The sequence below is a fragment of the Streptomyces chengmaiensis genome, from assembly GCF_029846775.1.
GTDB classification, from domain to species: Bacteria; Actinomycetota; Actinomycetes; order Streptomycetales; family Streptomycetaceae; genus Streptomyces; species Streptomyces chengmaiensis.
This window is the reverse complement of record NZ_JARWBG010000001.1, coordinates 344,458-399,860: the sequence shown is the minus strand read 5'-3', so window position 1 is coordinate 399,860 and position 55,403 is coordinate 344,458. Positions and strand designations below refer to the sequence as shown.

At 70.7% G+C, this 55,403-nt stretch carries 51 protein-coding genes, 4 pseudogenes and 1 riboswitch (1 of these 56 running past the window's edge); of the genes and pseudogenes, 31 read left to right on the top strand and 24 right to left on the bottom strand.

The window, feature by feature from the left end:
• Nucleotides 1-343 (top strand): annotated as a pseudogene (locus QCN29_RS01760) (hypothetical protein); the annotation flags it as partial.
• Here QCN29_RS01760 and QCN29_RS01755 read toward each other — a convergent pair.
• The 4 genes from QCN29_RS01755 to QCN29_RS01740 all read right to left on the bottom strand — a co-directional run bounded on the left by QCN29_RS01755 (nucleotide 309) and on the right by QCN29_RS01740 (nucleotide 3,882).
• Nucleotides 309-632, bottom strand: a complete 324-nt coding sequence (locus QCN29_RS01755) for a DMT family transporter (RefSeq protein ID WP_240134874.1) — start codon at nucleotides 630-632, stop codon at nucleotides 309-311. The pseudogene QCN29_RS01760 and the gene QCN29_RS01755 overlap by 35 nt on opposite strands.
• Before the next feature lie 123 nt (nucleotides 633-755).
• Entirely contained in the window at nucleotides 756-1,769 is a 1,014-nt protein-coding gene (rsgA, locus tag QCN29_RS01750) for a ribosome small subunit-dependent GTPase A (RefSeq protein ID WP_279925638.1), read from the bottom strand.
• Between the two features lie 6 nt (nucleotides 1,770-1,775).
• Entirely contained in the window at nucleotides 1,776-3,122 is a 1,347-nt protein-coding gene (gene aroA, locus QCN29_RS01745) for a 3-phosphoshikimate 1-carboxyvinyltransferase (protein ID WP_279925636.1), read from the bottom strand.
• A gap of 55 nt (nucleotides 3,123-3,177) precedes the next feature.
• Entirely contained in the window at nucleotides 3,178-3,882 is a 705-nt protein-coding gene (locus QCN29_RS01740; RefSeq protein WP_279925635.1) for a M50 family metallopeptidase, read from the bottom strand.
• Between the two features lie 62 nt (nucleotides 3,883-3,944).
• On the opposite strand from QCN29_RS01740, the gene QCN29_RS01735 reads away from it, so the two are divergent.
• The 8 genes from QCN29_RS01735 (at nucleotide 3,945) to def (ending at nucleotide 11,402) form a co-directional block, all read left to right on the top strand.
• Nucleotides 3,945-4,760: an SOS response-associated peptidase gene (locus QCN29_RS01735; RefSeq protein WP_279925634.1), complete on the top strand. Its 816-nt coding sequence runs from the start codon at nucleotides 3,945-3,947 to the stop codon at nucleotides 4,758-4,760.
• Between the two features lie 35 nt (nucleotides 4,761-4,795).
• Nucleotides 4,796-5,434, top strand: coding sequence for an alpha/beta hydrolase family protein (locus tag QCN29_RS01730; RefSeq protein ID WP_279925632.1), 639 nt, complete (start codon nucleotides 4,796-4,798; stop codon nucleotides 5,432-5,434).
• A gap of 236 nt (nucleotides 5,435-5,670) precedes the next feature.
• Nucleotides 5,671-6,327 carry a sigma-70 family RNA polymerase sigma factor gene (locus QCN29_RS01725; protein ID WP_398859080.1) on the top strand — a complete coding sequence of 219 codons (657 nt, stop codon included), beginning with the start codon at nucleotides 5,671-5,673 and terminating at the stop codon, nucleotides 6,325-6,327.
• Complete coding sequence (rsrA, locus tag QCN29_RS01720) at nucleotides 6,324-6,626, top strand: mycothiol system anti-sigma-R factor (RefSeq protein WP_240134881.1); 303 nt, start codon at nucleotides 6,324-6,326, stop codon at nucleotides 6,624-6,626. Before QCN29_RS01725 ends, rsrA begins: the two co-directional genes overlap by 4 nt.
• A 166-nt stretch (nucleotides 6,627-6,792) precedes the next feature.
• Nucleotides 6,793-8,268, top strand: coding sequence for an HD-GYP domain-containing protein (locus tag QCN29_RS01715; protein WP_279925630.1), 1,476 nt, complete (start codon nucleotides 6,793-6,795; stop codon nucleotides 8,266-8,268).
• A 5-nt stretch (nucleotides 8,269-8,273) separates the two neighbouring features.
• Complete coding sequence (locus tag QCN29_RS01710) at nucleotides 8,274-9,530, top strand: HD-GYP domain-containing protein (protein WP_279925629.1); 1,257 nt, start codon at nucleotides 8,274-8,276, stop codon at nucleotides 9,528-9,530.
• A 128-nt stretch (nucleotides 9,531-9,658) separates the two neighbouring features.
• Nucleotides 9,659-10,669, top strand: coding sequence for a tetratricopeptide repeat protein (locus QCN29_RS01705; RefSeq protein ID WP_279925628.1), 1,011 nt, complete (start codon nucleotides 9,659-9,661; stop codon nucleotides 10,667-10,669).
• Nucleotides 10,670-10,772: 103 nt separating this feature from the next.
• On the top strand, nucleotides 10,773-11,402 hold the full coding sequence (gene def, locus QCN29_RS01700; RefSeq protein WP_279925627.1) for a peptide deformylase: 630 nt from the start codon (nucleotides 10,773-10,775) through the stop codon (nucleotides 11,400-11,402).
• 110 nt (nucleotides 11,403-11,512) lie between these two features.
• Here def and QCN29_RS01695 read toward each other — a convergent pair whose 3' ends face one another.
• The 5 genes from QCN29_RS01695 to QCN29_RS01675 form a co-directional block, all read right to left on the bottom strand.
• Nucleotides 11,513-12,535, bottom strand: coding sequence for a ribonucleotide-diphosphate reductase subunit beta (locus tag QCN29_RS01695; protein ID WP_279925625.1), 1,023 nt, complete (start codon nucleotides 12,533-12,535; stop codon nucleotides 11,513-11,515).
• A complete protein-coding gene (locus QCN29_RS01690; protein WP_279925624.1) occupies nucleotides 12,535-14,922 on the bottom strand; it encodes a ribonucleoside-diphosphate reductase subunit alpha in 2,388 nt (795 codons plus the stop codon). Before QCN29_RS01690 ends, QCN29_RS01695 begins: the two co-directional genes overlap by 1 nt.
• A gap of 136 nt (nucleotides 14,923-15,058) precedes the next feature.
• Nucleotides 15,059-15,186, bottom strand: a riboswitch (cobalamin riboswitch).
• Nucleotides 15,187-15,710: 524 nt separating this feature from the next.
• On the bottom strand, nucleotides 15,711-17,342 hold the full coding sequence (mctP, locus tag QCN29_RS01685; protein ID WP_279925622.1) for a monocarboxylate uptake permease MctP: 1,632 nt from the start codon (nucleotides 17,340-17,342) through the stop codon (nucleotides 15,711-15,713).
• Nucleotides 17,339-17,668 (bottom strand): DUF3311 domain-containing protein, encoded by a 330-nt coding sequence (locus tag QCN29_RS01680; RefSeq protein ID WP_398859076.1) that lies wholly within the window; start codon nucleotides 17,666-17,668, stop codon nucleotides 17,339-17,341. The genes mctP and QCN29_RS01680 overlap by 4 nt, the downstream gene beginning before the upstream one ends.
• A 128-nt stretch (nucleotides 17,669-17,796) precedes the next feature.
• Nucleotides 17,797-18,561: a GntR family transcriptional regulator gene (locus QCN29_RS01675; RefSeq protein ID WP_240134889.1), complete on the bottom strand. Its 765-nt coding sequence runs from the start codon at nucleotides 18,559-18,561 to the stop codon at nucleotides 17,797-17,799.
• A gap of 303 nt (nucleotides 18,562-18,864) precedes the next feature.
• Here QCN29_RS01675 and QCN29_RS01670 point away from each other — a divergent pair, with 303 nt between their 5' ends.
• The 6 genes from QCN29_RS01670 to QCN29_RS01645 all read left to right on the top strand — a co-directional run bounded on the left by QCN29_RS01670 (nucleotide 18,865) and on the right by QCN29_RS01645 (nucleotide 26,916).
• Nucleotides 18,865-20,163, top strand: a complete 1,299-nt coding sequence (locus QCN29_RS01670) for a sugar ABC transporter substrate-binding protein (protein WP_279925619.1) — start codon at nucleotides 18,865-18,867, stop codon at nucleotides 20,161-20,163.
• Nucleotides 20,164-20,295: 132 nt separating this feature from the next.
• Nucleotides 20,296-21,306 (top strand): carbohydrate ABC transporter permease, encoded by a 1,011-nt coding sequence (locus tag QCN29_RS01665; protein ID WP_279925618.1) that lies wholly within the window; start codon nucleotides 20,296-20,298, stop codon nucleotides 21,304-21,306.
• A gap of 77 nt (nucleotides 21,307-21,383) precedes the next feature.
• Nucleotides 21,384-22,220: a carbohydrate ABC transporter permease gene (locus QCN29_RS01660; protein ID WP_240135057.1), complete on the top strand. Its 837-nt coding sequence runs from the start codon at nucleotides 21,384-21,386 to the stop codon at nucleotides 22,218-22,220.
• A gap of 9 nt (nucleotides 22,221-22,229) precedes the next feature.
• Entirely contained in the window at nucleotides 22,230-23,768 is a 1,539-nt protein-coding gene (locus QCN29_RS01655) for a glycoside hydrolase family 3 protein (protein ID WP_279925617.1), read from the top strand.
• A 50-nt stretch (nucleotides 23,769-23,818) separates the two neighbouring features.
• Nucleotides 23,819-24,901 carry an SIS domain-containing protein gene (locus tag QCN29_RS01650; RefSeq protein WP_279925616.1) on the top strand — a complete coding sequence of 361 codons (1,083 nt, stop codon included), beginning with the start codon at nucleotides 23,819-23,821 and terminating at the stop codon, nucleotides 24,899-24,901.
• 530 nt (nucleotides 24,902-25,431) lie between these two features.
• Complete coding sequence (locus QCN29_RS01645; protein WP_279925665.1) at nucleotides 25,432-26,916, top strand: PAS domain-containing sensor histidine kinase; 1,485 nt, start codon at nucleotides 25,432-25,434, stop codon at nucleotides 26,914-26,916.
• A 173-nt stretch (nucleotides 26,917-27,089) separates the two neighbouring features.
• Here QCN29_RS01645 and QCN29_RS01640 read toward each other — a convergent pair whose 3' ends face one another.
• Together QCN29_RS01640 and QCN29_RS01635 are read right to left on the bottom strand one after the other, a co-directional pair.
• Nucleotides 27,090-27,347, bottom strand: coding sequence for a WhiB family transcriptional regulator (locus QCN29_RS01640; RefSeq protein ID WP_003953983.1), 258 nt, complete (start codon nucleotides 27,345-27,347; stop codon nucleotides 27,090-27,092).
• Between the two features lie 311 nt (nucleotides 27,348-27,658).
• Nucleotides 27,659-28,627 (bottom strand): diacylglycerol/lipid kinase family protein, encoded by a 969-nt coding sequence (locus tag QCN29_RS01635; protein ID WP_279925615.1) that lies wholly within the window; start codon nucleotides 28,625-28,627, stop codon nucleotides 27,659-27,661.
• Nucleotides 28,628-28,721: 94 nt separating this feature from the next.
• Between QCN29_RS01635 and QCN29_RS01630 the strand changes: the two are divergent.
• Nucleotides 28,722-29,211: pseudogene (locus QCN29_RS01630) on the top strand (hypothetical protein).
• 210 nt (nucleotides 29,212-29,421) lie between these two features.
• Here QCN29_RS01630 and QCN29_RS01625 read toward each other — a convergent pair.
• The 5 genes from QCN29_RS01625 to QCN29_RS01605 form a co-directional block, all read right to left on the bottom strand.
• Entirely contained in the window at nucleotides 29,422-30,423 is a 1,002-nt protein-coding gene (locus QCN29_RS01625) for an RNA polymerase sigma factor SigF (RefSeq protein WP_398859075.1), read from the bottom strand.
• The gene (locus QCN29_RS01620) at nucleotides 30,420-30,833 is read right to left on the bottom strand and encodes an ATP-binding protein (RefSeq protein WP_240134896.1); all 414 of its coding nucleotides are present in this window, start codon (nucleotides 30,831-30,833) and stop codon (nucleotides 30,420-30,422) included. Before QCN29_RS01620 ends, QCN29_RS01625 begins: the two co-directional genes overlap by 4 nt.
• 319 nt (nucleotides 30,834-31,152) lie before the next feature.
• Nucleotides 31,153-32,097, bottom strand: coding sequence for a 1-aminocyclopropane-1-carboxylate deaminase/D-cysteine desulfhydrase (locus QCN29_RS01615; protein ID WP_279925614.1), 945 nt, complete (start codon nucleotides 32,095-32,097; stop codon nucleotides 31,153-31,155).
• Between the two features lie 97 nt (nucleotides 32,098-32,194).
• Nucleotides 32,195-33,415, bottom strand: coding sequence for a globin domain-containing protein (locus QCN29_RS01610; protein WP_279925612.1), 1,221 nt, complete (start codon nucleotides 33,413-33,415; stop codon nucleotides 32,195-32,197).
• A 120-nt stretch (nucleotides 33,416-33,535) separates the two neighbouring features.
• On the bottom strand, nucleotides 33,536-33,979 hold the full coding sequence (locus QCN29_RS01605; RefSeq protein ID WP_279925611.1) for an RrF2 family transcriptional regulator: 444 nt from the start codon (nucleotides 33,977-33,979) through the stop codon (nucleotides 33,536-33,538).
• Between the two features lie 179 nt (nucleotides 33,980-34,158).
• On the opposite strand from QCN29_RS01605, the gene QCN29_RS01600 reads away from it, so the two are divergent.
• The 4 genes from QCN29_RS01600 (at nucleotide 34,159) to QCN29_RS01585 (ending at nucleotide 37,940) form a co-directional block, all read left to right on the top strand.
• Nucleotides 34,159-35,577, top strand: coding sequence for a family 2B encapsulin nanocompartment shell protein (locus QCN29_RS01600; RefSeq protein ID WP_279925610.1), 1,419 nt, complete (start codon nucleotides 34,159-34,161; stop codon nucleotides 35,575-35,577).
• 137 nt (nucleotides 35,578-35,714) lie between these two features.
• A complete protein-coding gene (locus tag QCN29_RS01595) occupies nucleotides 35,715-36,773 on the top strand; it encodes a family 2 encapsulin nanocompartment cargo protein polyprenyl transferase (protein ID WP_279925609.1) in 1,059 nt (352 codons plus the stop codon).
• Between the two features lie 91 nt (nucleotides 36,774-36,864).
• Entirely contained in the window at nucleotides 36,865-37,446 is a 582-nt protein-coding gene (locus QCN29_RS01590; protein ID WP_240134902.1) for a dihydrofolate reductase family protein, read from the top strand.
• 44 nt (nucleotides 37,447-37,490) lie between these two features.
• Nucleotides 37,491-37,940, top strand: coding sequence for a DUF6304 family protein (locus QCN29_RS01585; RefSeq protein WP_279925608.1), 450 nt, complete (start codon nucleotides 37,491-37,493; stop codon nucleotides 37,938-37,940).
• Nucleotides 37,941-38,178: 238 nt separating this feature from the next.
• Here the strand turns inward: QCN29_RS01585 and snpA are convergent, their stop codons facing one another.
• Nucleotides 38,179-38,922 (bottom strand): snapalysin, encoded by a 744-nt coding sequence (gene snpA, locus QCN29_RS01580; RefSeq protein ID WP_279925607.1) that lies wholly within the window; start codon nucleotides 38,920-38,922, stop codon nucleotides 38,179-38,181.
• A 187-nt stretch (nucleotides 38,923-39,109) separates the two neighbouring features.
• Between snpA and QCN29_RS01575 the strand changes: the two genes are divergently transcribed.
• Both QCN29_RS01575 and QCN29_RS01570 read left to right on the top strand, forming a co-directional pair.
• On the top strand, nucleotides 39,110-40,072 hold the full coding sequence (locus QCN29_RS01575) for a LysR family transcriptional regulator (protein WP_279925606.1): 963 nt from the start codon (nucleotides 39,110-39,112) through the stop codon (nucleotides 40,070-40,072).
• A 200-nt stretch (nucleotides 40,073-40,272) separates the two neighbouring features.
• A complete protein-coding gene (locus QCN29_RS01570) occupies nucleotides 40,273-41,085 on the top strand; it encodes a putative protein N(5)-glutamine methyltransferase (RefSeq protein WP_279925605.1) in 813 nt (270 codons plus the stop codon).
• A 124-nt stretch (nucleotides 41,086-41,209) separates the two neighbouring features.
• Here the strand turns inward: QCN29_RS01570 and QCN29_RS01565 are convergent, their stop codons facing one another.
• Nucleotides 41,210-43,105 carry an FG-GAP repeat domain-containing protein gene (locus QCN29_RS01565; protein ID WP_279925604.1) on the bottom strand — a complete coding sequence of 632 codons (1,896 nt, stop codon included), beginning with the start codon at nucleotides 43,103-43,105 and terminating at the stop codon, nucleotides 41,210-41,212.
• Nucleotides 43,106-43,486: 381 nt separating this feature from the next.
• Nucleotides 43,487-44,017 (bottom strand): NUDIX domain-containing protein, encoded by a 531-nt coding sequence (locus tag QCN29_RS01560; RefSeq protein WP_279925603.1) that lies wholly within the window; start codon nucleotides 44,015-44,017, stop codon nucleotides 43,487-43,489.
• Nucleotides 44,018-44,024: 7 nt separating this feature from the next.
• Between QCN29_RS01560 and QCN29_RS01555 the strand changes: the two are divergent.
• The 3 genes and pseudogenes from QCN29_RS01555 to QCN29_RS36805 form a co-directional block, all read left to right on the top strand.
• A pseudogene (locus QCN29_RS01555) lies at nucleotides 44,025-44,288 on the top strand (SAM-dependent methyltransferase); the annotation flags it as partial.
• Between the two features lie 31 nt (nucleotides 44,289-44,319).
• Complete coding sequence (locus QCN29_RS01550; RefSeq protein WP_279925602.1) at nucleotides 44,320-44,865, top strand: HAD domain-containing protein; 546 nt, start codon at nucleotides 44,320-44,322, stop codon at nucleotides 44,863-44,865.
• Nucleotides 44,866-45,107: 242 nt separating this feature from the next.
• A pseudogene (locus QCN29_RS36805) lies at nucleotides 45,108-45,245 on the top strand (tyrosine-type recombinase/integrase); the annotation flags it as partial.
• A gap of 7 nt (nucleotides 45,246-45,252) precedes the next feature.
• Here QCN29_RS36805 and sodN read toward each other — a convergent pair.
• A complete protein-coding gene (gene sodN / locus QCN29_RS01545) occupies nucleotides 45,253-45,648 on the bottom strand; it encodes a superoxide dismutase, Ni (RefSeq protein WP_240134910.1) in 396 nt (131 codons plus the stop codon).
• 194 nt (nucleotides 45,649-45,842) lie between these two features.
• Here sodN and sodX point away from each other — a divergent pair, with 194 nt between their 5' ends.
• Nucleotides 45,843-46,262 carry a nickel-type superoxide dismutase maturation protease gene (gene sodX, locus QCN29_RS01540; RefSeq protein WP_240134911.1) on the top strand — a complete coding sequence of 140 codons (420 nt, stop codon included), beginning with the start codon at nucleotides 45,843-45,845 and terminating at the stop codon, nucleotides 46,260-46,262.
• Here the strand turns inward: sodX and QCN29_RS01535 are convergent.
• Nucleotides 46,166-46,795, bottom strand: a complete 630-nt coding sequence (locus QCN29_RS01535; protein WP_240134912.1) for a CGNR zinc finger domain-containing protein — start codon at nucleotides 46,793-46,795, stop codon at nucleotides 46,166-46,168. The genes sodX and QCN29_RS01535 overlap by 97 nt on opposite strands.
• A gap of 92 nt (nucleotides 46,796-46,887) precedes the next feature.
• Here QCN29_RS01535 and QCN29_RS01530 point away from each other — a divergent pair, with 92 nt between their 5' ends.
• Complete coding sequence (locus QCN29_RS01530; protein WP_279925601.1) at nucleotides 46,888-47,655, top strand: class I SAM-dependent methyltransferase; 768 nt, start codon at nucleotides 46,888-46,890, stop codon at nucleotides 47,653-47,655.
• 233 nt (nucleotides 47,656-47,888) lie between these two features.
• Here QCN29_RS01530 and QCN29_RS01525 read toward each other — a convergent pair whose 3' ends face one another.
• From QCN29_RS01525 to QCN29_RS01515, 3 genes are read right to left on the bottom strand one after another with little or no spacing between them, the layout of a single operon-like run.
• Complete coding sequence (locus QCN29_RS01525; protein ID WP_279925600.1) at nucleotides 47,889-48,683, bottom strand: amino acid ABC transporter ATP-binding protein; 795 nt, start codon at nucleotides 48,681-48,683, stop codon at nucleotides 47,889-47,891.
• Nucleotides 48,680-49,681, bottom strand: a complete 1,002-nt coding sequence (locus QCN29_RS01520) for an amino acid ABC transporter permease (protein WP_398859074.1) — start codon at nucleotides 49,679-49,681, stop codon at nucleotides 48,680-48,682. Before QCN29_RS01520 ends, QCN29_RS01525 begins: the two co-directional genes overlap by 4 nt.
• Before the next feature lie 55 nt (nucleotides 49,682-49,736).
• Complete coding sequence (locus QCN29_RS01515) at nucleotides 49,737-50,705, bottom strand: ABC transporter substrate-binding protein (RefSeq protein ID WP_279925599.1); 969 nt, start codon at nucleotides 50,703-50,705, stop codon at nucleotides 49,737-49,739.
• Between the two features lie 656 nt (nucleotides 50,706-51,361).
• On the opposite strand from QCN29_RS01515, the gene QCN29_RS01510 reads away from it, so the two are divergent.
• From QCN29_RS01510 to QCN29_RS01495, 4 genes are all read left to right on the top strand, one after another.
• Nucleotides 51,362-52,618 (top strand): NAD(P)-dependent malic enzyme, encoded by a 1,257-nt coding sequence (locus tag QCN29_RS01510; protein ID WP_240134915.1) that lies wholly within the window; start codon nucleotides 51,362-51,364, stop codon nucleotides 52,616-52,618.
• A 438-nt stretch (nucleotides 52,619-53,056) separates the two neighbouring features.
• Nucleotides 53,057-53,644 carry a phosphoesterase gene (locus QCN29_RS01505; RefSeq protein ID WP_279925598.1) on the top strand — a complete coding sequence of 196 codons (588 nt, stop codon included), beginning with the start codon at nucleotides 53,057-53,059 and terminating at the stop codon, nucleotides 53,642-53,644.
• On the top strand, nucleotides 53,641-55,212 hold the full coding sequence (locus QCN29_RS01500) for an alkaline phosphatase D family protein (protein ID WP_279925597.1): 1,572 nt from the start codon (nucleotides 53,641-53,643) through the stop codon (nucleotides 55,210-55,212). The genes QCN29_RS01505 and QCN29_RS01500 overlap by 4 nt, the downstream gene beginning before the upstream one ends.
• A gap of 68 nt (nucleotides 55,213-55,280) precedes the next feature.
• Nucleotides 55,281-55,403, top strand: the 5' end (the start) of a protein-coding gene (locus tag QCN29_RS01495) for a zinc-binding dehydrogenase (protein WP_240134918.1). 840 nt of this gene lie beyond the right edge of the window; 123 of the gene's 963 nt are visible here — the first part of the coding sequence; the start codon lies at nucleotides 55,281-55,283; its stop codon lies off the right edge, out of view.

Here is a 55,403-nt window from a genome sequence, read left to right as displayed (position 1 = left end):
CGCCCAGCGGCGTGCCGACGGCCCGCTGCCGGCCCCGGCGGAGCTGCTCGCGGCGGTGCGCGACCGGTCGCTGGCGGTGCTGGGCGGTACGGGCACGGGCACGGCGCCCCTCGGCGGCGGGCCCGCAACCGCGCCCCGGACGGCGGCTGCGACCCCCTGGGCGCAGACCGCCAGGGGGCGGGAGGGCGCCGAGCACCGCGATCTCGCTCACCACTGCGAGCTGGCCCTGCGGCTCGCCCTCTCCTATGTCGTCGTGCCCGTGCCGGACGATGTGGGCGCCGCGGTCCGCACGGCTCTCGGCTCTCCCGTCAGTGGGTCGAACCTGAGAGCTGCAGGCCGATGACCCCGACGATCACCAGCGAGATGGAGACGATCTTCAGCGTGGAGACCAGATCCCCGAGGAAGATCATCCCGTAGATCGCGGTGCCCGCCGCGCCGATGCCCGTCCACACGGCATACGCGGGGCCCACGTCCAGCCGCTTCAGCGCCAGAGTCAGCAGCCCGAAACTGCCCAGGGCGAAGGCTGCGAAGGCGATGGTGGGCCAGAGTCTGGTGAAGCCGTGGGAGAGCTTGAGGCAGACGGCGAAGCCCGTCTCCAGTAGTCCGGCGACAATGACCAGCAGCCACGCCATCGTCAGTGCCTCCCGTGTCGGTCGGTGACTGCCTACGTCTCGGCCTGCCTTGTCTCGACTGCTTCGTCTCGCTTGGTGCGAGTATGCACTTACCAGCAGTCGTCGACCGCAAACGTGAGCGGATCAATCCCCTTCGCGTCGTTCACGGGTCGCCAGCAGCCGCCGCAGCGAGTGGAGCCGCGCCGGGTCGGCATGGCCGTCCGCCACCCAGCGGTCCAGTGCGCAGTCCGGCTCGTCGTGGCTGCAGGCGCGCGGACAGTCCTCCGTGCCCGGTTCCAGATCCGGGAAGGCATGGATCACCCGGGACGGATCGACGTGGTTCAGACCGAACGACCGCACCCCCGGGGTGTCGATCACCCAGCCTCCCGCCGGGTCCGCCAGCGGCAGCGCCAGCGCCGAGGTGGTGGTGTGCCGGCCGCGGCCGGTGACGGCGTTGACCACACCGGTCGTCCGCCGCCGCTCCTTCGGCACCAGCGCGTTGACCAGCGTCGTCTTCCCGACGCCCGAATGTCCGACGAAGGCGGTGGTACGGCCTCTGAGGTGCTCGTGCACCCGGTCGGCCGCCACGCCGTCCACGAACTCCTCGCGCGTGGTCACCACATGGGGCACGCCCAGCGCCCCGTACAGCGCCAGCAGCTCGTCCGGCGGGGCGAGATCCGACTTGGTGAGCACCAGCAGCGGCTCCAGACCGCCGTCGTAGGCGGCCACCAGACAGCGGTCGATCAGCCGCGGTCGCGGCTCCGGGTCCGCGAGAGCGGTCACGATGGCGAGCTGGTCGGCGTTGGCGACCACCACCCGCTCGTACGGATCGTCGTCGTCCGCGGTACGGCGCAGCACCGAGAAGCGCTCCTCGATCCGCACGATGCGGGCGAGGGTGTCCTTGGCGCCGGACAGGTCCCCGACGATGGCGACCCGGTCGCCGACGACGGCGGCCTTGCGGCCCAGCTCGCGGGCCTTCATCGCCACCACTGCCCGGTCCTCGACCAGACAGGTCAGCCGGCCGCGGTCGACGGTGAGGACCATGCCCTCGGCCGCGTCCTCGTGCTTGGGCCGGATGTTGGTGCGCGGCCGGTTGCCCTTGCGGTTGGGGCGCACCCGGACGTCGTCCTCGTCGGCGTGCTTGCCGTAACGGCGCATGGCGCTTCAGACCCCGAGCATTTCTGCCCACATCTGCGGGAAGTCGGGCAGGGTCTTGCCGGTGGTCGCCACGTTCTCGATCTGCACGCCCTCGACCGCCAGGCCGATGACCGTGCCGGCCGTGGCCATGCGGTGGTCGTCGTACGTGTGGAACACGCCGCCGTGCAGCCGGCGCGGGCGGATGTGCAGACCGTCCTCGGTCTCCGTCACATCACCGCCCAGCTCGTTGATCTCCTTGGTCAGGGCGGCCAGCCGGTCCGTCTCGTGAAGCCGCAGGTGGGCGACGCCGCGCAGCGTCGAGGGGGAGTCGGCGAGGGCGGCGACGGCCGCGATGCCCGGGGTCAGCTCGCCGACCTCGCCCAGGTCCACATCGATGCCGTGGATGCGACCGGCGCCGGTGAACACCAGACCGGCGTCGGTCAGCTCACAGGAACCGCCCATCTCGGTGAAGATCTCCCGCAGCGCGTCACCGGGCTGGGTGGTGCGCTCCGGCCAGTCGGGGATGACCACCCGCCCGCCGGTGACCAGCGCGGCCGCGAGGAACGGCTGGGCGTTGGACAGATCGGGCTCGATCGTCAGATCGCGGCCGAGGACGGCGCTGGGCGAGACCCGCCAGACGTTCGGCTCGCCGCCGGTCTCCGGCTCGTCGACCTGCGCGCCGACGGCCCGCAGCATGTCGACGGTCATCCGGATGTGCGGCATGGAGGGCAGCGTGCGGCCGGTGTGGCGCACCTCGACGCCCTGGTTGAAGCGCGGGGCGGACAGCAGCAGCGCGGAGACGAACTGGGAGGACGACGAGGCGTCGATCTCCACCGTCCCGCCGTCCAGCGCGCCGCCGCCGTGGACGGTCATCGGCAGCGAGCCGCGGCCGTCGTCGTCGATGCGGGCGCCGAGGACGCGCAGTGCGTCGATCACGCCGTTCAGGGGACGCTCGTACGAGCGGGGGTCGCCGTCGAAGCGGATCGGACCGTCGGCGAGGGCTGCGACCGGGGGAAGAAAGCGCATGACCGTGCCGGCGTTGCCCACGTCGACCGTGGCGGGTCCGTGCAGGCCGGAGGGGATGACACGCCAGGCCTCGCCGCCTTCCGAGAGTTCCGCGCCCGGCGCGGCGGCGGAACTCGAGGAGACGGTCTCCTCGATGCCGACGCCCAGCGCACGGAGGGCGGCGGCCATCAGCAGCGTGTCCCGGGAGCGCAGCGGACGGCGCAGCCAGCCGGGCTCGGCGGCCAGCGCGGCCAGCACCAGGGCCCGGTTGGTGACGGATTTCGATCCGGGCACGGTGACCGTCGCTTCGACGGCTCCGGTCGCGTAGGGGGCGGGCCAGAGGGCGGGGTGCACGGAGCTTTCGGTCATGGCCATCACTTTAGTGGGTCCACGCACGGACGAATCTTGATCAGATCTGCTGAGATCACAGGCCGAGCAGCCATCGGCCACCGCCGATGAGCGAGCACACCGACACCGCGTGGAACAGGAACAGCCACATCGCGGCCGGGACGTTGGTCAGCCGGGCCAGCTGATCGGCGTCGGAGTCCGGCGCACCGCCGTGTCGGCGCTTCGACTGCAGCTCGAAGGCCGGGCGGACGCCGCCGAGCAGCAGAAACCACACGGCCGTGTATGCGAAAGCGGACTGCACCTGCGGCCCGGTCAGCCAGGAGACCAGCAGGAACGCCGCACCTGTGAGGACCACCGTGAGTGCCCCGTACGCGTTGCGGATCATCACCAGCATGGCCAGCAGCAGCGCGGTGGCCAGCCACAGCAGCAGCGTGATGTGGTGGGCGGCCAGCAGCCACGCCCCGCCGAGGCCGAGGAGTGGAGGGGCGGTGTAGCCGGCCGCCGCGGTGAGGATCATGCCGACGCCGGTGGGCTTGCCGCGGCTGACGGTCAGACCGCTGGTGTCCGAGTGCAGCCGTATTCCGTCCAGGCTGCGGCCGGTGGCCAGCGCGACCAGGCCGTGGCCGCCTTCGTGGGCGATGGTGATGGCGTTGCGCGAGATCCGCCAGACGCGGTGCGGGACGACGACGGCGAGCGCGGCGAGGCCGGTGACGATGACGAGCCACTCGTCAGGGGCGGACTGGGTGCCGAAAAGTCGGTCCCACAGGGATGTCGTGACCATTTCTCGGGCGGCTCCTCAAGGGCGGTGGTCGGGCGGCGGGCAGGAGTGGCAGTGTGGCACTCATGTGCGGACGGTATGCAGCGAGTCGCAGACCCGAGGATCTCGCAGGGCTCTTCGAGGTCGAGAAGTGGGAGCCCGAGGAGACGCTGGAGCCCGACTGGAACGTGGCCCCCACGAAGGAGGTCTACGCGATCCTCGAGCGTCCTCTGAAAGACGCGGCGGACCGCCGTCCGGTTCGCCAGCTCAGGGCGTTGAAATGGGGGCTCGTGCCGTCCTGGGCGAAGTCCCCGGAGGGCGCGGCCCGGATGATCAACGCCCGAGCGGAGACGCTGCACGAGAAGCCGTCGTTCCGGAAGGCGTTCCTCGCTCGGCGGTGCATTCTGCCGGCGGACGGCTATTACGAGTGGGTGACCGGCTCGGACGAGCGGGATCTGGAGGTCGCGGGGAAGAAGAAGCGGCCGCGGAAGCAGCCGTACTTCGTCACCCCGGCGGACGGGTCGGTGATGGCGATGGCCGGGCTGTACGAGTTCTGGCGAGACCGGACCCTGCCGGACGAGCATCCGCTCGCCTGGTGGGTGACCTGCTCCGTGATCACGACGGAGGCGGCCGCCGGCCCGCTGGGGGTGGCCCCGGCCGAGGGCCCGCAGTCGCTGTCCGACATCCACCCCCGTATGCCGCTGATGCTGACCCCGGACCGGTGGGACGCCTGGCTGGACCCGTCCCGGACGGAGGAGGAGGCGCTGCGGGGGCTGCTGGAGCCGCCGGAGGGCGGGCTGATGCGGGCGTACGCGGTGGGGACCGCGGTGAGCAATGTGCGCAACAACGGGCCGGAGCTGCTGAAGGAGCTGGAGGGCCCTGAGGAGGGGACGCTGTTCTGACCGGAAGGCCGTGTTCCGGCAGGATTGGGGGCGTGATGCGAAGCGAGAGCGTGGGGACGGACGCCGGCGAGGCCCGGGTCACCTGGGCCGTGCCCGAGGGCGCGCGGCTGGTCGTGGCGCTGGGGCACGGGGCCGGAGGGGGGATCGAGGCGCGGGACCTGCAGGGGCTCGCCCGGGCCCTGCACCGGGACAAGGTCGCCGTCGCCCTCGTCGAGCAGCCCTGGCGCGTCGCCGGGAAGAAGGTCGCGCCCGCGCCCAGGACGCTCGACAGCGGCTGGCGCGGCATCTGGCCCGCGCTGCGGAAGCCGGGGCTTCCCGTCGTCGCCGGCGGCCGCAGCGCCGGCGCCCGTGTGGCCTGCCGCACCGCCGAGGACCTCGGCGCCGTGGGCGTGCTCGCGCTGAGCTTCCCCCTGCACCCGCCCGGCAAGCCCGAGAAGTCCCGGGCCGACGAGCTCCTCGACGCGGCCCGGACCCTCCCCACGCTCGTCGTACAGGGGGCGAACGATCCGTTCGGGAAGCCCGAGGAGTTTCCCCAGGGGCCGTACGAGCTGGCGGCCGTGCCCTACGGCGACCACTCCTTCGCCGTGCCCAAACGTAGCGGAATGACGCCGGACGACGCCGTCCGGACGGTCGTCGACGCCGTACGTCCATGGGTCCTCGGGCTCCGGGAATAGCGCGCCCCCGCCCTGCCGTTGCAGCGGATGCCGGAAGTCAGTGCATCGAGCATGGAGTAGGAGTCCGCCGCATGGGTTCGACCATATGCCCCGACCGCGCGCACGCCGCCGAGCTGGACTGGACCGTGCTCCCCGCGGCCCGGACCGCGCATATTCCGGCGGCGGCACCGGTGGGCAGTCGTCTATTCTCCGAATCGAGCGGGTCCGCATCCGGTCTCGCCACGGCGGTCGAGGAGGTGGGTCCGGTCACTGGGACCGACGGCGTACAGGGCGACGTACAGAGGGAAGAGACGTCCGAAGAGCGCAATGCGCGCTTCGAGCGCGACGCCCTCGGCTACCTCGACCAGATGTACTCGGCCGCGCTGCGCATGACCCGGAACCCGGCGGACGCGGAAGACCTGGTGCAGGAGACCTACGCCAAGGCGTACGGATCGTTCCACCAGTTCCGTGAGGGCACCAATCTCAAGGCCTGGCTGTACCGGATCCTCACGAACACCTTCATCAACTCCTACCGCAAGAAGCAGCGCGAGCCTCAGCGGAGCGCCGCCGAGGAGATCGAGGACTGGCAGCTCGCCCGCGCCGAGTCGCATATGTCCACCGGACTGCGCTCCGCCGAGTCGCAGGCCCTGGACCATCTGCCTGACTCGGACGTCAAGGAAGCGCTCCAGGCGATCCCCGAGGAGTTCCGGATCGCGGTCTATCTCGCGGACGTAGAGGGCTTTGCGTACAAGGAGATCGCGGACATCATGGGAACACCCATCGGGACGGTGATGTCCCGCCTGCACCGGGGCCGTCGCCAGCTGCGCGGCATGCTCGAGGACTACGCCCGTGAGCGCGGGCTCGTGCCTGCCGGAGCGGGGGAGTCGAACGACGCGAAAGGCTCGGGCTCATGAGCTGCGGAGAGCCGCACGAGACGGACTGCTCTGAGGTCCTGGACCATCTCTACGAGTTCCTCGACCACGAGATGCCCGACAGCGACTGCACGAAGTTCGAGACGCACTTCGAGGAGTGCTCGCCGTGCCTGGAGAAGTACGGTCTCGAGCAGGCGGTGAAGAAGCTGGTCAAGCGGTGCTGCGGGCATGACGACGTGCCCAGCGACCTGCGTGCCAAGGTCATGGGCCGGATCGATCTGATCAGGTCGGGACAGGCCGTGCCGGACTCCGACGTGACGGCCGCGGGCAGCGCCGACTAGTGCCCCTCCCGGCAGGCTCTGCGCTGTCGCGCAGCCCTGCACACACTCCCTCTGGGCCCTGCGGGCCCGCCCGCCGTCACCCATAGGTGCGAACAGTGCGCTTATCAGCCGTACGCCCTCCCCCATATCGCTAGCGTGGCGCTCGATATGAGGAGGGCACGGGGCAGTGACGGCCTTACCGACGGCGTCGGAGACGCCGACGGCAGCGACGGAACAAGTGCCGCGCGCGGCGTACGGCTGCGTCGCGGCGGCCGTGCTGTGCGCCGCCGCGGTGTGCCTGGCGTCCGCTTCCGATGCCGCCGGCGCGCCCTCCGCGGCCGCCGCCGCGCTGCCGACGCTCCTGCCGCTCGCCGCGCTCCATACGCTGTGTGAGATCCCCTCGCACCGCCGGCCCGGCCGGCCCGGCGGAGGGTTCTTCCCGGTGCTCTTCGCCGCCGCCTTCCTGCTGCCGCCCGGCGCCGCCGCGGTCGTCGCGCTGCCCGCCGCCCTGCTGGGCCGGGTGGAGCAGCGCCCGGCAGGCCCGCGCAGGGCCTGGCGCGCGGCCCGGCTCGTCCTTGCGGCCTGGGCGGCGGCCCAGGCGTTCACATGGCTGGGCGGCGGGCCCGCCCTGCGCCAAGAAGCCCTCCCGGAGGGGCTTGTGAAGGCCCTGTCGGCGGCGGGGGCGGCCGCGCTCGTCTTCTGCCTGGCGCTCGCCGCGCTGGACGGCGGCATGCGCGCCGCCGCGGAGCGCATGCCGGTCCGCACCGCCTGGCGCGGACTGCTGTCCGCCGCACTGCCCTCGTACACCGTGCACGGGCTGGGCGGACTGCTGGCGGCGCTGCTCTGGAACGGCCCGTACGGACCCGTGGCCGCAGTGTGCGTGCTGGCGCCCCTGTATGTGTCGAGCCGGCACTTCGCCGCATCACATCGGGAGCGGGCCGCGCACCACGCCGCCGTCCGCGCGCTGGTGCAGGCGGTCGACATCAAGGACCCGTACACCCGGGGCCACGGCGACCGCGTGGGACAGGCGTCGGTGCTGATCGGACGCGAGCTGGGGTGGGACGGGCAACGGCTGGAACTGCTCCGCTTCGCCGGCGTCCTGCACGACGTGGGCAAGCTCGGCGTGCCGACGCGGGTGCTCCGCAAGGACGGCCCCCTGACGGAGGCGGAGCGCCGGACCATCGAACTCCACCCCGAATTCGGCCACGAGGTGGTGCGGGGCATCGGCTTCCTCGGCGAGGCCCGGTCGGCGGTCCTCCACCACCACGAGCGGATGGACGGCAGCGGCTATCCCTACGGTCTGGCAGGGCGGCAGATCCCCGTGTTCGCGCGGGTCGTCGCCGTGGCCGACGCCTTCGACGCGATGACGTCGACCCGCACGTACCGCAGGGCGCGGCCGGCAGCCGAAGCGGTCGCGGAGCTGGAGCGGTGCGCGGGGACGCAGTTCGACCCCCGAATGGTGCGAGCGCTGGCCCGGGCGCTGCGCCGGCACGGCTGGCAGCCGGAATCGAAGCCGGAATCGAAGCCGGAAACGACGACGGAAACGACGACGGAGGCGGCCGCGGCGGCATACGGCGAGCCGGACTCCGCCGCCCCCGGCGAGGACGGCAGACCAGGCGTGCGCGGAAACGTCTCGTCCGCATCGGCTTCGGGCACCCGGTGAACCCCATGTCCAGGCTGACCACGGCAGGCGTCTACGGGACGAGCGGGGCCGTCGCCCTGGCCGGCGTCGGATGGACGGCGTGGCACGGACTCCAGCAGCCCGGCATCGCCCTTGCCTTCGGGGCGCTCATCGCCGTGGGCGAGCTGGCCCGCTGCCGCGCCCTGCCGGGCGAGCGGGAGCCCGCGCCGCTCGGAGCCGCCGGAGCGCTGGCCTACGCACTGCTCGCCCGGTGCGCGGACGGACCCGCCGCGCACGGCATGCCGCAGACCGTCGCCGTCGTCGTCGCGGCCGTACTCCTCGGATCCGTACCCCATGTGGCACGCGGTGAAGGACCCGCGCTCGAACATGTGGTGCACAGGACGCTCACCGCCGCCTTCGCCGCCGTCTGCTTCCAGCCGCTGTCCCACTCCGGCGAGCTGGACCGCCTCCTCGGCCACGGGGCCTGGCATGCCCTCTTTCTGCTTGCGCTGCTCGCGCTCACCGCCCTGTGCGACGCGCTGCTGGCCGCCGCACTGCTGCACGACCGCACCCGCTACCCGTACGCCCCGCTGCTGCGCGACGAGCTGCGGGCCCTCGGCGGCGTCGGCGCCGCCGTCTGCGCCACCGCCGCGGCCCTTCCCCTCGCGGTCGCCGTCGCCGGGCTGTGGGCCCTGCCCCTCTTCAGCCTGCCGCTGCTGCTCACCCAGCTGTCCTTCCGCCGGCACGCGCGGGTGCGCACCGCATACCGGCAGATCATCGCCTCCCTCGCCCGCTCCACGGAGGTCGCCGGCTACACCCGGCCCGGCCACGCCCGCAGGGTCGCCCGGCTCAGCTGCGCGGTAGGCCGGGAGATGGGCCTGTCCGGGGCGGACCTCGCGGTGCTGGAGTACGCGGCCCTGATGCACGACATCGGGCAGCTCTCGCTGGTCGACCCGGTGCCGGAAGGGGCCACGGCGCTGCTCCCGGCCGCCGAGCAGCGCCGTATCGCGCTGCTCGGCGGAGCCGTCGTCCGGCAGACCGGCGTCCATGGAGCCGCGTCCGTCGCCGCGGTCGTCGAACGGCAGGCCGATCCTTACCGGGACCAGCCCCGGGCCGCCCGGATCGTCCGCGCCGTCAACGCATACGACGACCTGGCCGGGGGAAGCGGAGGGACAGCGGGCGGGGCGCTCGCCGCGCTGGAGGAACTGCGGCTCGCCACCGCGCGCGACTTCCAGCCGGAGGTCGTCGAGGCCCTCGCCAGAGTCCTCGCCCGAGGCGGTCTGGCCCCGGCCCCGCCCGGGTAACCCATGGGTAATGAGCGAGCGCCCGACCGGGCATGGTTGGATGCGGAGAAGAGGGAGTCCCGCAGGGGAACCCCTCGAGCGAGAGGGTGTCCGGGGGCAGTGACCCGAGCGACCGGCAGGCGGGAATCGTGAGGATCTTCGGGAAGGTACGGCATCGGCCCTCCGCCTCGTGGCGGCAGGCCACCGACCGCGCGTTCACGCTGATCGGCGACGGCCGTTACGAGGACGCGGGCGCGCTGCTGACCCGCGCCGCGGACCTGGAGCCCTGGCTGTCGGAGTCCTGGTTCAACCTGGCTCTGCTGCACAAGTTCCGGCACGACTGGGAGCAGGCGCGTGCCGCAGGACTGCGCGCCGTCGCCCTGCTCGACAAGGAGACCGGGGCACCCGATTGGTGGAATGTCGGCATCGCCGCCACCGCCCTGCAGGACTGGCCGCTGGCCCGCCGCGCCTGGCAGGCCTACGGCCTCAAGGTGCCCGGCGGCCCCACCCGTGCCGGGAGCGCCGCAGGCGCCTCCGCGTCGAACGGCGAACCGCTCGGCATGGACCTGGGCAGCGCGGCCGTACGGCTGTCGCCCGAGGGCGAGGCGGAGGTGGTCTGGGGTCGGCGGCTCGACCCGGCGCGGATAGAGGTGCTGTCCATCCCGCTGCCGTCCTCCGGGCGGCGCTGGGGCGAGGTCGTGCTCCACGACGGCGTGCCCCACGGGGAGCGGACGACCGCCGCCGGACCCTCCTACCCCGTCTTCGACGAGATCGAGCTGTGGGCCCCGTCACCGGTGCCCACCTGGGTGGTGCTGCTGGAGGCCGCCACGGAGGCCGACCGGGACGCCCTGGAGCAGCTCGCCGCCGACGCCGGATTCGCCGCCGAGGACTGGTCGTCCTCGGTGCGGCTGCTGTGCCGGGCCTGTTCCGAGAGCACGATGCCCAGCGCCGAGGGTGAGGGAGAGCACCTCGACCCCCATGACCACAGCGAGCCGGGCCACCCGGGGCCGCTCGGCCACCGCACCGGCGGCGATCTGTGGACCCCCGAGCGTGAGTGCGGGATCGCCGCGCCCGCCGGGCTGGTGCGCGGCCTGCTGGACGGCTGGGTCGCGGACAGCCCGGACTCCCGGGAATGGCGGGATCTCGAGGAAGTGTGCTGACGGCTGGCCGTAGGCTGTACGGGCACGCATCGGGTACACCCGCCGGACACCCTGACCGAACCGGGTATGTACGTCGGGTACTGAGGAAGGCGCAGAGTCTGACATGGCGCAGCAGGAGACGGACCAGCTCGTGAACGACGGTTTCGTCGTGGACACGGAGGACTGCGAGGAGCGTGAGCGCGCACACCGCGAGCGCGGCACGTCCCGTCCGATCACGGTCGTCGGCAATCCGGTGCTCCACAAGGAGTGCCGGGACGTCACGGAGTTCGACGACGAGCTCGCCGCGCTGATCGACGACATGTTCGCCAGCCAGCGGACGGCGGAGGGCGTGGGGCTCGCCGCCAACCAGATCGGCGTCGACCTGAAGGTGTTCATCTACGACTGCCCCGACGACGAGGGCGTACGGCACGTGGGCGCCGTCTGCAACCCGGTGCTGGAGGAGCTCGCGCCGGAGCAGCGCGTGCTGGACGACTCCAACGAGGGCTGTCTGTCGGTGCCGACCGCGTACGCCTCGCTGGCCCGCCCCGACTATGCGGTGGTCCGCGGCCAGGACGCCGAGGGCAAGCCGATCAGGGTGCGCGGCACCGGCTACTTCGCCCGCTGCCTCCAGCACGAGACGGACCATCTGTACGGACGCCTCTACATCGACCGGCTGTCGAAGCGGGAGCGCAAGGACGCGCTGCGGCAGATGGCGGAGGGCGCCCCCCGCTACCCGGTCGTCCCGAACGACTAGTGCCGCGACCGGGCAAAGCCTGCCGGGAGGGGCGCCAGCCGTCCGACGCAGACGAGAGCCCCGGGCGGCGGCTTGGGTTCTAGTGGTCGCCGCCCGGGGCTCCTGTGATCTCAGAAGTCGTCGTCGAAGGAGACCGACCCCTCGACCGCCACCTGGTACGCGGACGGGCGGCGCTCGAAGAAGTTCGTCAGCTCCTGGACGCCCTGCAGCTCCATGAACGAGAACGGGTTCTCGGACCCGTACACCGGGGCGAAGCCCAGCCGGGTCAGCCGCTGGTCGGCGACGCACTCCAGGTACTCGCGCATCGACTCGGTGTTCATGCCGGGCAGACCGTCGCCGCACAGATCGCGGGCGAACTGCAGCTCGGCCTCCACGGCCTCCTTGAGCATGTCCGTGACCTGCACCTGGAGCGTGTCGTCGAACAGCTCCGGCTCCTCCTTGCGGACCGTGTCGACGACCTCGAAGGCGAAGTTCATATGCATCGTCTCGTCGCGGAACACCCAGTTGGTGCCGGTCGCCAGCCCGTGCAGCAGTCCACGGGAGCGCAGCCAGTAGACGTAGGCGAAGGCCCCGTAGAAGAAGAGCCCCTCGATGCAGGCGGCGAAGCAGATCAGATTGAGCAGGAAGCGGCGGCGGTCGGCCTGCGTCTCCAGCCGGTCGATCTTCTCGGCCCCTTCTCCTTCCAGGGCGGCCATCCACTTGAAGCAGAACTGGGCCTTGTCCCGGATGGACGGGATGTTCTCCACGGCCGCGAAGGCCGCGGCACGCTCGTCCGGGTCGGGGAGGTAGGTGTCCAGCAGCGTCAGATAGAACTGGACGTGCACGGCCTCCTCGAAGAGCTGACGGCTCAGATACAGCCGCGCCTCCGGGGAGTTGATGTGCTTGTAGAGCGTGAGCACCAGGTTGTTCGCGACGATCGAGTCGCCGGTCGCGAAGAAGGCGACCAGCCGGCCGATCAGATGCTGCTCGCCCGGCGAGAGCTTGGCCAGGTCGGCGACGTCCGAGTGGAGGTCGACCTCCTCGACCGTCCAGGTGTTCTTGATGGCGTCCCGGTAGCGCTCGTAGAAGTCCGGGTAGCGCATGGGGCGGAGAGTGAGCTCGAAGCCCGGGTCGAGAAGATTCTGGTCACGCATTACTGGCAGGCCTCGCAGGACTCGGGGTTTTCCAGGGAGCAGGCGACTGCCTCTTCGGGGGTCGCCTGCACGGGGACGGAGGGGGCGGCTGCGGCGCTCGCGCCGCCGGCGGCGCGAGCGATCCGGGTGGCCGGGCGGGACCGCAGGTAGTACGTCGTCTTCAGCCCGGACTTCCAGGCATACGCGTACATCGAGCTGAGCTTGCCGATGGTCGGCGTCTCCAGGAACAGGTTCAGCGACTGGCTCTGGTCGAGGAACGGCGTACGGGCGGCCGCCATGTCGATCAGCCCGCGCTGCGGGATCTCCCACGCCGTGCGGTACAGCTCGCGGATCTCGGCCGGGACCCAGCCGAGGCCCTGGACGGAGCCGTTGGACTCGCGCAGCGCCTCCCGGGTCTGCGCATCCCAGACGCCCAGCTTCTTCAGATCCGCCACCAGGTACGAGTTGACCTGGAGGAACTCGCCGCTGAGAGTCTCGCGCTTGAAGAGATTGGAGACCTGCGGCTCAATGCACTCGTACACACCGGCGATGGAGGCGATGGTCGCGGTCGGGGCGATCGCCAGCAGCAGGGAGTTGCGCATGCCGGCAGCCGCCACCCGGGCGCGCAGGGCATCCCAGCGCTCCGGCCAGTTCGGCGTCACCTCGTAGTGGTCCGGGTGGAGCACGCCGCGCGCGGCGCGCGTCTCGGTCCAGGCAGGCAGCGGGCCATGACGCTCGGCCAGATCGCAGGACGCCTCGTACGCGGCGAGCATGATCCGCTCGGCGACCTTCGTGGAGAGCGCCTTGGCCTCGGCGGAGTCGAAGGGCAGCCGCAGCTTGAAGAACACGTCCTGCAGGCCCATCGCGCCCAGGCCCACCGGCCGCCAGCGGGCGTTGGAGCGGCCCGCCTGCTCGGTCGGGTAGAAGTTGATGTCGACGACCCGGTCGAGGAAGGTCACGGCGGTGCGGACGGTGTTGTCCAGCCGCTCCCAGTCGATCTCCCCGGCAGGGGTGACGAACGCGCCCAGGTTGACGGAGCCCAGATTGCAGACCGCCGTCTCCCCGTCGTCCGTGACCTCAAGGATCTCGGTGCACAGATTCGAGGAGTGGACGACCCTGCCGGGCTCCGCGGTCTGGTTGGCGGTGCGGTTGGCCGCATCCTTGAACGTCATCCAGCCGTTGCCGGTCTGCGCCAGGGTGCGCATCATCCGGCCGTACAGCTCCCGCGCCGGAATAGTCTTCCGGGCCAGACCGGCCGCCTCCGCCTTGAGGTAGGCGGCGTCGAAGCCATCGCCCCACAGGTCGACCAGCTCCGGCACGTCGGCGGGGGAGAACAGAGACCAGTCGGCGTCGGCGGCGACCCGGCGCATGAACTCGTCCGGGATCCAGTGCGCCAGATTGAGGTTGTGGGTGCGCCGGGCCTCCTCGCCCGTGTTGTCACGCAGTTCGAGGAACTCCTCGATGTCCGCGTGCCAGGTCTCCAGATAGACGCAGGCAGCGCCCTTGCGGCGGCCGCCCTGGTTGACGGCGGCGACCGAGGAGTCCAGCGTCCGCAGGAAAGGGACGATGCCGTTGGAGTGGCCGTTGGTGCCGCGGATCAGCGAGCCGCGGGAGCGGATGCGTGAGTACGACAGACCGATGCCGCCCGCGTGCTTCGACAGCCGCGCCACCTGGTGGTAGCGGTCGTAGATCGAGTCGAGCTCGTCCAGCGGGGAGTCCAGCAGATAGCAGGAGGACATCTGCGGATGGCGGGTGCCGGAGTTGAACAGCGTGGGGGAGGACGGCAGATAGTCGAGCCGGTTCATCAGCCCGTAAAGCGCGGCTACCTCCTCCAGGGCGCGGATCGAGTCGTCCTCGGCCAGCCCGGCGGCCACGCGCAGCATGAAGTGCTGCGGGGTCTCGATGACATTGCGGGTGATCGGGTGGCGCAGCAGATAGCGGCTGTGGAGGGTGCGCAGACCGAAGTAGCCGAAGCGGTCGTCGGCGCCCTGGGCGAGCGCCTGGTCGACGAGCGAGTCCAGCCGTGCAGAGTGCAGCCGGGCGAACTCCGCGGTCCGGTCGGCGATCAGGCCCTCGCGGCAGCCCACGGCGATGGACGCGGAGAACGAGACCGCCCCCTCACCGGCCGCCTCCTCGGCGATGGTCCGGGTGAGGAGCCGGGCGGCGAGCCGGGAGTACGCGGGGTCCTCGGAGATCAGCCCCGCGGCGGCCTCGGTGGCCAGCGAACGCAACTCGGCCTCGTCCGAACCGGCGTGCCGGCCGCGCAGTGCGGCGGCGGCGACCCGGCCCGGGTCGGTGTCGGGCAGATCGGCGGTGAGGTCGGTCAGGGTCCGCAGCAGCGCGGTCCCGGGGCCGTCGCCCACCCGCTCGGAGATGCCTGAAGCCGGATCGGCTGGCGCGATGGTCACGTGGTGCTCTCCCTCGCTCGGCTCTGGGCCGGCGGGGGAACGGGGCACGGGCGCGCACGCCGTCGCATGGGCGGCCGCGCGTCGTCCACCGGCCCAATTCCGCGAGGCCCGGACGTCTCTGGCGTCCGGTTCGGTCGAGCCGGACGCGCTGCCGGCAGGTCCTCGGACTGGCCTGTGGATGCGACAAAGCGCACCACGGCACACCGTTGCGGGACAGTTCCGGATTCGCACCGGATTCCCCTGGGCGGCAGCGAGGATGAGCATACATGTGGGGGCGGTGTGATGCGGACGGCCCTACATGTTGTGTCGGCCCGGCCTCTTCCTGTCACTGGGGCTCCGCCCCAGACCCCGTTTTCTCGGGGGCTCCGCCCCCGAACCCCCGCGCCTCAATCGCCGGCGGGGCTGGGTTTCTGGTCCCCGCGCCTCAAGCGCGGGCGGGGCTGGGTTTCTGGTCCTCGCGCCTCAAGCGCGGGTGGCTGGACGTCTGGTTCTTGCGCCTGAAGCGTCGGCGGGGTTGGGTTTCTGGTCCTTGCGCCTGAAGCGTCGGTGGGGCTGGGTTTCTGGTCCTTGGGCCTCAAGCGCTGGCGGGGCTGGGTTTCTGGTCCTTGGGCCTCAAGCGCTGGCGGGGCTGGGACTTGGCGTAGCCAGCCAAGCCCGCTGGGGCACCCCGGACGGAGTCCGGGGAGGTGCCTGGGGAAGGTCGAGGACACGGCCGAAGGCCGTGCCTGGGGGTCTGGGGGCCCGCCCCCGGTTATGGGAGGGGAAGGGCCCCCGCAGGCGCAAGCGCCTCAGCCGGCCGCGTCCGCGCCCACCTTCGGCAGCTCCCGCCGCCGCTCCCCGGGCTCCCCCGCGTCCGCCGTGTAGTCCGACGGCCTGGTCTCGTCCACGCCCTCCGGCGCCTTCAACGCCCGCATGACGAAGGTCAGCACCACCGTCACGATGACGTTCAGCACAAACGCCGTGAGGCCGATGTAGCCGATCTCACCGATTCCGGGGATCGCGGCCGACGAGCCGCCGAAGTGCTTCTGCGTTGGGCTGGCCACGCCGTACGCCGCCGCCGTGCCGTAGATCATGCCGACCGCCCAGCCTCCGAGCAGCGCCCAGCGGTGGAACCAGCGGGTGAACAGGCCGCCCACCAGCGCGGGGAAGGTCTGCAGGATCCAGATGCCGCCCAGCAGCTGGAAGTTGATGGCGACCGTCTTGTCCATGGTCAGCACGAACGCCAGTGCGCCGACCTTCACCAGCAGCGACACCAGCTTGGAGACCTTGGTCTCCTGCTCCGGGGTGGCGTCGGGCCGGATGAAGTCCTTGTAGATGTTGCGGGTGAACAGGTTCGCCGCGGCGATCGACATGATCGCCGCCGGCACCAGCGCGCCGATGCCGATGGCGGCGAAGGCCACGCCCGCGAACCAGTCGGGGAACATGTTCTCGAAGAGCTGGGGGATAGCCAGCTGGCCGTTGCTCACCGTCACCCCGGCGGCGAGCGCCATGAAGCCGAGCAGCGCGAGCATGCCCAGCATCAGCGAGTACAGGGGCAGGATCGTGGTGTTGCGCCGGATGACGTTGCGGCTGCGCGAGGACAGCGTCGCGGTGATGGAGTGCGGATACATGAAGAGCGCGAGCGCTGAGCCGAAGGCCAGGGTCGCGTAGCCCCAGTGGGCCGAGTCGCCCGGGATCAGCGAGCCGCGTGGCTTGTCGGTGGCCGGGTTGATCTGCTCGTACGCCGCGCCCGCCTTGGCGAAGATGTCGTCGAAGCCGCCGAGCCTGATCGGGATGTAGATGATCGCTACCGCGATGACGATGTAGATCAGCGTGTCCTTGACGAACGCGATCAGCGCGGGGGCGCGCAGCCCGGAGGAGTAGGTGTAGGCCGCGAGCACTCCGAAGGCGATCAGCAGCGGCAGGTCCTTGACGAACCAGTTGGTGTGCTCGCTGCCGCCGACGCCCATGACGTCCAGCACGGCCTGGATGCCTACCAGTTGGAGCGCGATGTACGGCATCGTCGCCAGGATGCCGGTGAGCGCCACCGCCAGGGAGAGCCCCTTGGAGCCCCAGCGTCCGCGGACGAAGTCGGAGGTGGTGACATAGCCGTGCCGGTGGGAGACCGACCACAGCCGCGGCAGGAAGGTGAAGATCAGCGGATAGACGAGAATGGTGTACGGGACGGCGAAGAAGCCCGCCGCTCCGGCCGCGTAGATGGCTGCCGGGACGGCCACGAAGGTGTAGGCCGTATAGAGGTCGCCGCCGAGCAGGAACCAGGTGATCCAGGTGCCGAACGAACGCCCGCCCAGGCCCCATTCGTCGAGGCTGTGCTCGTTCTCGGCCTTGCGCCAGCGCGCGGCCAGGAAGCCCATGACCGTGACGGCGACGAAGAAGAGGAGGAAGACGGCGAGTGCGACGCCGTTCACGCCGTCCTTCACAGGTCCCCGCCCTCCTTCCGGGCGGAGGCGGCGCGGGCGCTTTTGGCCCGGGCGCGCTGGTCACGCTGGAACAGCCGGTACGCGACCATGGTGAGCCCGGTCGAGACGACCACCCAGAGCATCTGGTACCAGTAGAAGAACGGCATCCCCGCGAACTTCGGTTCGACCCTGGCGTAGGAGCTCACCCAGAGCATCGCGACGAACGGTGCGATGAGACAGAGGGCGACGACGACCCGTAAAGGTGTCACCACGGGCCGCTGACGATCCGTCGCTTGCGTCGCTTCCGTCGGTTCCGGCGCTTGTGACGCCTTGGGCACTTCTGACATGCGGCGAACTCCGTCCCCTTGCCGAACGCCTGTGTAATGCGCACGAAATCTAGGGGAGGGCTGCCCGCCGCGACACCCCCTGTCCGGATAACGGATCTATTCCGTCACGTCGGTTGAACGACGGGAGGCTATTCGGCGGGACGCTGGAGCCGGGCGACGAACTTGTAGCGGTCGCCGCGGTAGACGGAGCGCACCCACTCCACCGGCTCGCCCTGGGTGTCGATGGAGTGCCGGGACAGCATCAGCATCGGCAGCCCGACGTCCGTGCCCAGCAGCCCGGCCTCACGCGGGGTGGCCAGTGAGGTCTCGATGGTCTCCTCGGCCTCGGCGAGCCGCACGTCGTACACCTCCGCCAGAGCGGTGTAGAGGGAGGTGTACTTCATCAGATTGCGGCGCAGGGCGGGGAAGCGCTTCGCGGACAGATGCGTCGTCTCGATGGCCATGGGCTCGCCGCTCGCGAGCCGCAGCCGCTCGATGCGCAGCACCCGGCCGCCCGTGGGGATGTCGAGCAGCCCGGCCAGGGTGTCGTCGGCGGTGACATAGCCGATGTCGAGCAACTGGGAGGTCGGCTCCAGGCCCTGGGCGCGCATGTCCTCCGTGTACGAGGTGAGCTGCAGGGCCTGGGACACCTTGGGTTTGGCGACGAAGGTGCCCTTGCCCTGGATGCGCTCCAGGCGGCCTTCGACGACGAGTTCCTGCAGTGCCTGGCGCACGGTGGTGCGGGAGGTGTCGAACTCCGCCGCGAGCGTCCGCTCCGGCGGCACCGGGGTGCCGGGCGGCATGGTCTCGGTCATCTCGAGGAGATGCCGCTTGAGGCCGTAGTACTTGGGCACGCGCGCGGTGCGGGCCTGGTTGCCGTTCTCGGTCTCGGTGCCGCTCCCGTCTGTGGTCATGGCCCGCCTCTCCGCCTTCTGCCCTGCTGCCGTCACCGGCACCTCCGTCTGTTGCGGCTCACATGGTGGCACGGCCCGATCACAGGTCGTCGACCTCCTTCAGGTGTCGGTCCGGTAACGGACGTGACAGCCCTTCTTATACACCCTTGACACCCCTAAAGGTCTAGGCCAAGCTCCCGGTACTGGTCTAAACCATTAAAGACCAGATCCCGGCCCCAGGGCAGACTCCGATGCGCGACCTCAAGTTCTGCGCGACTCCCGGGTGGTGGGGGGGTAACTCTTGCATCCCTTGAGGAGGGTGGCGTGAAGCGTAAGCTCATGGCTGCGGTGGGTGTGGCTGCGATGACCGCGTCGATCGCGGCATGCGGCTCCGACAGCACCGAGGCCGCGAAGGACCCCAAGGACCGCGACGAGACGCTGACCGTCTGGCTGATGGTCGATGCGCAGTCCACCTGGCCCGAGCTGGTCAAGGATGTCAACGCCCAGTTCAACGCCAAGTACCCCGAGGTCAAGGTCAACGTCCAGTACCAGCAGTGGGGCGACAAGACCAAGAAGCTGGACGCCGCCCTCGCCGGTGACAAGTTCCCCGACGTCGTCGAGCTCGGCAACACCGAGACGATGACATACATCCTCAACGGCGCCCTGGGCGAGATCGACGAGAAGAAGTACGAGAACTCCGACACCTGGATCAAGGGTCTCAAGGACACCTGCTCCTTCGAAGGCAAGCTCTACTGCGTTCCTTACTACGCGGGCGCCCGTGTCGCGATCTACAGCAAGGACATGTTCAAGGCCGGCGCCGGCTCGGACGCGCTGCCGGCCACCGAGGCCGAGCTGACCGCCGCCCTCGACAAGGTCCAGCAGAAGTACGGCCAGGACAAGGCCTTCTCGCCGCTCTATCTGCCCGGCCGCTACTGGTACGCCGCCATGTCCTACGTCGCCGCGTACGGCGGCCAGATCGCCGAGTACGACGAGGGCGGCAAGAAGTGGAAGGCCACCCTCTCCACGCCCGAGGCGCAGCAGGGCATCAAGCACTTCGTCGACCTGGTCAACAAGTACAACCACGGCGACAAGACGAAGGACGAGCAGGACCACGCCAACGTCATGGCCAACGAGAAGACCGCTCTTCTCTACGGAAACGGCTGGGAGGCCGGCAGCGTCGTCGACCCGGCCGCCAACGGCAACGAGAAGCTCAAGGACAAGATCGGCACCGCGGGCATGCCCGGCCCGAACGGCAAGGCGCTGCCGTCCTTCATCGGCGGCTCCGACCTCGCCACCATCTCCAAGTCCAAGGTCCAGGACCTGGGTCAGGAGTGGATCTCGTTGTTCACCAGTGAGAAGTCCCAGGCCGTCCTCGCCTCCAAGAACATCCTGCCCAACAACACCAAGCAGCTCGAGCCGCTGAAGGCGAAGCCGGAGACCGCCCCGATCGCCAACGCCGTCCCGGACGCCTGGTTCACCCCGATCGCCCCCGGCTGGGCCGCGGTCGAGAAGAGCGAGGTCCTGGAGCTGATGCTGCTCGACATCATCAAGGGCACGTCCGTCGAGGAAGCCACCAAGAAGGCCGACGAGGAGATCGACAAGCTGATCAACGAGCAGTCCTGACCTGACCCGGGACTCTCGACGGCTTCGGTCCCCTTCGTCTGTCGCGGGTGCGGCCGGCCTGCTCCGGCGCAGGCCGGCCGCACCCGCCCCGGTACTTCCCGGTCGTTACGTCTGAACGGAAGGCTCAGCACCATGAGTGCCGCCGATATGAAAGCAGCCGACCCGGCGGCGCCCGCCCCGCGGCGCACCGAGGCCACCGGCCCGCGGCCGCCCCGGGGCACGGCGCGCAAGGCCCGCAGCGTCCGCGCCCGAAGAGCCGGTGAGCTGCTGCCGTATCTGCTGATCGGCCCGACCATCGTCGCCATCGCCGCGGTCTTCCTCTGGCCGCTGGCCAAGACGGTGATCATGTCCTTCCAGGACGTCGGCCGCAAGGAGCTGTGGACGGGGGAACCGGCTCCCTGGGTCGGCTTCGAGCAGTTCACCGACATCTTCGCCGACGCGGCCTTCTGGGACTCCGTCGTCCTCACCGTGGTCTTCATGGCCGCGTGTGTGATCGCCACCCTTGCTCTCGGGCTCGCCGTCGCGCTGATGATGCAGCGCATGTCGGCATGGGTGCGGCTGCTGGTGACCGCGGCGCTGATCGCCGCCTGGTCCATCCCGCTGATGGTGGCCGCCTCGATCTTCCGCTGGTTCTCCGACTCCGACTACGGCGTCTGGAACATGGTCCTGTCCAAGTACCTCGGACTCGACTTCCAGGGCCACAACTGGTTCCTGGACCACAGACAGGGCTTCGTCGTCATCGGCGCGGTCGTCGTCTGGGGCGCGGTCCCCTTCGTCGCCATCACGCTGTACGCGGCCCTCACCCAGGTCCCCAGGGAACTGGAGGAAGCCGCGGCCATCGACGGCGTCGGGGCCTTCGGGAACTTCCGCTTCGTCGTCTGGCCGGTCATCAAGCCGGTCTTCCAGATGGTCGCGACCCTGTCGGTCATCTGGGACTTCAACGTTCTCGGCCAGGTCTGGCTGATGCGCGGCACCAAACCGGAACCCGAGTACGAGGTGCTCGGCCTCTACGCCTTCAACAAGGCCTTCGAGTCCAACTCCTTCAGCCAGGGCGCGGCGATCTCCTTGATCACGGTGCTGCTGCTGTCCGGCGTCGCCGTGTACTACCTGCGCCAGCTGCTCAAGATCGGAGAGGTCGAGTGAGCGCCACCGCCTCCGCCCCGAACCCCGCGAAGACCGCTTCCTCCGCGGAGACGGCGCCGGGGCCCTCGCCCGCTGCGATCCGGCCGGATCGCAGGAACAGATCCCGGCATGCCTACAACCTCATCGGGCTGCTGACCTTCGTCGTCATGATCTTCCCGGTGTACTGGCTGGTCATCAGCGCACTGAGGCCCAATGCCGAGATCCGCAGCTACGACCAGACCCTGTGGCCCTCGTCGATCACCTTCGACAACTTCAGCCGGGCCATGGACCAGGCCAACTTCGGCACCGCGGTCAAGTCCAGCCTCATCGTCTGCGTCACCGCGGTCGTAGGCGCGATGATCATGGCCACCATCGCCGCGTACGCCATCGGCCGCTTCCGCTTCAAGGGCCGCAGGATCTTCATGATCGTGCTGATCCTGGTCCAGCTGCTGCCGCCGACCGCGATGCTGATCCCCATCTATCTCCAGCTCAACGAACTCGGCGCGCTGAACGAGTACTGGGGCGTGATCATCGTCTATCTCGTCTCCACGCTGCCGTTCGCCACCTGGATGATCCGCGGCTTCGTGATCAACATCCCCAAGGAGCTGGAGGAGTCCGCCATGGTGGACGGATGCAGCCAGATGGGCGCCTTCTGGCGGGTCGTCTTCCCGCTGCTCGCGCCGGGGCTCGCAGCCGCCTCCATCTACTCGCTGATCAACGCCTGGAACGAGTATCTGCTCGCCTATGTCGTGCTCCAGGACAACGACAAGTACACGCTCAACGTGTGGCTGGCGAACTTCACCACCTCGCGCGGAGTGGACTACGGCGCGCTGATGGCCGCCTCGACGCTCATCGCCATCCCCGTCGTCGCCTTCTTCATGGTCATCCAGAAGAAGATGGCAGCGGGGCTCACCTCGGGCGCAGTGAAGGGATAACACCGCCCTATGACGACGCTTGTGAGCACATCCGACACCCTCACCCGCGACGCCCTCGCCGTGCTCCAGCCGGGCTTCACCGGCACCACGGCCCCCGACTGGCTGCTCCGCCGCATCGGCGAAGGGCTCAGCGCGGTCGGTCTGTTCGGCCGCAACATCACCTCGCCCGAGCAGCTCGCCGCGCTCACCGCGCAGCTGCGGGCCGAGCGGGACGACGTCCTGGTGGCCATCGACGAGGAGGGCGGCGACGTCACCCGGCTCGAGGTGCGCACCGGCTCCTCCTTCCCCGGCAACTACGCGCTGGGAGTGGCGGACGACACCGAGCTGACCCGGGCCGTCGCAGCGGAGCTCGGCCGGCGGCTCGCCGCCTGCGGGGTCGACCTCAACTGGGCGCCCTCCGCTGACATCAACTCAAACCCTAATAATCCGGTCATTGGTGTGCGGTCCTTCGGCGCGGACCGTGAACTGGTCGAACGTCACACCGCCGCCTATGTCGAGGGGCTCCAGTCGGCCGGGGTCGCCGCCTGCACCAAGCACTTCCCCGGACACGGCGACACCGGTGTCGACTCACACCATGCGCTGCCCCGCATCGATGTGGACCTCGCCACGTTGCACGCCCGTGAACTGGGGCCTTTCCGCGCGGCCGTCGCCGCGGGTTCCAAAGCCGTGATGAGCGCGCATATCCTGCTTCCCGCGCTCGACCCCGACCGCCCGGCGACGCTGAGCCCGCAGATCCTGACCGGACTGCTGCGTGAAGAGCTGGGCTACCAGGGGCTGATCGTCACCGACGGCATGGAGATGCAGGCCGTCGCGGCGACGTACGGCATCGAGCGCGGCTCCGTGCTCGCGATCGCCGCGGGCGCCGACGCCATCTGCGTCGGCGGCGGCCTGGCCGACGAGGAGACCGTGCTGCGGCTGCGCGATGCGCTGGTCACGGCGGTGCACCACGGCGACCTGCCCGAGGAGCGGCTCGTCGACGCAGCGGCGCGTGTGCGCGCCCTCGCCGACTGGACGCGCCGGGCCAGGGGGGCTGAGAGGGAGCCGGGCGCGGCTTCAGAGGAGGGGACCGCGCCCGGCTCCGGCAGGGCGGACGTCGGGCTGGTCGCGGCCCGGCGCGCGGTGAAGCTGACGGCGCGCCTGCCGTACGAACCGCCCTCCACCGCCCCGTATGTGGCGGCCCTCACCCCGATCGCGAACATCGCCGTCGGCGACGAGACCCCGTGGGGCGTGGCGGCGGAGCTGGACGCCCTGCTGCCGGGCACCGCGAGCGGCTCGTACGGGGAGACGGACGACGCCCGCGGGCCGGCCGACGAGGTGCTGGCCGCGGCGGGGGACCGTAGGATCGTCGCTGTGGTGCGCGACGCCCACCGCCACCCCTGGATGATGCGTGCGCTCGACGCCCTCGTCGCCGCCCGGCCCGACACGGTCGTCGTGGAGATGGGCGTGAACGGCATGACGCCGAGGGGAGCGCTGCATATCGCGACCCACGGGGCGGCCCGGGTGTGCGGGCGCGCCGCCGCCGAGGTGATCGCCGGGGCCGGCGCGTGATTCCGGGGTACCGGGGCGTGGTTCCGGGGTAGCCGTCAGGAGGTGCCGGCATGTCGTCCGTGACCAACCTCTCAGGAGGGCACGGGGAGAGCGAGCTTCCCGGCCGGATCATGGCCGGGGAGATGGCGGAGCAGCCGGCGGTGCTGCGGCGCGTCCTCGAAGCGGGCGCGCCGGCGATCCGCGAGGCCGCCGAGGCCATCGCGGCGAAGAGGCCCCGCTTTGTGCTGCTGACCGCGCGGGGCACGTCCGACAACGCGGCCCTGTACGCCAAGTACCTGCTGGAGGTCCGGCTGGGGCTGCCGTGCGGGCTCACCTCGATGTCCACGACGACGGCGTACGGCGCGCGGCCGGACCTCAGGGACGTACTCGTCGTCACCGTCAGCCAGTCCGGCGGGTCACCGGACCTGGTGGCCTCCACGATGGCTGCGCGGGACGCCGGGGCGATCACCCTGGCCGTCACCAACAACGCGGACTCGCCGCTGGCGGCGGTGTCGGAGTGCCATGTCGACATCCTGGCCGGCCCGGAGAAGGCGCTTCCGGCGACGAAGACGTACACCGCGTCGCTGCTGTCGCTCTATCTCCTTGTGGAGGGCCTGAGCGGCGGGGACGGCGCGCCCGCGACGGTGCTGCCGGAGCTGGCCGAGCGGGTGCTGGCGCGGGGCGACGAGGTGCGGCAGCTCGCCGCGCGGTACCGGTTCGCCGAGCGGATGGTCATCACCTCGCGGGGATACGGCTATCCCACGGCGAAGGAGGCGGCGCTCAAGCTCATGGAGACCAGCTACATCCCGGCGCTGTCGTACTCCGGGGCGGATCTGCTGCACGGGCCGCTGGCCATGGTCGACAACATCTCACCGGTCATCGCGGTGGTGACGGACGGCAAGGGCGGCGAGGCGCTCCGGCCGGTGCTGGAGCGGCTGCGGGGGCGCGGCGCGGATCTTGTGGTGATCGGCCCCGAGGCCCAGGTGGCGGCGGCGTCCGCAGGCTTCGTCCTGCCGACGGCGGGCGTGCCCGAGGAGCTCCAGCCGATCCTGGAGATCCTCCCCCTCCAGCGCCTGGCGTACGAGATCACGATCGCGCGCGGCCAGGACCCGGACGCCCCGAGGGCGCTGGCCAAGGTCACCCAGACCCGCTGAGCCCCTCCGGGGAGGGGTGCCCGGCCCCGTGGCTGCGGGTTTCCGTCCCTGCCCACCCGCCCTTGCTCGGTGCGGCGTCTGCGCCCCACACCCGCGCAGTCCCCCGGCGCTTCGCGCGGGGGCGGGTTTCCCCGCAGCCGCCGGGGCGGCGGCGCATGGCGTGCCCCGGTGCTTCGCGGGGCGGTCGGCGTCGGGTGGCGGAGCACCCGGTCGCAAGGCACCCGCGGGCCGCGGCGCCGCGACGGGACCCTCAACCCGTACGGCACCGCAGCCCGGAGTTGCGCCGGCCGTCGGGTGTGCGGTCCCGGGCGGCCGGGGGAGGCATCGGCGCAGTCAGGGCAGAGAGCGCCCGGTGCCTCGATCCGCCCTCCTGTGCGGGGAGGGCGGAAGCTTTTTTACCGGTTCATTGCGAACCTCGTCATACATGTCATTCTGGACTAGACCATTTAGGGATGTCTATCCGTTCGCACAGCTTAGTTCCCGGCGGCCCGTTCGTTCACCCCAAAGGTACGCTCGCAGATGTGCCGTCCATGAACGATCTCGTACGCCAGCACACCGCCCTGAGCGAATCCGACCTCGAGTGGCTCCATCTGCTGGTCTCGGAGTGGCAGCTGCTCTCCGATCTGTCCTTCGCCGACCTCGTCCTGTGGGTTCCCACCCGCGACGGCACCCGCTATGTCTCCGTCGCCCAGATGCGTCCCAACACCGGACCCACCTCCTACCAGGACGACATGGTCGGCCATCTCGTCCCCCGCGGCCGGCGTCCGCTGCTGGACGCCGCGCTGGACGAGGGGCGGATCGTCCGGGAGGGCGACCCGGAGTGGCGTGAGGAGGTTCCCGTGCGGGTGGAGTCGATCCCCGTACGCCGTGAAGGCCGCGTCCTCGGCGTCATCGCGCGCAACACCAATCTGCTGACCGTGCGCACCCCCAGCCGGCTGGAGCTCACCTACCTCCAGTCCGCCTCCGACCTCGCCCAGATGATCGCCGCGGGCGCGTTCCCCTTCCCCGGCCAGCAGGTCGACATGGACGCCTCGCCCCGCGCCGGCGACGGGCTGATCCGCCTCGACGCCGACGGGGTCGTCCAGTACGCCTCGCCGAACGCCCTGTCCGCCTACCATCGCCTCGGCCTGGCCGCCGACCTCGTCGGCCAGCACCTGGGCCAGATCACCGCCGAGCTGGCGCCCTCCCGCGGCCCGGTCGACGAAGCCCTGGTCAAGCTGGCCTCCGGCTACGCCCCCCGCGAGGCCGAGGTCGAGGGCAACGGCGGTGTGATCCAGCTGCGCGCCATCCCCCTCAAGCCCAAGGGGCCGCGGATCGGCTCCCTCGTCCTGCTGCGCGACGTCACCGAACTCCGCCGCCGCGAGCGCGAACTGATCACCAAGGACGCCACCATCCGGGAGATCCACCACCGGGTGAAGAACAACCTCCAGACGGTCGCCGCGCTGCTGCGCCTGCAGGCCCGACGGATGGATTCGGTACGGGGGAGGGAGGCGCTCAACGAGGCGGTGCGCCGTGTCGGCTCGATCGCGATCGTGCACGAGACCCTCTCGCAGAACCTCGACGAGCGGGTCGAGTTCGACGACATCGCCGACCGGGTCATCGCCATGGTCGCCGAGATCTCACCGGGCAAGGTCGAGTGCCGCCGCACCGGACGCTTCGGCATTCTTGACGCCGAGGTCGCCACCCCGCTGTCGATGGTGCTGACGGAGGTGCTGCAGAACGCCCTGGAGCACGCCTTCCCGCAGGACGGGCACGGCTCGCTGGAGGTCTCGGCGGTGCGCGGAGGTCTGCGCCCCGGCGCCGGGCGGCTGCTGATCACCGTCCAGGACGACGGCCGCGGTCTGCCCGAGGGCTTCGACCCGCAGAGTGCGGGCAACCTGGGCCTGCAGATCGTACGGACCCTGGTGGAGGGGGAGTTGGGCGGTACGTTCGACATGCTCCCCGTGCCCGCTCCGGACCGCGGCACTCGTGTCGTGCTCGACATCCCCTTGCAGGCGGAGAAGGAGAAGCGCTGAGAGGGCGCCGCCGACGGCGATGAGCCCCGGACCGTGGAGAGCGGTCCGGGGCTCGAAGCTGTATGAGGTGGTGCTCGGTGCGCATTCGGGGTACTGCGCGGCTGCGGCTCGGGGGCGGTGGAGTGCGTACTCGCTGTACGCGCCGCCGGCCTTAAGGTCGTAGCGGGGGCGTGTCAGGCGCTTGCGTTGCGCGCCCGGTTGCGAGCGGCGCGGCGCTTCATCGCGCGGCGCTCGTCCTCGCTGAGGCCACCCCAGACGCCGGAGTCCTGGCCGGACTCGAGCGCCCACTGCAGGCACTGCTCCATGACGGGGCAGCGACGGCAGACGGCCTTGGCTTCCTCGATCTGCAGCAGCGCAGGACCGGTGTTGCCGATGGGGAAGAACAGCTCGGGGTCTTCCTCGCGGCAAACGGCGTTGTGACGCCAGTCCATGGCTGCTACCTCTCCTTGATTACACACATGCTTGTGAATGTGAACGCTTTCACGAATCCCCCCGCAAGGGAAGGGCCGACTTCCGGTTGCCCGGTGTGGTCCTGGGTTTGAGGAGGGGTTCTGGCGATCTGTGGTGCCGGTGGTGCGGGCTGTCCCGATCGCCAAGAAGAGATTCGCAAACCTCGGCGGCGGATACAACCCCTTCCGGAAAGTTTTTTTTGATTCCTCGGTGTCGACTAGGTCACAGCCGTACTTCTATGGGGTGGGAGCCAGTCCGTGCGTTCGAGTTAAAGGACTTTCGGCCCTTCCACTCACACAATCACACGCAGTGCACGGCGAACGCCTGTGAACGTCACGCTAGTCCGTAGTCCAAGGTGGTCGCCATCCATCTGGAAAGGGAGTGGAACCTTTGAATGCAAGGTGAAGTCTGTGACGTCGTGAAGCCTCAGCGCATGCTTGCCGCGCGGGCCGCGCTCGGGGGAGGAGGTGAGCAGCTGGGTGGCGTAACGGGCCACCGCCGACGTCGACAGCCGGGACAGCGCGAGCACGTCGAGCGCGGTGTCGAACGAGGCGTCCGGCGACGCGTACACCGGACGATTGCCCAGGTAGGTCCAGGGCGCGGTGTTGCAGACTATGGACAGCGCCAGGTCGGAGACCGGCTCCGCGCCGGGACGCTCCAGGGTGATCTTCCCCCGGCGCCGGTGCGGCTCGTTCACGAACTGGCGGAAGGCCTGGCGGACGTAGAGCGCGTGTGTGGACCGTTTGCCGCGCTCCCGGTGCTGTTCGACCCTGCCGATCACGCCCGCGTCGAAGCCGAAGCCCGCGCAGAACGTGAACCAGCGGGACGGCACGCCCTCGTCCTCCGTACCGGGTGTGCCGGCGGCGAGGCCGAGGCCGACCGTCCGCTCCGTGCGGTCACGGAGCGCGTCCAGGATCGCGCCGGTCGCCTCCACGGCGTCGTTCGGCAGGCCCAGCGCGCGGGCGAAGACATTGGTGGAGCCACCGGGCACGACGGCGAGGCGGGGAAGCCGCTCCGGGTCGGGGCCGTGGTGCAGCAGACCGTTGACGACCTCGTTGACCGTGCCGTCTCCGCCGAGGGCGACGACCAGATCCATGTTGTCGCTCTCCGCCGCCCGGCGCGCGAGGTCGCGGGCGTGGCCGCGGTACTCGGTGGTGACGGCCTCCAGCTTCATCTCGCTGGCGAGTGCGTGGATGAGGACGTCACGCGTGCGGGCACTGGTGGTGGTGGCTGCCGGATTGACCACGAGAAGTGCGCGCATGCGGAGCAGCGTACCTACTGGGGGGTACCGGGCCCAGTCCGGGGCTTCGACCTGTGGACGGCGACGGGACACGGCGGGCCGCTACCCTGCTGGGGTGAGCGCCGAAGACCAGACCAGTCCTGAGCAGAGCAGCCCCCAGTCCTCCCGCCCCGCCCGGCTGACCGCGGCGGCCGCGGTGTCCGGAGTGGAGGGCCTGGCCCTCGCGGGCGGCGGCGGATACATGCTCGTCGAGGCGCTCCTCGGGCAGCCGGACGGCCGGACCCAGGCCCTCATGGGCGGTCTGACCNCCGGACGGCCGGACCCAGGCCCTCATGGGCGGTCTGACCCTCTTCGCGCTCGCGCTGATTCCGCTGGCCGCGGCGCGCGGACTGCTGCGGATGCGCAGCTGGAGCCGCGGCCCCGCGATCATCACACATCTGATGGCGCTCATCCCGGCGTGGACGCTGCTGCGTGCCTCCGGCGCGCTGATCCCCCTCGGAATCGCACTGGCGGCGGTCGCGGTGACGGGCCTTGTGCTCCTGGTCAACCCGACGGCGACGCAGGCGCTGGGGATCCGGGGAGCGGGCGCGACGCGCGACGCTTAAGGCGGCGGGCGACCTCAATCGCCGGACGGGCTGGAAGATCCACCCTGTCCGGCGACCGAGGACCAGACCAAGCCCCGCCCGGGGGCACCCCCGTGGGGGCGCCTCCGGGCGGGGCACCCCCGGACGGAGTCTGGGGGAGGTAGCTGGGGGAGTCTGCGGCGCGGGGGTCCGGGGCGGAGCCCCCGCAGGGGGTCTGGGGCGGAGCCCCGGTTACTCCTCCACCAGCAGCTTCTCGCGCAACTGCGCCAGCGTCCTCGCCAGCAGCCGGGAAACGTGCATCTGGGAGATGCCCACTTCCTGGGCGATCTGCGACTGCGTCATATTGCCGAAGAACCTCAGCAGCAGGATCCGCTTCTCCCGCGGCGGGAGGTCCTCGAGCAGCGGCTTGAGCGACTCCCGGTACTCGACGCCCTCCAGCGCCTCGTCCTCCGCGCCGAGGGTGTCCGCGACCGCGGGGGACTCGTCGTCGGTGTCGGGAACGTCCAGGGAGAGCGTGGAGTACGCGTTGGCGGACTCCAGGCCCTCGAGGACCTCCTCCTCCGAGATGCCGAGGCGCTCGGCGAGCTCGTGGACGGTCGGGGAGCGGCCGTGCTGCTGGGACAGCTCGGCGGTGGCGGTGGTCAGGGAGAGCCGCAGCTCCTGAAGGCGGCGCGGCACACGCACCGCCCACCCCTTGTCGCGGAAGTGCCGCTTGATCTCGCCGACGACCGTGGGGGTGGCGTAGGTGGAGAACTCCACGCCCCGCTCGGGATCGAAGCGGTCCACCGACTTGATCAGGCCGATCGTGGCGACCTGCGTCAGATCGTCGAGCGGCTCCCCGCGGTTGCGGAAGCGCCGCGCCAGATGCTCCACCAGCGGCAGATGCATCCGCACGAGCTGATTGCGCAGCTCCGCCCGCTGCGGAGACCCGGCGGGCAGCTTGCGCAGCTCGATGAAGAGTGCCCGTGCCCCGCTGCGGTCCTGGGGGGCGAGCGGCTGCTCGTGCTGCTGCTCCGGCGTGTGCTCGCTGTGCTCGCTCATACGGTCCGCCTGGTCCGCCTGGTCTGCCTGGGCCTGAGCCGGCCGGTCCGCGGCCGCCGGCCGGCCGCCCGGTCCGTCCACCGCCGGGTGCGGCCGCGCCTGCTGCTCGGGGATGCCGGCCGACGAGCTCAGCACCCTGGGGTTGCGCTCCTCGTCCTCCTGCATCGGACCGTCCCCGTTTCCGTCGCTCACGCCGGCCCGGGTCCCGCGCCGCGCTGCTTGTACAGGCTGATGGAGACCGTCTGGTCGTCCGCCACGGAGGAGTCGACCTTGCCGGCCAGTGCGGAGAGCACCGTCCAGGCGAAGGTGTCGCGCTCCGGGGCGCGCCCGTCGGTCGTAGGAGCCGAGACCGTCACTTCGAGAGAGTCGTCGACCAGTCGGAACACACAGCTGAGGACCGACCCGGGGACGGCCTGCTGCAGCAGGATCGCGCACGCCTCGTCGACCGCGATCCGCAGATCCTCGATCTCGTCCAGGGTGAAGTCCAAGCGCGCAGCCAGACCGGCCGTGGCCGTACGCAGCACGGAAAGGTAGGCGCCCGCAGCGGGCAGACGGACTTCCACGAAGTCCTGAGTCCCGGGCTCGCCTGCGATCTGGGACACCCTCACCTCCAAGGTGCACAAGCTCTTTCGGGGCCGCGGGAGGGAAGGTCCCGAAGCCGTGGGGCATATGTCAGTACGCGGCGGTACTGCCTGGCGACGCTATCGCGATCCATGATGCCGTGTCGCCGGACCCCCAACCGATGGCTGTCACTCATGGTAAGGCAATGAGTACGGACAGTGGCTAGAGGTCTGCCGGGACCAATTGCATGGACCCGGCGGAGGGTTGACGTACCCATGCGCCGGGCGGTCGAACCGTCCGCTCGCAGTCGGCGTCCTCTTGGCGTCGGCATGGGCGTCGGCGTCGCCGCCGACTCCCGGGTCAGGGGGCGGGGCGACCGGTGATCACGGCTGTCACCGAGGCGCCGGCAGGGAAGGCCCCCTCTTCGGCGAGGGCGGTCAGCCCGTACAGCATCTTGGCGACGTAGAGCCGCTCGACGGCCAGTCCGTGCCGCTGTTCGAAGTCGGCGGCGAAGGCGTCGAGCTCAGGGGGCGTACGGGCGTATCCGCCGAAGTGGAAACGCTCGTCGAGCGACCAGTCCCCGGCCGGACCGCCGAACGCCGCGCGCTGGAGGGCGCGTATCTCCTCGCCGAGGAAGCCGCCCCTGAGGACGGGGAAGCCGATGGCCCGCCGGCCGCGGGGGAGCCCGGCGGCGAGTCCCGCGAGTGTGCCCCCGGTGCCGCAGGCGACGCCGACCACATGGGCGCCGCTTCCCGCGCCGCCCGTCTCCGGGCTCAGCTCCCGGCCCAGATCGGCGCAGCCGAGGACGGCGGGGGCGTTGCTGCCGCCCTCGGGAACCACGTACACGTCGTCCGGCGTCGAGTCCCCGGTGGCTTCCCGCAGGATGCGGGCGAGCACCACGGGGTCGCGTTTGGCGCGGTAGGCCGCCCGGTCGGTGAAGTGCAGCCGCATCCCGTCCGCGGCGCACTGTGCGAGGGACGGGTTGAGCGGCCGGCCGGCCAGCTCGTCGCCGCGCACCACCCCGATGGTGTCGAAGCCCAGCAGCCGGCCGGCCGCCGCGACCGCGCGGAGGTGGTTGGAGTACGCGCCGCCGAAGGTGAGCACCGGGCGGCCCGCCGCCGCCTCCAGGTTGGGTGTCAGCTTGCGCCATTTGTTGCCGGGGATGTCCGGATGGATCAGGTCGTCGCGCTTGAGCAGCAGGCGCAGCCCCCGGGAGGTGAAGCGCTCGTCCCCGGTCTCCTGGAGCGGGGAGGGGAGCGCCGGCCGCAGGGCGGTGGACGGGGAGGGCGGCGCTTCGTGGGTCATCCGTCCATTGTCGTCTCCTCCTCTTGTCGCTTCGTCGATGTGTGCCGAGATGTGTGCCGTGATGCGTGGCTTGATGTGTGCCCGCGGTGGGTGACGCTCAGCTGGCGCCGAGCCACAGGTCGGGGCCGAAGACCTCGTAGTGGACGTCGGACGCGGGCACCCCCCGGGCCAGCAGCTGCCCGCGCACGGCGCGCATGAAGGGCAGCGGGCCGCACAGCCAGGCGCGTACGCCCGGCAGCAGCGGAATCCCGGTCAGGTCGACGAGCCCGGTGTGGACGGCGGTCGCGGCGCCGTCGGCTCGCTCGCGGAGGTCGGGGTCCTCGTACCAGTAGTGCGCCACGGCCTCCGGGAGCTTGCCGATCAGCAGGTCGCAGTCCGCCCGCAGGGCGTGCGCTGCGGGGCTGCGGTCGCCGTGTACGACGGTGACCGGTCCGCGGTGCCCTTCGGCGACGAGCTGCTGGAGCATGGCGGCCATGGGCGTCACCCCGATCCCGGCGGAGGCGAGCAGCAGGGGCGTGTCGGCGTCGGTCGCGTCCAGGACGAGATCGCCGTAAGGGGCGGAGACGCGGAGCCGGTCCCCCGCGCGCACCCGGGTGTGCAGATGGGCGGAGACCTCGCCGTCGGGGCCGCGTTCGCCGCGGACGCGCTTGACCGCGATCGAAAGGACGTCCGAGCCGGGGGCGCAGATCAGGCTGTACTGGCGTATCTGGCGGGCGCCGTCTGGGAGTTCGGTCTGCACGGAGACGTACTGGCCCGGCAGGAAGCCGGGGGCGGGGCTGCCGTCCGCGGGGCGCAGCCGGAAGACCGTGACGTCGGCGGTCTGCTCGGCGCGGTCGACGACGACCCAGTCGCGCCAGACGTCGCCCGCCTCGACGCCCTGCCGTGCGTACAGCCGGGCTTCCAGGGAGACGAGCGTGTCCGCCATCAGCCAGTAGACCTCGTCCCAGGCGGCCGCGACCTGCGGGGTGACGGCGTCGCCCAGCGTCTCGGCTATGGCCGCGGAGAGGTGGGTGTGCACGGTGCGGTACTGCTCGGCGGTCACGCCCAGTGAAGCGTGCTTGTGCGCGATGCGGGCCAGCATGGCGTCCGGGCGGTCGTCGGGGCGGTCCACGAGGTGCGAGGCGAACGCGGCGATGGAGCCGGCCAGGGCGCGGCGCTGGTCGCCGGAGGCCTGGTTGCCGCGGTTGAACAGCTCGCGCAGCAGCTCCGGATGCGCCGTGAACAGCCGGTCGTAGAAGCGCTGCGTGATCTCGTCCAGGGAGGCTGCGACGGCGGGGAGGGTGGCGCGGACGGTCGCGGCCGAGGTCTCGGACAGCATGGGCGGTTCCCTTGTCTTGTTCGAATCGAATAATTGGAGTCTTGGATTCGTATTTTTGGGGAGGGGGTGTTGCGGTGCGGCTGTTGCGGCACGGGTGCCGAGGGGTGCGTCCCGAGGCGACTACGCGCTGCGGGTGGGGCTGAGGCCGAGCAGCAGCGGGCCGGTGGGGGAGTCGACGAGTTCCGCGACCGTGACCGGGTCGAGGGTGGCGTAGAAGGCCTCCTGTGCCCGGCGCAGCGCCCCGCGCAGCCGGCAGGCGGAGCGCAGCGGGCAGGGGGTGTCGCCTTCGCACTCGACGACGTCGCCGGGGCCTTCCAGTTCGCGGACCAGGGTGCCGACCGAGGCGGCTCGGCCGGCCGGGGTGAGTGTGAGTCCGCCGCCGCGGCCGCGGCGCGTCTCGACGAGGCCGAGGTGCTTCAGGCGGGCCACGGCCTTCGCCGTGTGGGTGTACGGGACCTGCATGGTCTCGGCGACCTCCCGCGTGGTGGGCAGGTCCTCGCCTTTGGTGACGGCCAGCCGCATCAGTACGCGCAGCGCCAGGTCGGTGAATCTCGTCAGCCGCATGGCGGCAGCGTAGATAAACAAGCATCTGGGATGCAACTTTGAGTCGGCTGTGCGAGGTGCGCGGCGGACTTCCCGAGTGCGGCCGATCTAGTCCCATCCGTTTGTGTAATGGTGTGACGACTCGCTGTGATGGCAGGCTCCTGGGACAGGTCCGATTGTTGATCGAGAGGGAGTCTCAAATGTCGGTTGATGCGGTCGGTTCGGTCGGCGAAGAGGTCAGCCGCCAGCGCGAGCAGCAGAGTCTCGGCACAGCCGCCGCGCGGAACCTCGCGACCACCGCCAAATCGGCCCCGCAGATGCAGGAGATCACCTCGCGCTGGCTGCTGCGCATGCTGCCGTGGGTGCAGGTCAAGGGCGGCACCTACCGGGTGAACCGCCGCCTCAGCTATGCCGTGGGCGACGGCCGCGTCACGTTTGTGCAGACCGCAGGCCAGGTCGCCGTCATCCCGGCGGAGCTCGGCGAGATCCCGGCGCTGCGCGGCTTCGCCGACGACGACGCGCTCCGGGAGCTGGCGCACCGCTGCGAGCAGCGTGAATTCGCCGCCGGCGATGTGCTGGCCGAGCAGGGGACGCCGACGGACCGGGTCTTCCTGCTCGCACACGGCAGGGTGGAGAAGATCGCCGTCGGGCCGTACGGGGACGAGGCGGATCTGGGCGTCCTCGCCGACGGCGCGTACTTCGGCGAGCAGGCGCTCGTGGACTCCGAGGCGACCTGGGAGTTCACCGCCCGCGCCGCCACCGCGTGCACCGTTCTCACTCTCACCAGGGCGGACGTGCTCTACCTCGCCGAGCGGGCGGACGGGCTGCGGGCACATCTGGCCGGCCTCACCGCCGTACCGCACCGGCGGACCAACAAGTACGGCGAAGCGGCGATCGATCTGGCCGCCGGCCATGTCGGCGAGACGGTCGTGCCGCATACGTACGTCGACTACGAGGCATCCCCCCGCGAGTACGAACTGAGCGTCGCCCAGACGGTGCTGAAGGTCCACACCCGCGTCGCCGACCTCTACAACGAGCCGATGAACCAGACCGAGCAGCAGTTGCGGCTGACGGTCGAGGCGCTGCGCGAGCGCCAGGAGGACGAGCTCGTCAACCACCCCGAGTTCGGCCTGCTGAACAACTGCGACTACGGCCAGCGGCTTCAGCCGCACGACGGCGTGCCCGGCCCGGACGACATGGACGAGCTGCTCTCCCGGCGGCGGAACTCCAAGCTCTTCCTCGCGCACCCCAAGGCCATCGCCGCCTTCGGGCGCGAGTGCAGCAAGCGCGGACTCGTCCCCGGAACCGTGGAGGTCGCGGGTCACCAGGTGCCCTCCTGGCGCGGTGTGCCCATCTTCCCGTGCAACAAGATCCCGGTCAGTGAGAACCGCACCTCGTCCATCATCTGCATGCGTACGGGCGAGGCGGACCAGGGCGTGGTCGGGCTGCAGCAGAGCGGCATCCCGGACGAGATCGAGCCGAGTCTGTCCGTGCGCTTCATGGGCGTCGACGAGCAGGCGATCATCTCGTACCTGGTGACGGCGTACTACTCGGCGGCGGTTCTGGTGCCGGACGCACTCGGTGTGCTGGAGAACGTCGAGATCGGCCGCTGGCGCTGACGGACCCGGGCCCGGCCCCGGCGTACGCGCTCCGTGCGTACGTCCGGCCGGACCGGTCTCCGCGGTCCGCGCGCGTCCACGAGAGCGAGGGGCGGCCGGCGCACGCAAAGCCGCGTCCCATGGAAAAGCCGCGTCCCATGGAAAGGACCATCGAGTTGACCATGGCGGAATCCGTCGAGGCCCGCGAGGCCGTCGCCTTGCTGGAACGCACCAAGAGCATCGTCAACCCCCGGTTGCGAGCCTCCCTCGAAACACTGCCCGGCTCCATACGGCGAGTGGCGATGTACCACTTCGGCTGGGAGCACGCCGACGGCAGACCGGCCGAGGGCTCGGCCGGAAAGGCGATCAGGCCCGCGCTGGTGCTGGCCGCGTCACGGGCGTTCGGCGGGGATGTCGAGCAGGGGCTGCGGGCCGCCGCAGCCGTGGAGCTGGCGCACAACTTCACCCTGCTCCACGACGATGTGATCGACGAGGACGCGACCCGTCGTCACCGCCCCACCGCCTGGACCGTGTTCGGCACCGCCGACGCCATCGTGGCGGGCGACGCCATGCTGGCGCTCTCGCTGCGGCTGCTCGCCGAGGACCGCCACCCCGCCGCCGGGGCGGCCTCGGCGCGGCTGGCCGCGTGTGTGATCGAGCTGTGCGCCGGACAGCAGGCGGACTGCGCCTTCGAGGAGCGGGCGCCGCACGAGGTCTCGCTGGACGAGTGCCTGGCCATGGCGACGGCCAAGACCGGGGCGCTGCTGGGCTGCGCCTGCGCGCTGGGCGCGCTGTACGCCGGCGCGGGGGAGGAGGAGGCCTCCGCCATGGACGCCTTCGGCCGGGAGGCCGGGCTCGCTTTCCAGCTGATCGACGATCTGATCGGGATCTGGGGCGACCCGGGCCGCACGGGCAAGCCCGCGGGCGCGGATCTCGCCGCGCACAAGAAGTCGCTGCCGGTGGTGGCGGCGCTCGCCTCCGGCACTCCCGCGGGAGCGGAGCTGGCCGAGTTGTACCGCGGAGCGATGAACACCCCCTCGGCGGTGCGCAGGGCGGCCGAGGCGGTTGACCGGGCGGGCGGCCGGGACTGGGCGCAGCTGCAGGCGGCGGACCGGATGGCCCGCGCCGTGCAGGAGCTGTCCCGAGCGGTCCCGGACTTCAAGGCCGCGGGTGATCTGCTGGCGCTGGCGGAGTTCGTCACCCGGCGCAGCCGATGAGAAAAAGGATTGCGACACCACTACAGGTAAAGCACTATGGATGAAGTGGTTGTTTGTCCTGTTCCCCTGCCCCCGAACCCGGAGGACTGCTGTGCGCAAGCTCACCTACTACATAGCCACGTCGATCGACGGGTTCATCGGCGGTCCGAGCGGTGACGCGGACTTCTTCACCCCGTACGCCATCGGGGACTTTCAGGCGTATATGAAGGCCGAGTGCCCCGACGCCCTGCCGACCGCGGCCCGCAGGGCGCTCGGCGTCGACGATGTGCCCAACCGGCACTTCGACACCGTCATCCAGGGCCGGGCCAGTTATGACATAGCGCTGGCCCTCGGCGTCACCAGCCCGTATGCCCATCTGCGCCAGTACGTCGTCTCCCACAGCCTGGAGAAGTCGCCGGACCCCGATGTGGAGCTCGTCCGGGGCGATGTGGCGGCCGCGGTGCGGGGGCTCAAGCAGCAGGACGGCCTGGGCATCTATCTGTGCGGGGGAGCGAACCTCGCCGGGCAGTTGACGGACGAGATCGACGAGTTGGTCATCAAGACGTATCCGGTCGTCCTCGGGTCCGGCATGCCCATGTTCGCCGCGGACTTCCGCATCAGCGAGTTCACCCTGGAATCGGTGCGCTCCTTCGACGCGGGGGTGCATCTCACCCGGTATGCCCGCAAGCGCTGAGGCGCACTGCTGGATTCACCAAGGATCTTCGCTACAGTCCGCGCATGCCATTGGAGTCGACAGAAGTCTGGGCGGGCTGGTACCGCGACCGACGGGGTGCCGAGGCCGTGACCATCGCGGCCTGCGCGGGTCAACTGCGCACACATATCAGGGGATCCGAGTACACGGGCGGGTCGTTCGCCGCGATAGGGCCGGCGGACGGCGGCGCCCCGCTGCCGTCCTGTGTCCTGGAGTGGGACATGCCACTCCCGGTGCACACGCCGGACGGGGCCGTGCAGCATGCCACGCTGAGCTGTCTGCTGACACTGGGCGAGGTGCAGGCGGACGGCTCCCGGGACCGCATGGACCTCAGCCTCACCCTCCATCTCGACGGCGCGGCCTATGAGTCCGGCGTCGCGGGCGGCGACTTCGACGACGCGCTGTCGGTCCTCCGCCGCCAGCTCCCGCCCGGCACGGATCTGGGCAGCGGCAGCCGGGCCCCGGTGGAGGCCTGACGGGGCTTCGGCCGCGTCGGCCGGAGAGACGGGTGCGGCCGCTGCCCGCGAACGGCCGAAGGTGCGAACGGCCGCTGTCCGCGAACGGCCGCTGTCCGCGAACGGCCGCTGTCCGCGAACGGCGAAGGGACGCCCCGCCGGCTGCGGCGGGACGCCCCTCGTTGCGTGGCTTTCCGGCCCGGAGCCTGCACGCCGCGGCTCACGGCGGGTCACGGTCTCCTGGAAAGCCGGGTTCTCATCAGAGGCGTTCCAGCGCCGCCGCCAGGCCGTTGGCCCACAGTGCGTTCACCCGGGCACGCTCACGCGCGTCCGGGTAGGCGTTCTGGCAGGACGGCCCGGGGCCGCCGCCCGACATCAGCTCGCTGCACGGGCCCGAGTAGTGGTCCGGCAGACCCAGCACATGCCCGGTCTCGTGCGAGGTGACCCGGGTCGAGTTGTAGATCTGGTTCTGCCGGTAGTCGAGGAAGATGTACCCGCGCCCATGGCCGTCCGTGCTCGCGTACGAGCCGCGCGGGTCGTTGCCCTCGTAGTAGGCGAAGTCCCCGCGGCCCGAGGTCTCGCGCAACGTCACATTGCTGACGGAGCCGTTCCATATCTGCGTGCTCCGGGCAATCTGGCTGCGGAAGCTGGGCGCGCGCGAGGCGTTGTAGACGACCGTCACGGCCTGCGCTCCGGGGCTGGCGGCGCGCTTCTCGGCCACCGACTTCACGACGGCTTCGAAGAACGCCTTCGTCGCCGCGGCGTCCTCGGCCGAGCCTTCGTAGGCGGCGAAGGAGGCGGCGGCGTACGGCGCGGCGCGGTACGACTCGGAGCCGTACGACTCGGAGCCGTACGACGAGGACGGGGTCGACGACGGGGACGCGGCCGCAGGGGAGTTGGCCGGATCCGTGGCAGCCGTCGCGCCCGCCGCCGGGGCGGCGCCGAGCGAGGCGGAGAGAGCGAGGCCGGCGGCGGCGACGAGTAACGATCTGAGGTGGCGCATGGGGGGCTCCTACTCGTCCGATGAACGGGTTCGGTAGCCAGAGTGTCGGGGACATGCCATGCCGTGGGGATGATGTCAGCAGCTGATAACGCCAGGGCATCAGCCCCCGCCGTATGCCTCGGTGCGCCCCGCACTGCATCGACTCAGGTGTCTGGTGTGGCTGTTGGTGCGGCCCTACCCTCGGCTCATGGAGCTCGAGGTGAGGCACCTCCGTGCCCTGTGCGCCATAGCCGACACCGGCAGCCTGCACAAAGCCGCCCGGCGGCTGGGGGTGAGCCAGCCGTCCCTGACGACACAGCTGCGCCGCATCGAGAACTTCCTCGGCGGCGAGCTCTTCAGCCGTGAGCGCAGCGGCTGCCGTCCCACCCCGCTGGGCCGTTCCGTACTGATCCGGGGCCGTCCGCTGGTCGCCGAGATGAACGCCCTCGTCGCCGAGGCCAGGGCGGCTGCCGCCCGCACCGGCGGCCCCCGGCTGCGCGTCGGCTCGACCGCCAGCCGTGCGCTGCCCGGCTGGCTGCGACGGCTGCGCAAACGGCTGCCGGCCACCGACATCTCGCTCCAGATGGACGTCTCCGCCAACGCCCTGCTGCGGATGGTGGCCGCCGGCCAGCTCGACGTCGCATTTGTGCACGAGGTGGAGGGCTGCCCGCTGCGGCGGCCGGACGGGGTGGCCGCACGGGTCCTCGTCGAACGCGAACCGCAGTTCGTCTCCATGGCCCGCGACCACCCAGCCGCCGCCGCGCCCGTCGTCGACCTCGCCGACCTCGCCGGGGACCGCTGGATGGTCGACCCGACCGTGGACGGAGAGTGGGACGGACTGAACCGGGTGCTCGCCGCCGCCGGGATCAACCCCCAGGTGCTGCACGGGGACTACCACACTGCCGCCTCGCTGATCGTCGTCGGCGAGGCCGTCGCACCCTGCCAGCCCACCTCAGGGCCACGCGACGACATGGCGATCCGTCCGCTGCGCGGCGACCCCCTCGCCGTCCGGCTGCTGCTGTTCACCCGCCGCCAGGGGTGCGAGGAGCTGTACACGGCGGTGTACGAGGACCTCTTCGCGGCCTACCGCGATGCCGCGCTGCGTTCGGCGGCCTACCGGTCATGGCTGGAGCGGCACGGAAGTCCGCTGCTCGGCGCATCGGCGGCATGATCGGCGCGTGGGGTATCGTTGCCGTTCCGCGCGCGTGGGCGGCTGCCCACGATCAGACACGACCTTGGAGGTGAGACCCATTACCGCAGTGGCAGGACGGGTGCTCGCCTCGCACGACGGCCGTACGGGGTCCGCCGGAGACAGGTGACCGGGAGTCCGGGAGACCGGAAGAGCGCCCTCAGGCGATCCGAAAGGCTCCGATGTCCCTCTCACCGACCTCTCCTTCCCTTCCCTCCTCCCGCGTCGCCGATTCCGTCGTCGACACCCTTCGCGCCGCAGGCTGCGTCTTCGCCGAGGACGAGGCCCGGCTGCTGCTCTCGGCCGCCGGCACCCGGACCGAACTCGCCGCACTCGTGGCGCGCCGGGCCCGCGGCGTGCCGCTCGAACACGTCCTGGGCTGGGCGGAGTTCTGCGGGCTGCGGATCGCTGTGGAACCCGGCGTCTTCGTACCGCGCCGCCGCACCGAGTTCCTCGCCCGTCAGGCGGCCGCGTCGGCCCGCCCCGGATCCGTCGTGGTCGACCTGTGCTGCGGCACGGGCGCGGTGGCCGCGGCCGTGGCTGCCGCCGTGCCGGGCGCCGAGGTGCACGCGGCGGACGTCGAACCGGCCGCGGTGCGCTGCGCCCACCGCAACCTCGCGGCCTCGGGGGCCCGGGTGCATGAGGGCGATCTCTACGGTCCCCTGCCCGCCGAGCTGCGCGGACGTGTCGACGTACTGATCGCCAACGCCCCCTATGTGCCCACGGATCACATCGGCCTGCTGCCTCCGGAGGCACGGGACCACGAACCGCTGCTCGCCCTGGACGGCGGCGCGGACGGCCTTGACGTCCAGCGCCGCGTGGCGGCGGAGGCGGCCGACTGGCTCGCCCCCGGCGGCGTGCTGCTCGTCGAGACAAGCGAGGACCAGGCCCCGTACACCGCCCGGGCGGTCGAGCACGGCGGGCTGCTTCCACGGGTCGCCGAGTCGGAGGAGCTGTACGCCACGCTCGTCATCGGCGCCCGTCGCGCCTGCTGAGCTCTCCTCGGGGAAGACGGCCGCACCCGGCTCCCGCACACGCGTGTGGAGCGTGTGCCGGAGCCGGGTGCGGGGCAGACCGACCCACCGGGACATGCCTGCCCCAACAGCTCGGACGGTCGGTTCAGATGACGGTCTGGTACGACGGAGTGTCGATCGCGGTGAGCTCGCGCGGCGCGAACGGCACCTGCCAGTTGCCGGTGCCGTGGTAGACGTACGAACTGCCGTCCGCCGCGGTGACGAGGAGGTCGGCCCGACCGTCGACGTTCGAATCGCCGATGCCGACCATCTGCCGGTACCCGTTCCAGCCGCCGCCGATCCTGGTGCGGCTGGTGAAGGTTCCGTCGCCCTTGCCGAGGTAGAGCCAGAGGACTCCGTCCCTGTCGCGGCCGACGACGTCGCCGTGCGTGGCCCCTGCGACGTCTCCGACGGCCTGGACATCGTCGTAGATGTTCCAGCCGTGGCCGATCATGTCCCCGACGCGGCTGTTCAGCTGCGGATTCGCCGGGTCATGGTAGGTGTCCTTGAGGAACAGGTACCCGGACTCGCCTCGTACCAGCAGGTCCGGTGAGCCGTTGCCGGTGTAGTCGTGCGCGGCCGGCTCGCGGGAAACCGTGAAGGCGCCGCGCACGGTCAGGTCAGGACCGACGCCGTTGATCGGCTTGGCGGTGAGCTGCCAGGTGTAGTCGCCGTCGGGCGCGGCCAGCTTGCCGCCCAGGCCGTCCAGCAGTCCATCCCACTCCAGGTCCACCCAGCCGGGACCGTCCCGGTCCGGAAAGTCCACGGCGGGGTAGTACTTCCGCTCCGAACCGGAGGCGGTGTGGCGGAGGGTGACGGTGACATGGGCGTTGAGCCGCGACAGCTTCCAGCGCAGCCTGCCCGGCCCCTGGTCCAGCCGCGCCACGGCCGGTACGTCGGTGTCCACCAGAGTGATCCTCGTCGGCTGTCCGGTGCTCGCGATCAGCTCGGCGACCGGCGCGCCGTCCGCTCCCGCGGAGATGCGGTAGACGCCCTCGCCGTGCTCCACCGTGCCGCCCATGACCAGCAGCGAGCCGTCCGGCGCCGGCGCGAGCGAGGTGGCGTGGTCCAGGATCTTGCGGCTCTGCCAGCCGCCGATCGGCACGGCCCGGAAGGATGTCTCCCAGGCGTCGAAGCCGTGTTCGAGATCCTGGCTGTCCCCGTACAGCACCCAGTCGCCGACCAGGCCCACCATGGGGTCGTAGAAGCCCGAGACCGGCATGCTCCAGGTCTGCGGGTCCTCGCCCAGCGTCGCCGTGCTCAGCGTGGCGTAGTCACTGCCGAGCCCATTCTTGAACGAAGCCATATGAGTGGCGGACAGTGCGCTCCTGGCGTGGCCGAAGCTCACCATCCCGCGGCTCGTGGTGACCTTGGCGGCTGCCAGGTCCACCACCGCGTAGTCACGCAGCTCCACCTCCGGGCCCGACGAGACCCTCTTGTAGCTCAGCAGCACCGAGCCCGGCGCGCCGGCCCCCGCCCTGACGTCCGTGATCCTGTCGGGCAGCCCGGCGACGACCCGGTCGGTCATCGCACCGTCCACCAGCCCCAGAACGTGGGCCTCTTCGGTCTCCCCCTGCTCGCCCGTGGGCTTCGTCGCGATCACCCAGTCGCCGACGGCGCCGACGTAGTCGTAGCCGTACCCGGCCAGGTCGACGACGGTGGACGCCCCGGAGGCCATGTCCCGCAGGGTGATCCTGCTGGAAATGCCGATGAAGCGGTTGTCGCCCAGCGCCACGGTGTCGGAGGCCGCACCGTGCGCGGCGGTGAACGTGAACTGGCCGCTGTCCGTGGCCAGTTTGACCGTCGAACCGTCCGCGTACCGCGTCCACAGCACATCGTTCTGCGCGTCGACGGAGAGGAACCCGGTGCTTCCCGCGCTCACGATCTCCGAGCCCGGGGCGAGGGTGAGCGTCTGCGAGGGGGCGGCCGGAGCGGCGAGCGAGGCCGGTGCGGCGGTGGCCGGGACGGCGGCGGCGAGTGCGGCGAGAGGACCGGCGGTCACCGCGAGGCCGACTGCGATGGCTCTGGTCAGAAGCCTTGAGGATCTTCCCCTTGTGTCGCTGCCCTGGCCTTTTACTGATGGCTGGCGATGGGGTGCGACGGTCTCGATCGGTGTCATGCGGACTGTGTGCGGACCGAAGGGTGCGGTGCTGCGACTCAGACCCACGGCACAGCGGCGACGCCGCCGATCCAGCCACGGGCTTGTCTTAGATCCCGGTACGGGCCTCGGTAGCCCAGCGAGTGGAGGATCAACAACACGAGGTAGTGCCGTGTCATCAACCACACTTCTGTCGTCAGGCCATCCAGGTCGGTAGACGGCTTCCTGAGCGCCCTTCGGATGGACGAGCCGATTGCGGACCTGCGTAACCACGTCCGCGCCATCCTAATGCCAACCGTCCAGGGAGATTTCCGGGCCTCCCGCAAGGTAGCGATGGAGGGCGCTTGACGTGGTGCCTACGAAGTTCTCGGGGATGGCGTCGGCGTCGACCCAGCGAACCCGGGAATGCTTGCGGGGTTCGCGGTTCTCCGGTTCGCCGGTCCATTCGTGGGCGGCGAAGACGACGGTGAGGAAGCCGTTGGGGGCTTCGACGCCCCAGGCTCCGTGGATGATGTGGGCGACCTTGAGGAACTTGGGCTTCACCGTGAGGCCGGTCTCCTCGTAGAGCTCGCGGACTGCGGTCTCCGTGATGGGTTCGCCCGGTTCGCTCTTGCCCACGGGGAGGTCCCACAGGCCCTGGGCGAACTTGGCGTTCTCGCTGCGCTGGAGGAGGACGACGCGGTTGGTGGCCTTGTCGTGGACGATGACGGCGGCGACCAGCAGGGTCATCGATTCCAGCGCCGGCTTGAGGGCTTGGGAGCGGTCATCGGTCTGCTGGGCCACGGTGTTCCCTTCGTCGGGCGGGTTGTCGGGCATGTTAGGCACACCCGGCCGGGTGCTCGCCTTCTCCGTCCCGCACCCGCAGCGCGGCGGCAGAAGCCCCTCGGGCGACGACCGGCCCCGCCGCGACCACGTCACTCTTCCCGACCGCACCCGCCTACCCATCGCCCGATGGGAGTTCTCCACGGACCGCTGGGAGAAACACCTCAGCCAGGCGGGCTTCTGGCTCACCTCAGCCCAGGAGTTCCACGACCCCCGCATGGGCCACTGGCCCACCACCCTGCTGGTCCGCGCCCGCAAGCTCTGACAGCCACTCGCCCTGGCCCCTGGAGGAACCGATGCGCCCGCCCTACCTGCTCCTCGACATCGACGGCGTCCTCATACCCTTCCCCGACGAGCACGGCTCGACCCCGGCCACGCACGCCCGCCACGACGTCGTCCCCACCGGCCGGAGCGCCGACAACCCGGTCACCGTCTGGCTCAACCCCGACCACGGCCCCATGCTCATGGACGTGATCCGCACCGGCCTGGTCACCCCCGTCTGGTGCACCAGCTGGCGCCAGGACGCCACCACCCTCATCGGCCCGCTCCTCGACCTTCCGACCCTGCCGTACGTCGACCTGCCGCGTCCCCAGATCACCACCAGCCACCCCAATGGCTACCTGTGGAAGCGCGACCACGTCGAAGCCTGGCTCGGCGACGCCCCCACCGTCTGGATCGACGACGACTTCACCACCCTCGACCACGCCTGGGCGGCGGAGCGCAATGCCAAGGGAACGACGACGCTCCTCATTCAACCCGACCCGCACCTCGGTCTACAGCCCGAGCACCTGACCGAGGTCATGACATGGGCTTCGCAGTTGCCCACAGCCCGCGCCGCCTGACGACTGATGTCCTCGCTGCCACGAGCGGCGGGGGCATCAGGGTGCGCTGCGGGCCTGCACCAGGGCTACTGCCAGATTGTGGTGGTGGTGAACCGCCATGGCTCGGCGGGCTCCGCCACGTACCGGGGGCGGTTGGCCACCTCCCGGTCGGGAAGGCGTTCGCGCAGGCGGTTGATGGAGAGGGCGGGGGTCCCGGTGCACGGTCCCGGTCGGCGGGGTCGTCACGGACGCCCTGCTCGCGCTTGCGGATCTACGCGCACCTGTGGCCGGGCGAAGAAGACCGCACCCGGGCCGTCATGGACGCCGTGCTCGGCGGCCCGCGGACCGGGTGCGGACTCGGAGACACTGCAACCAAGAAAATCGCAGGTCAGAGGGCATGACCGAAGATCAGGCCTTCTTGGTCTCCCAGAAGATCTTGTCGATCTGGGCGATGTAGTCCAGCGCCTTCTGGCCCGTCGCCGGGTCCGTGGACCCCTTCGCGGCGGAGAGGGACTTCAGCGCGTCGTTCACCAGCTGGTGCAGCTCCGGGTACTTCTCGAAGTGCGGCGGCTTGAAGTAGTCGCTCCAGAGCACCGAGACATGGTGCTTGGCGAGCTCGGCGCGCTGCTCCTTGATGTCGGTGGCGCGGGCCTGGAAGTGCGGGTCCTGGTTGGCCGCCATCTTCTCCTGGATGGCCTTGACCGACTCGGCCTCGATACGGGCCTGGGCCGGGTCGTAGACGCCGCAGGGAAGGTCGCAGTGGGCGCTGACCTTCACCTTGGGCGCAAACAGGCGGGAGAGCATTGAGCTGTCCTTCCTCGTGATCGTCTTCTCAGGTGGGACATTACTCCGTGAGAGACGTGTTTTCGCGAGTGCCCCCCAGGGCTTAGGACGAAAGTCCAGGGTGAGTATGGGACTGGTAGGGGAATCCCCCCACGCCCGCCGGGGGCGGACGGGGAACGGCATACCGGGGGAGTCGAGGGACTCGGAGGCAGCTGATGACTGAGCAGGGGCGGGAGCCGAAAGCGCCGTTCGGGGTGGCCGAGGTGACGGGGCCCTCCATGGTGCCCACGCTGTACCACGGCGATCAGCTCCTGGTGCACTACGGCGCGGCGGTGCGGCCCGGCGACGTCGCGGTGCTGTGCCATCCGCTCCAGCAGGATCTGCTGATCGTCAAGCGGCTGGTCGAACGGCGCCCGGACGGGTGGTGGGTGCTCGGGGACAATCCGGGCGCGGAGGGCGACAGCAGGCTTTTCGGCAGCGTGCCTGAGGAGTTGGTGCTCGGGCGGGTGCGCGGGCGGTACCGGCCGCGGCCGGCCGGTCAGCGTTCGGTGCGGGCGCTGCTCTCCTGGGGCTTCTCCGCGGTGCGGCCGGTCTTCTGCGACCGCTCGGCCTCCAGGCGTTTGCGGGCGCGGTAGGCGGCGACGTTGGCTCGGGTTGCGCAGCGGTCCGAGCAGTAGCGGCGGGACCGGTTGGTGGAGGTGTCGAGGTAGGCGTTGCGGCACGGTGGCGCCTGGCACAGGCCAAGCCGGTCGACCCCGTACTCCGTCAGATGGAAGGCCAGCCCCATGGCGGCGATGGCGGCGTAGCCGGCGGTGGCGTTGGACGGGTGTTCCGCGAGGTGCATGTGCCAGCGAGGGCGGCCCTCGTCGTCCAGACGGTCGTGGCCGGAGATCTGGGGGCTCACGGGGAACTCCATCAGCAGGGAGTTCAGCAGGTCCACCGCATGGGCCTGGTCGCCGGAGTCCGCGGCCGTGAAGACCGCGCGCAGCCTGCCGCGCACCGAACGGAACCGGGACACATCCGCGTCCGTGGCGCGCCGCGCCGTCTGGGACGACCCGCCGAAGAGCGCCCGGACGGCCTCGACCGACGTCAGGCTGTCCCTGTTGCGCGCCGGCTCCTCGGTGTTGACCAGACGCACGGCGTAGTCCGAGTAATAAGCCAGTTCCACTTGTAGTCCTTACGGCGGCGGTCTAATGTCGGGGTAATAGATGGTTCTAATTCGAGGGTATTACGCACCGCATTGCGATTCGGAGGGATCCCATGTCCGAGACGGTCACCGGCAAGGACGCGGACTGGCAGGCCTGGCAGAAGAGCTGGGACCGCCAGCAGGAGTGGTACATGCCCGACCGAGAGGAGCGGTTCCGCACCATGCTCGACATGGTCGAGGCCATGGTGGGTCCCGAACCCCGGGTGCTGGATCTCGCGTGCGGCACGGGAAGTATCACGGACCGGCTGCTCGCACGGTTCCCGAAAGCGGTGAGCACGGGCGTCGACCTCGACCCCGCGCTGCTGGCCATCGCCCGCGGCCACTTCGCGGGCGACGACCGCGTCACGCTCGTCACCGCCGACCTCAAAGACCCCGAATGGGTGAAGCGGCTGCCTCATGACTCGTACGACGCCGTTCTCACCGCGACCGCCCTGCACTGGCTGCACTGCCAACCGCTCGCCGCGCTGTACGGGCAGCTCGCCGGCCTGGTGCGGGAGGGCGGCGTCCTGATGAACGCCGACCATATGGTCGACCCCGCCACGCCCCGCATCAACGCCGCCGAGCGTGCCCACCGGCATGCCCGGATGGACCGCGCCAAGGCGGCGGGAGTCCTCGGCTGGAGCGAGTGGTGGCAGCTCGCGGCCCGGGACCCGCACCTCGCCGGACCCACCGCGGAACGCTTCGAGATCTACGGGGAGCACGCCGACGGCGACACCCCCTCGCCGCAGTGGCACGCGGAGGCGCTGCGTGCGGCGGGCTTCGCCGAGGCCCGGGCCGTATGGGCCTCGCCCAGTGACACGCTGATGCTCGCGGTCAGATAGCCGCCGGGGGCAGGCGGACGCTGCGGGGGCAGACAGCCGTTTGCGGCCGGGCCGACTCTCGCGTCCGGGCGGACTCTCGCGTCCGGGCAGACGCCCGCCGTCGGGCAGTGGGGCAGTCGGGCCGTCGGACAGCAGGGCGGCGGGACGAGCGGCGGCGCGATCCGGATACGGCAGAGGGCGGACGGGGACCGGCAGTCCCCGTCCGCCCCGGCGCCTTCATGAACCTCGGTCCGTCAGAGAACCTTCGACAGGAACGCCTTCGTACGGTCCTGCTGCGGATTCGTCAGCACATCGCGCGGGTGGCCGGATTCGACCACCACACCGCCGTCCATGAACACCAGCGAGTCGCCGACCTCACGGGCGAAGCCCATCTCGTGCGTGACGACGATCATCGTCATGCCGTCCTCGGCGAGACCGCGCATCACATCGAGCACCTCGCCCACCAGCTCGGGGTCGAGCGCCGACGTCGGCTCGTCGAAGAGCATCAGCTTTGGCTCCATCGCCAGCGCACGGGCGATGGCGACGCGCTGCTGCTGGCCGCCGGAGAGCTGGGCCGGGTAGTTCCCGGCCCGGTCGGACAGGCCGACCCGGTCCAGCAGCCGCACGGCCCGCTCCCGGGCCACGGCCTTGGACTCCCGCTTGACCTGGATGGGCGCCTCCATGACGTTCTCCAGCGCCGTCATGTGCGGGAAGAGGTTGAAGCGCTGGAAGACCATGCCGATGTCCCGGCGCTTCAGCGCGACCTCCCGGTCCCGCAGCTCGTAGAGCTTGTCGCCCTTCTGCCGGTAGCCGACCAGCTCGCCGTCGACGTACAGCCGCCCGGCGTTGATCTTCTCCAGGTGGTTGATGCAGCGCAGGAACGTCGACTTGCCGGAGCCGGACGGCCCCACGAGGCAGAACACCTCACGCGGCGCGACCTCGAGGTCGATGCCCTTGAGCACCTCGATATGGCCGAAGGACTTGTGGACGCCCTCCGCCCTGACCATCGGCCGGCCGGAATCGGGGGTCTTCACGTCGGTGGACTTCATACGGTCTTGCCTCCCACCTGGCTCGGAACCCGGAACGAGGTGAGCTGGGCCTTCAGTCGCTGCAGAGGTGTCGGCGGCAGTGTGCGGTTGCTGCCGCGGGCGTAGTGACGCTCCAGGTAGTACTGGCCGACGCTGAACACGGTGGTCAGCGCCAGGTACCAGATGGAGACGATGATCAGGGACTCCATGACGGCGAGCGTCCGGGAGCCGAGCTGCCGGCCGCGCAGGAACAGCTCCCCGTAGCCGATGGCGAACGCCAGCGACGAGGTCTTCAGCATGTTGATGAACTCGTTGCCGGTCGGCGGGATGATCACTCGCATCGCCTGCGGCAGCACGATGCGCCGCATGGTCTGGGAGCCCTTCATGCCCAGCGCGTGGGCCGCCTCCGTCTGGCCGGTGTCGACCGACTGGATGCCGGCCCGGGTGATCTCCGCCATGTACGCGGCCTCGTTCAGGCCGAGCGCCAGCAGCGCGGCCACGAACGGGGTCATGACGTCGTTCATCTCGTTCTTGTAGATCGGCCCGAGGTCGAGCGTGGCGAAGACGAGAGAGAGGTTGAACCACAGGAAGATCTGCACCAGCACCGGGGTGCCGCGGAAGAACCAGATGTACGCCCAGGCGACGGACGACAGCACCGGGTTCGGAGACAGCCGCATCACGGCGAGGATCGCGCCGAGGACGACGCCGATCGCCATCGACAGCACGGTGATCTTGAGCGTCTCCCAGGCGCCCCAGGCGAAGGTGCCGTCGAGGAGCTTCTCGCCGACGACGTTCCACTGGATCTGGGCGTCGGCGAACGCCTTCACCAGCAGTCCGAGGAGCGCCAGCACGACGACGCTGCCGATCCAGCGTCCGTAGTGGCGGACGGGGATGGCCTTGATGGCTTCGGGGTGGGCGGCGGCGACCACGGCGGCGCCGTGGTCACCGCCGTTGCCGCCGTCCTTCGGGTCTGCGCCCTGGGGGTCCGGGGTGGGGACCTTGTCGAGAGGGTCGGTCACTTCGGTTGCCTTACGTTCTGCCTTGCGGAGTGGAGGGCGGCGAGCGGTGTCCCGCTCACTTGCCGGCGTTGACCGTGGCCGTCTCGATGGCGCCGGACTCGGCCTTCCACTTCTTCAGCACCTCGCCGTAGGCGCCGTCGTCGATGATCTTCTGGACGGCGGCCTTGAGGGCGTCGCGCAGCTCGGCGTTCTCCTTGCTGACCGCTATGCCGTACGGCGCGGCGTCGATCTGGTCGCCGACGACCTGGAAGAGGTTGCCGCCGCCGGCCTCCAGCTCGTTGTAGAGGGCCACCGGGAAGTCGGTGATCACGGCGTCGGCGCGCTTGGTCTGCAGCTGGGTGATGGAGTCGGTGTCCTGGTCGGAGATGAACTCCTTGATCTTCTTGTCACCGCACTTCTGCTGCTGGGCCTTGAGCAGGTCCTCGTTGGCCGTGCCGCGCTGGGCGGCCACGGTCAGACCGCACAGGTCGTCGAGCGTGCTGATGTTCTTCGGGTTGCCCTTGTGGGTCAGGATCGCCGAGCCGGCCTTGAAGTAGTTCACGAAGTCGGCGCCGCCCTTGGCGTCCTCGCTCGCGCCCTGCTGGCGCTCCTTGGTGTCCGTCATCGAGGACATCACGATGTCGTGGCGGCCGTTGTTCATGCCCAGGACGAGCTGGTCGAACGTGGCGTTCTCGAACTTGAACTCGACGCCCAGGACCTTGCCCAGCTCCTTGCCGAGGTCGATGTCGACGCCGGCCGGCTGGTTGCTCTCGTCCATGAACTCCATCGGCGCGTACGCGATGTCCGAGCCGACCTTGATGACCTTGGACTCCTGGTACTTCGCCGGGAGCTGGTCGAACAGCGGGGCGGCGGAGGCGGCGGCCGTCTCCTTGTCCGAGCCGCCGTTCTCGGCGCCCTTGTCGGTCTGATCCCCGCAGGAGGTCAGAAGCAGGGTTCCAGCGACCGCTACGGCGCTGATCGCGGCAAGGCGGGAGGTGCTGCGAGTCCTTGCGGCGAAGGCGCGGCGGGTGGTGCTTGCGGTCATGTTCGGTGCCTCCGGCGGGGTGAAGAGGGAGTTGCCAGTCGCTGGTCCACTCGGGGGTTTACGTGGGGGGTCGTCGTGTCCGAGTACGTCGTCCGTGTCCGTGCGGTTGCGTTCGACACGAATGCGTGCACTCGTCCGTGTACTCATCTTCGAGCGTCGCGACCTTGTGTGTTTGGGGCATCTTGCCATTCGGACTAGCCCGAGTAGGGGGCTTCGCATGTCAAAATCGGATAACGGGTCACCCCCGAACCCCCACAGGCCGGTACATCAGGGCCGGACCTTTCACGGGATTGCCTTCTTCCGACCGGAAGATCTCCTGTCCGTCGCGCGTTCTCGACGCTATTCACGGCGCAAAGCGGTCTTGTCCGTATTACCGGGATATCTAGGGCTTCACTCCGTGAGGTCCTATGAGGCGTGTCACGCGGCATGTGATCGATCACAAATGGACTCGTCGGGCCCATGGCCGGTCCGGTAAGAAGGACGTTTACACCCCTCATCCGGGGCTCAGGGCGCGTTGTGCGGCGCGCCCGCGCGTACGAACCTCCCTCGCGAGGCGGGCCAACCGTCGAGCGGGGACCGGACGCGGTGCCCGCCCACCCCTCCTCAACCAGGAGTGGCCACCCTCAACTGATGAAGACTTAAGGGGTCAACGAAAAATGTCAGCGGAGATCGTCAATCCTCGCAGCGACAGTGACACGGAACGTGACCGTGAGCGCTCCGCCGGGGGCAGCGGCACAGACGCCGCGGAAGCCCCCGGCGAGCCCTTCGATCCGGCCTTCGCGCTCCACCGCGGCGGGAAGATGGCCGTCCAGGCCACGGTGCCCGTCCGCAACAAGGACGACCTGTCCCTCGCCTACACGCCCGGTGTCGCCAAGGTGTGCACCGCGATCGCCGAGCAGCCCGACCTCGTCCACGACTACACCTGGAAGTCCCAGGTCGTCGCGGTCGTGACGGATGGGACCGCGGTGCTCGGACTGGGCGACATCGGCCCGGAGGCATCGCTTCCGGTCATGGAGGGCAAAGCGATCCTCTTCAAGCAGTTCGGCGGCGTCGACGCGGTGCCGATCGCGCTCGCCACGACCGATGTCGACGAGCTCGTCGAGACCGTCGTCCGCCTCGCGCCGTCCTTCGGAGGGGTGAACCTCGAGGACATCTCGGCGCCCCGCTGCTTCGAGATCGAGCGCAGGCTCCAGGAGCGGCTGGACATTCCCGTCTTCCACGACGACCAGCACGGCACGGCGATCGTCACACTGGCCGCGCTGCGCAACGCGGCGAAGCTGACCGGGCGCGGCCTCGGCGATCTGCGCGCCGTCATCTCCGGCGCGGGCGCGGCGGGCGTGGCCATCGCGAAGTTCCTGCTGGAGGCGGGCATCGGCGATGTGGCCGTGGCCGACCGCAAGGGCGTCGTCAGCCGGGACCGCGAGGACCTGACGCCGGTCAAGCGCGAGCTGGCCGAGATCACCAACCGGACGGGGCTCACCGGGTCGCTGGAGAAGGCGCTGGCCGGTGCGGACGTCTTCATCGGCGTCTCCGGCGGCACGGTGTCGGAGAAGGCGGTGGCCTCGATGGCGCCGGAGGCGTTCGTGTTCGCCATGGCCAACCCGAACCCCGAGGTGCACCCGGACGTCGCCCACCGGCACGCGGCCGTCGTCGCGACCGGCCGCAGCGACTACCCGAACCAGATCAACAATGTGCTGGCCTTCCCCGGGATCTTCGCCGGCGCGCTCCAGGTGCGGGCGTCCCGGATCACTGAGGGCATGAAGATCGCCGCGGCGAACGCGCTGGCGGACGTGGTGGGCGACGCGCTCGCGCCCGAGTACGTCATCCCGTCGCCGTTCGACGAGCGTGTGGCGCCTGCGGTGACGGCGGCGGTTGCGGCGGCGGCGAGGGCGGAGGGCGTGGCGCGTAGGTGACGCGCTGACGCGGTGGCGCCTCCCGTGGGGTTGCGCCTCTCCTGAGGTTCGGGCCCCCGGGCCCCTGGGTGGTTGCCCGGGGCTCGGGGGCCGCGGTGTTTCCCCCGCCGTGCGCGCTGCGCGCCGTGCGGCTTCCCATATGTGCCGCTGTCCGCCGGGCCTCCGCGCGGGTCCAAACTCCCGCCCGCCTCCCCTTCCGGTGCGGCTCCGCACGGCCCAGGCAGGCGTCTTCGAAGCGGTCCGTCTCCCCGGTGCGCGGCCCTTTCCAGCCCGCCTCCCCTTCCGGTGCGGGGCTGTGCCCTCATATGCCGGCGGCGCCGCGGTGTGGGCGCGCAGGGGGTTACCGAGGAGTTCGCCCCGTGTGCTTCCCCCCGGCGTCTTCCGAGGTTCACCGCCGACTGCTGGTATGCGCACGTCACTTTGAACCTGGAGGCGTGTGTGAATCTCGTGGTCAACGGCGACGCCGAAAGCGGGCCCGGCGGAACAGCAGAGCCCGTACAGGACGTGACGGGCTGGCGGATCGTGCAGGGCGGGCCCGCGCTCATCTCCTACAGCCATGGCGGCGGCTATCCGACGGCCGCCGACCCCGGCCCCGCCGACCGCGGGAGCCGGTTCTTCTCCGGGGGGAACAGCCCCCGCACCGCACTGCTGCAGGACGTCGCGCTGCCCGAGCGGGGCGCGACGGGCCGGAGGGCGGTCGACAGGGGCGCCGTGCGGTACACCCTCGCCGGGTGGCTCGGCGGCTGGGCGGGCCAGGAGGACGGCGTCCGGCTCTCCGTGGAGTTCCGGGACGCGAAGGGCGTCCCCGTCGCGCTGTCCGTCCTCGGCCCGGTCACCGCCGCCGAGCGGCTGTCCCGTACCGCGCTCGTGGCACGCACCGCGTCCGCGACCGTGCCGCCGGGCGCCCGCAGCGCCCGTGTGCTGCTGGTCTTCACCCGCTCCGGAGGCACGTCCAACGACGGCTACGCGGACGGGATATCGCTCACGCTCGACGCCGCCACGGCCACTGGGAGGGGACCCAAGTGAAGCTCAACCGACGGGATCTGCTGAAGGCGGCCGCGGCGGCGGGCGCGCTCAACCTGGCCTGGCCGCTGAGCGCCGGGCTCACCCCGGCGCAGGCCCGCGAGGCCGCCGAGGCGCTCGGCGCGGACTACGACCCCGCGCCGTTCACCCTCGGCGTCGCCTCGGGCGACCCGCGGCCGGACAGCGTGCTGCTGTGGACGCGGCTCGCCCCCGAGCCCCTCGCTCCCGAGCAGGACCTGCCGGAGATCGTCGAGGTGGAGTGGGTGGTCGCCAAGGACCGCTCACTGCGCCAGGCAGTGGCCCGCGGCGCCGTCCCCGCCTCCGCCACGCTGGGCCACAGCGTGCATGTGCCGGTCTGCGGGCTGCGCCCCGGCACCCGCTACTGGTACGCCTTCAAGGCGCGGGGCGTCACCAGCCGCGTCGGCCGGACGAGGACCGCGCCCGCCGGCCGGGTCTCCGCGGTGCGCTTCGCCGCGGCCAACTGCCAGGCGTTCCACGACGGCTACTACGCCGCCCACCGCGGCATCGCCCGCGAGAACGTCGACTTCGTCGTCCACCTCGGCGACTACATCTACGAGCACGGCCAGGTCGGCGGCGTCCCAGAGGACCATGTGCGGGACCACGAGGGCCCGGGGACCTTCACGCTCGCCGACTACCGCCGCCGCCACGCGCTCTACAAGGGCGACCGCTCCCTGCGTGACGCGCACGCCGCGCACCCGTGGTTCCTGACCTGGGACGACCACGAGGTGGTCAACGACTACAGCGGCGGCGCGGGCGGCGCTCCCCTGATGCGGCGCCGGGCGGCCGCGTACCAGGCCTGGTACGAGAACATGCCGCACCGCGACGGCGGCGTCACCGGCGGCACGGCCCTGCCCGACCCGGAGATCCACCGGGTGCGCCGCTGGGGCGACCTGCTGGAGCTGACTGTGCTGGACCTGCGCTCGCACCGCTCCGCGCAGAACCTCCCGGACGGCACCATCCTGGGCGCCGAGCAGAAGAACTGGCTGAAGCAGGGCATCTCGCAGGCGCCCGACGCCTGGCATGTGTGGGCCAACTCGATCATGCTCAGCCAGCTCCGTCGCAGCCCCGGCGGCCCGTACATGTTCACCGACCAGTGGGACGGCTTCCTCGCCGAGCGGAAGGAGGTCCTCGGGCATGTGCACAGCTCCGGGCTGGAGGACCTGGTGGTGATCACGGGCGACTGGCACTCCGCGTTCGTGGACGACCTCCGCCCGGACTTCGACGACCCCTCGTCGCCGGTCGTGGGCACGGAGTTCACCGCCCACTCCGTGACCTCGGGTGCGTACTCCCCGGACTGGAACAAGGCCAACGGCCCGGTCATGGGCGCGGCCAACCCCCATCTGCAGTACTTCGAAGGCAACCGCTACGGCTATGACGTCTACACCGTCACCCCCGAGCGGTTCAGCGCCCATATGCGGGTCATCGCCGACCGCCGCGACCCGGCGTCGCCGGTGAGCACGCTGACCGCGTTCCATGTGGACCGCGGCACGGCCGGCTCGTACGAGGACCCCGCGACGAAGAACTCCCCGGCCCAGTACCGCCGGGACTGACACTCCAGGACGCACATCACACCGGTGCGCGGTACCGCCGCGCACCGGCCCGTCCTAGGGTCGGGGCCATGTTCGCTGCCTATGCCGCCCGCATCGACCGTGAGAACCCGCTCAAGGGACTCGAACTGGGCGAACGCCCCGCGCCGGAAACCCGCCCCGGATGGCGGACGGTCACCGTCAAGGCCGCCTCC

Coding starts and splice junctions, on each gene's coding strand:
- QCN29_RS01755 (WP_240134874.1), bottom strand. CDS start 632: ATGGCGTGGCTGCTGGTCATTGTCGCCGGACTACTGGAGACGGGCTTC.
- rsgA (WP_279925638.1), bottom strand. CDS start 1,769: ATGCGCCGTTACGGCAAGCACGCCGACGAGGACGACGTCCGGGTGCGC.
- aroA (WP_279925636.1), bottom strand. CDS start 3,122: ATGACCGAAAGCTCCGTGCACCCCGCCCTCTGGCCCGCCCCCTACGCG.
- QCN29_RS01740 (WP_279925635.1), bottom strand. CDS start 3,882: ATGGTCACGACATCCCTGTGGGACCGACTTTTCGGCACCCAGTCCGCC.
- QCN29_RS01735 (WP_279925634.1), top strand. CDS start 3,945: ATGTGCGGACGGTATGCAGCGAGTCGCAGACCCGAGGATCTCGCAGGG.
- QCN29_RS01730 (WP_279925632.1), top strand. CDS start 4,796: ATGCGAAGCGAGAGCGTGGGGACGGACGCCGGCGAGGCCCGGGTCACC.
- rsrA (WP_240134881.1), top strand. CDS start 6,324: ATGAGCTGCGGAGAGCCGCACGAGACGGACTGCTCTGAGGTCCTGGAC.
- QCN29_RS01710 (WP_279925629.1), top strand. CDS start 8,274: ATGTCCAGGCTGACCACGGCAGGCGTCTACGGGACGAGCGGGGCCGTC.
- def (WP_279925627.1), top strand. CDS start 10,773: ATGGCGCAGCAGGAGACGGACCAGCTCGTGAACGACGGTTTCGTCGTG.
- QCN29_RS01695 (WP_279925625.1), bottom strand. CDS start 12,535: ATGCGTGACCAGAATCTTCTCGACCCGGGCTTCGAGCTCACTCTCCGC.
- QCN29_RS01680 (WP_398859076.1), bottom strand. CDS start 17,668: ATGTCAGAAGTGCCCAAGGCGTCACAAGCGCCGGAACCGACGGAAGCG.
- QCN29_RS01675 (WP_240134889.1), bottom strand. CDS start 18,561: ATGACCACAGACGGGAGCGGCACCGAGACCGAGAACGGCAACCAGGCC.
- QCN29_RS01665 (WP_279925618.1), top strand. CDS start 20,296: ATGAGTGCCGCCGATATGAAAGCAGCCGACCCGGCGGCGCCCGCCCCG.
- QCN29_RS01655 (WP_279925617.1), top strand. CDS start 22,230: ATGACGACGCTTGTGAGCACATCCGACACCCTCACCCGCGACGCCCTC.
- QCN29_RS01650 (WP_279925616.1), top strand. CDS start 23,819: ATGTCGTCCGTGACCAACCTCTCAGGAGGGCACGGGGAGAGCGAGCTT.
- QCN29_RS01645 (WP_279925665.1), top strand. CDS start 25,432: ATGAACGATCTCGTACGCCAGCACACCGCCCTGAGCGAATCCGACCTC.
- QCN29_RS01640 (WP_003953983.1), bottom strand. CDS start 27,347: ATGGACTGGCGTCACAACGCCGTTTGCCGCGAGGAAGACCCCGAGCTG.
- QCN29_RS01635 (WP_279925615.1), bottom strand. CDS start 28,627: ATGCGCGCACTTCTCGTGGTCAATCCGGCAGCCACCACCACCAGTGCC.
- QCN29_RS01615 (WP_279925614.1), bottom strand. CDS start 32,097: ATGACCCACGAAGCGCCGCCCTCCCCGTCCACCGCCCTGCGGCCGGCG.
- QCN29_RS01610 (WP_279925612.1), bottom strand. CDS start 33,415: ATGCTGTCCGAGACCTCGGCCGCGACCGTCCGCGCCACCCTCCCCGCC.
- QCN29_RS01605 (WP_279925611.1), bottom strand. CDS start 33,979: ATGCGGCTGACGAGATTCACCGACCTGGCGCTGCGCGTACTGATGCGG.
- QCN29_RS01600 (WP_279925610.1), top strand. CDS start 34,159: ATGTCGGTTGATGCGGTCGGTTCGGTCGGCGAAGAGGTCAGCCGCCAG.
- QCN29_RS01595 (WP_279925609.1), top strand. CDS start 35,715: ATGGAAAGGACCATCGAGTTGACCATGGCGGAATCCGTCGAGGCCCGC.
- QCN29_RS01585 (WP_279925608.1), top strand. CDS start 37,491: ATGCCATTGGAGTCGACAGAAGTCTGGGCGGGCTGGTACCGCGACCGA.
- snpA (WP_279925607.1), bottom strand. CDS start 38,922: ATGCGCCACCTCAGATCGTTACTCGTCGCCGCCGCCGGCCTCGCTCTC.
- QCN29_RS01575 (WP_279925606.1), top strand. CDS start 39,110: ATGGAGCTCGAGGTGAGGCACCTCCGTGCCCTGTGCGCCATAGCCGAC.
- QCN29_RS01570 (WP_279925605.1), top strand. CDS start 40,273: ATGTCCCTCTCACCGACCTCTCCTTCCCTTCCCTCCTCCCGCGTCGCC.
- QCN29_RS01560 (WP_279925603.1), bottom strand. CDS start 44,017: ATGCCCGACAACCCGCCCGACGAAGGGAACACCGTGGCCCAGCAGACC.
- QCN29_RS01550 (WP_279925602.1), top strand. CDS start 44,320: ATGCGCCCGCCCTACCTGCTCCTCGACATCGACGGCGTCCTCATACCC.
- sodN (WP_240134910.1), bottom strand. CDS start 45,648: ATGCTCTCCCGCCTGTTTGCGCCCAAGGTGAAGGTCAGCGCCCACTGC.
- sodX (WP_240134911.1), top strand. CDS start 45,843: ATGACTGAGCAGGGGCGGGAGCCGAAAGCGCCGTTCGGGGTGGCCGAG.
- QCN29_RS01530 (WP_279925601.1), top strand. CDS start 46,888: ATGTCCGAGACGGTCACCGGCAAGGACGCGGACTGGCAGGCCTGGCAG.
- QCN29_RS01525 (WP_279925600.1), bottom strand. CDS start 48,683: ATGAAGTCCACCGACGTGAAGACCCCCGATTCCGGCCGGCCGATGGTC.
- QCN29_RS01515 (WP_279925599.1), bottom strand. CDS start 50,705: ATGACCGCAAGCACCACCCGCCGCGCCTTCGCCGCAAGGACTCGCAGC.
- QCN29_RS01510 (WP_240134915.1), top strand. CDS start 51,362: ATGTCAGCGGAGATCGTCAATCCTCGCAGCGACAGTGACACGGAACGT.